Origin of the sequence: Comamonas sp. SY3 (genome assembly GCF_041730275.1) — a bacterium.
In the GTDB taxonomy this organism is placed as follows: domain Bacteria; phylum Pseudomonadota; class Gammaproteobacteria; order Burkholderiales; family Burkholderiaceae_C; genus Comamonas; species Comamonas sediminis.
Genome location: NZ_JBGTYN010000022.1, coordinates 1 through 55,019, shown reverse-complemented (window position 1 = coordinate 55,019; position 55,019 = coordinate 1). Strand labels below are relative to the sequence as shown.

Below are 55,019 nucleotides of genomic sequence, written 5' to 3'. Positions count from 1 at the left end.
ACAAGTGGAACCAGTGGCTGTTCCTGAAGATGCTGGAAAAGGGCATCGCCTACCGCAAGACCCAGACCGTGAACTGGGACCCGGTGGACCAGACCGTGCTGGCCAATGAGCAGGTGATCGACGGCCGTGGCTGGCGCACCGGCGCGCTGGTGGAAAAGCGCGAGATCCCGGGCTACTACCTGGCCATCACCCAGTACGCGCAAGAGCTGCTGGACCATGTGCAAATGGGCAACGACAAGGCAACCTTGACCGGCTGGCCCGACAAGGTGCGCCTGATGCAGGAAAACTGGATCGGCAAGAGCGCCGGCGTGCGCTTTGCGTTCACGCATGACGTGAAGAACGCCGACGGCAGCTTGATCGGCGACGGCAAGATGTATGTCTTCACGACGCGTGCCGACACCATCATGGGCGTGACCTTCTGCGCCGTGGCGCCTGAGCACCCGCTGGCCCTGCATGCCGCCGCCACCAACCCCGAGCTGGCCGCCTTCATCGAAGAATGCAAGAAGGGCGGCACCACCGAGGCCGAACTCGCCGTCAAGGAAAAGGAAGGCAAGCCCACGGGCCTGTTCGTCACCCACCCGATCACCGGCGCGCAGGTCGAGGTCTGGATCGGCAACTATGTGCTGATGAGCTATGGCGACGGCGCCGTGATGGGCGTGCCCGCCCACGACGAGCGCGACTTTGCGTTTGCCAACAAATACGGCCTGCCGATCCGCCAGGTGGTCGCCGTGGAAGGCGAAGGCCCCTACGACAAGCAGCAGTGGCATGACTGGTATGGCGACAAGGATCGCGGCGTCCTCATCGAATCGGGCGCCTTTGATGGCCTGCACTACAAGGAAGGCGTGCAAGCGGTGGCCAAGGCGCTCGAAGCCAAGGGCCTGGGCGAACTCAAGACCACCTGGCGCCTGCGCGATTGGGGCGTGAGCCGCCAGCGCTACTGGGGCACGCCGATCCCGATCATCCATTGCGAAGACTGCGGTGCCCAACCGGTGCCTGAGAAGGACCTGCCGGTCGTGCTGCCGCAAGACCTGGTGCCCGATGGCTCCGGCAACCCGCTGATCAAGAGCGAAGCCTTCCACGCTGGCGTGGTCTGCCCTTGCTGCGGCAAGCCTGCCCGCCGCGAGACCGACACCATGGACACCTTCGTGGATTCGTCCTGGTACTTCATGCGCTATTGCGATGCCAAGAACAGCGAGAAGATGGTGGCCGACGGCGCTGACTACTGGATGCCGATGGACCAGTACATCGGCGGCATCGAGCATGCGATCCTGCACTTGCTGTACGCCCGCTTCTGGACCAAGGTCATGCGTGACCTGGGCCTGGTCAAGGTCGACGAGCCCTTCACCAAGCTGCTGACCCAGGGCATGGTGCTCAACCACATCTACAGCCGCCGCACCGCCAAGGGCGGCAAGGAATACTTCTGGCCCAAGGATGTGGAGCAGGTGTTTGACGAGACCGGCAAGGCCGTGGGCGCCAAGCTCAAGGTTGCCGTGGACAGCGCCGATGGCCTGCTGCCTGAAGGCACCGCGATCGACTACGAGGGCGTGGGCACCATGTCCAAGTCCAAGAACAACGGTGTCGATCCGCAGGACCTGATCGAAAAGTACGGCGCCGACACCGCGCGCCTCTACACGATGTTCACCGCGCCGCCCGAGCTGACCCTGGAGTGGAACGAGTCGGCCGTCGAAGGCAGCTACCGCTTCCTGCGCCGGGTCTACAACTTCGGCAGCAAGCTGCATGCGGCTGAGTTCGATGCTGCCCGCGCCCAGGCAGCCAACGCTGCCAGTGCCGCCTTTGGCAAGGAAGCCAAGGCGCTGCGCCTGGAGATCCACACCGTGCTCAAGCAGGTGGCCTATGACTACAGCCGCATGCAGTACAACACCGTGGTGTCGGGCGCGATGAAGATGATCAACGCGCTGGAAGACTTCAAGGCCGTGGACAGCGAAGGCGGCCGTGCTGCGCTGGTCGAGGGCTTTGGCATTTTGCTGCGTGCGCTCTACCCGGCCACCCCTCACCTGACGCAGGTGCTGTGGGATGCGCTGGGCTACCAGCAGGCCTTCGGGGGCCTGCTGGATGCCGCCTGGCCCGAGGTCGATGCCCAGGCGCTGGTGCAGGACGAAATCGAGCTGATGCTGCAGGTCAACGGCAAGCTGCGCGGCTCGATCGTCGTGGCCGCCGGTGCCGACAAGGCCACGATTGAAGCCGCTGCTCTGGCCAATGAAGACTTCCAGAAAATCGCCAATGGCGCGGTGCCCAAGAAAGTCATCATCGTGCCGGGCCGCCTGGTGAACGTGGTAGTCTAAGCGCCATGCAAAAACGCACGCTGCTTACTGCCCTGGCAAGCGTGCCGCTGCTGGCGGCATGCGGCTTCAAACTGCGCGGATCGGTGGATTTCGCCTTCAAATCGCTGTATTTGAACGGCAGCGCCAATTCGGCCTTCCTCAAAGAACTGCAACGCCACCTGGAGGCTGCCGGCAGCCTGCAGGTGCTGCGCGACCCGACCCAGGCCACGCAGGCCGAGGCCATCTTCGATGACCTGGGCCAGCGCCGCGAGCGCGTCGTCGTCTCGCGCAATGCGGCCGGCGAGGTGCGCGAGCTGCAGATCCGCCTGATCACGCGCTTTCGGGTGCGTGATGCCAAGGGCGGGCTCTATGTGCCCGATTCCGAGCTGATGCAGTACCGCGAAATCAGCTACCTGGAAACCTACGCGCTGTCCAAGGCCAACGAAGAGGAAATGCTCTACCGCAACATGCAGACCGACATCGTTCAGCAGATCGTGCGCCGCCTGGCCATCGTCAAGTCCGTCACCCCTACCGAATGACAAGCGCTGCGGCCCCGCAGCCCGGGAAGCGCCACCAAGCATGCAAGTGCCGTTGAATCAGTTGAGTGCCCAGCTGGGCAAGGGGCTGCGGTCTCTGTACACCGTGCATGGCGACGAGCCCCTGCTGGTGCAAGAGGCCGTGGATGCCATCCGCGCCAGCGCGCGCGCCAACGGCTATACCGAGCGCAGCAGCTTTACCGTCGCCGGTGCCCATTTCGACTGGAGCGCGGTGCTGGCAGCCGGTGGCAGCCTGAGCCTGTTTGCCGACAAGCAGATCATCGAAGTGCGCATCCCCAGCGGCAAGCCCGGCAAGGAAGGCAGCACGGCGCTGCAGCAGCTGGTCAGCAGCAGCGTGGACAATGACAGCACCCTGACTATTGTGGTGCTGCCGCGCCTGGACAAGGCCACCAGGACCGGTGCCTGGTTTGCCGCGCTGGAGTCGCATGGCGTCACCGTGCAGATCGACAGCATCGAGCGGGCCGCACTGCCTGCCTGGATCGCCCAGCGCCTGCAGCAGCAAAAGCAGCATGTCAAAGCCGGTGAAGAAGGCCAGCGCACCCTGGCCTTTTTTGCCGACCGGGTCGAGGGCAACCTGCTCGCCGCCCACCAGGAAATTCAAAAGCTCGGCCTGCTCTACCCGGCGGGCGAGCTCGGCTTTGAACAGGTCGAGCAGGCGGTGCTGAACGTTGCCCGCTATGACGTGTTCAAGCTCTCGGATGCCGTGCTGTCCGGCCAGGTGCTGCGCACCGAGCGCATGCTCAACGGCCTGCAGGCCGAAGGTGAGGCCGAGGTGCTGGTGCACTGGGCGCTGGCCGAAGACATCCGCGCGATGAAACGGGTCAAGGACGCGCTGCGCAATGGCCGACCCATGCCGATGGCCCTGCGCGAGAACCGCGTCTGGGGCAACAAGGAGCGCCATTTCGAGCGCGTGCTGCCCCGCATCAGCGATGCCACCGTCGCCCGCCTGCTGCACTCGGCCCATGCGGTCGATGGCATCGTCAAGGGGCTGAAGGTGCCCGAGTGGCCGGCCAATGGCTGGCAGGCACTGCACCGCCTGGCCTTGCAGACCTGCAAGGCCTGCAGCAGCCGCTAACAGTCCTCTGCAAAGCTTGCCTTCATGCACGCATCCAGCGCTGCATGGCCAGCTGGCGCAGGTTTCAGCATCTGTTCTCCATAAGGCATTCGCCATGCAAGCACTGCAGTTCGGTTACACCATCATCTACGTGCCCGATGTTGCGGCATCGCTGGCTTTTTTCTCACAGGCCTTTGGCCTGGCCACCCGTTTTCTGCACCCGTCGGGCAGCTATGGCGAGCTGGACACGGGCGCCACCACCTTGGCCTTTGCCGACCACGCGCTGGGCCATGCCAATTTCAGCGGCGGCCATGTGGCAGCCTCTGAATCGGCCCAACCGCTGGGTGTGGAGATTGCACTGGTCAGCGGCGATGTCGCTGCGGCCTACGAACGTGCACTGGCCGCCGGCGCAACGGCATTGGCTGCACCGACCACCAAGCCCTGGGGCCAGGTGGTGGCCTATGTGCGCTGCCCGGATGGCAGCCTGGTGGAGCTGTGCTCGCCGGTGGCGGCCTCCTAAGGCAGCGCCTGCGTATCAAACATCGTACGCCGTGTATTCGTGAAATGCGGCCGCACCCGCGCGCTCCACTCTGTCCCCCGTACCGCCAGCCAAGCCGGGCAGCCCATCACCTCCGCATCGACCAGGTCATAGCAGGCCAGCGACAGCGGGCCATGGTCCAGGTTCAGGTAACGAAAGGCCTGTGCGGTGCCCGCCACGCTGGCCAGACCGGGCAGATGCTCCTGGTCATACCAGGCAAACAGCTCGTCCTGCCAGCCGCTCTCGGGGTCCATTTCGACGGCATAGTGCACGGGTGTGGCCTCGCCCAGGGCGGGGCCGGTGCAGTGCATCACCAGTTGCAGGCGCGATAGCTCGCAAGCCGCCAGGCCGGCGATGCCCGCATTCTGCAAACGGCGCTCGGCCTGCACTGTTTGATCAGCGCTCAGCGGCTGCGGGCTGCCAAGTGCAAAGTACAGATAGGCGGTGCCTTGCGGCTGCTGGGCCACACGTAGCAAACGCAGATCGGCCAAGTCCTGGCGCAGCAGCGCCAGGGCGGTCTGCGCCAGCGTGGTGGCAGTTGCATGCGCCACTGGCGTGCAGCGCAGCAGCAGGCTGTCGATGGCGGGTGTGGACATCAGTGGCCAATCTCAAAGGCGTTCAAGAAGCGCGACACCATGTTGTAGGCGCCGATGGTGGCAAACAGCTCCACCTGCTCCTGCGCACTGAAGCGCGCAGCCACCTGGGCAAACAGCGGCTCGGGCACCTGCAGATCGCGGGTCAGCGCATCGGTCACCGCAATGGCCAGTTGCTGCAGGTCATCCCAGGCCGGGCTGGCAGCGGTGCCGGTGTCGCGCGTCGCATCGATGGCAGCCTGGGTCACGCCGGCCTTGAGCGCATGCGGCACATGGGCATCGAACTCATAGGCGGCCTGGTTGAGCATGGCTACCCGCAGGATGATCAGCTCGCGCAGCCCGGCATCGATGCTGCTGTAGTTGCGTACCGCAGAGAGCATCTGCTCCCAGCCCTTGGCAATGGCGGGGCTGTGCAGCAGCACCTGGTAGAGCGGCGAGATGCGGCCACGCTCGGCCTGGATCTGTTGCTCCAACTCCGCCAGGGCACTGCGGGTGCCTGGCTCAATCGCTTCTATGCGCATGTCGGTCTTTCCATCTCAATCGGGGGTGATGCGGTTGCGGCGGATGATGGCCGTCCACTTCTCGGTGTCGGTCGCCAGCTGCTGGGCCAGCGCCTCGGGGCTGGAGCCCACCACCTCGGCACCGGAGGCCTCGATCTTGCGCTGCACATCGGGCGCATGCAAGGCCGCATGGATGGCGCGGCTCAGGCTGGCCGCTACCTGGGCGCTGGTGCCCTTGGGTGCAAACACCGCATACCAGTTGTTCGAATCCACACCCTTGTAGCCCAGCTCGTCGAACGTGGGCACATTCGGATAGCGGGCGCTGCGCTTGGCAGCAGCAATGCCCACGGGCCGGAACTTGCCGCTGTCGATGGCGCCCACCAGGCCGGGAATATCACCAAAAAAGCCATCGACATGGCCGGCCATCAGATCGGTGATGGCGGGGGCCGCGCCCTTGTAGGGCACATGCATCAGGTTCAGGCCGGCCGATTCATTGAGCTGGATGGCCGCCAGATGCGGCACGCTGCCGGTGCCCGAGGACGCCATCGTCATCGGCTTGTCCTTGCGCTGGCTGGCAGCCTGCACAAAGTCCTTGCCGTCCTTGAAGCTGGTCTGCGCGTTGACCACCATGATCTCCACATTGTTGACCACCAGCGAGACGGGCACCAGATCGCTGGCGGGCTTGTAGTTGAGCTTGGGGTAGAGCGCGGGGTTGATGGCCACCGCGCCCACGCTGGTGAGCCACAGGGTCTTGCCGTCGGGTGCCGAGCGGATCACGCTGTCCGCGGCAATCGCGCCGTTGGCGCCGGGCTTGTTTTCCACAATCACCGGGTGGCCCAGTTCCTTGGCCAGCTGCTGCGACATGCTGCGCGCAATGAAGTCCACCGGGCCGCCTGGCGGAAAGGCCACCAAGAGGCGTGTCATATCGCTTTGCGCCATCGCGCTGCTGGCGCAGCCCAGCGCGGCGCCCAGCATGGCGGCATGCAGCCACTGGCGGGCCGAGGGAAAGGCTTGGAATCGCATGGTTGTCTCCTTGATCAGTCTTGCTTTATCCGCAGCGCACGGTCATACCGCCGTCCACCACAATCTCGGTGCCCGTCACAAAGCGCGATTCGTCACAGGCCAGAAACAGCGCCGCATTGGCGGTGTCGCGGCCATCACCCATGAAGGGCAGCGGAATGCGCGCCTGGCGCTGGGCCAGCAACGCCTCGACATCGCCCCCCGCGCGCTGGCCGGCCAAGCGGGTCTCGACCATGGGCGTGTGCAACTGGCCGGGCACGACGGTGTTCACGCGGATGCGGTGCGGCGCGTACTGCACGGCCAGCACCTTGGAAAACTGGATCACCGCCGCCTTGCTCGATGCATAGGCAATCTGCGCCGCGCCGGTCCAGCGCATGCCCGAGGTCGATGAGATATTGACGATGCTGCCCGCGCCCTGCGCCTGCATCAGCGGCAGCACCGCCTTGCAGCACAGAAACACGCTTTTGAGGTTGTAGTCCAGCTGGGCATCCCAGACCGCTTCGTCCATCTCCACGGGTCCGCCCTTGGCCGAGCCGCCCACGTTGTTGACCAGCACATCGATGCGCCCGAGCGCCGCCTGGCAGGCCTGCACCGATGCCGCGATCGACGCCGGGTCCATCACATCGCAGTGGCCCGCCACAAACTGGCCGCCGGCGCTGCGGATGCTGTCTTCGGTCTCGCGCAGCGCCTCGGCATTGCGGTCCACGCCAAACACCAGCGCGCCTTCCTGCGCAAAGCGGATCGCGGTGGCGCGGCCATTGCCCCAGCCGGCGCCTGCGGCCCCGGCGCCGGTGATGTAGACCACCTTGCCGGCCAGACGGCCTTGCGGGTTGACGGGGGTGTGGGCATCAAAAATCGGCATGCTGGTTCCTCGCGAATTTTTCAGACAGCAAAGCGGTAGAGGCGCTGGGGGTTGTCCACCAGCAAGGCCTGCAGATGCGCCGGGTTGGGGCTGAACTGCGCCAGCGCATCGACCAGCATGCCGTCATCGGGCACATGGGTGTGGTTGGGGTGGGGCCAGTCACTGCCCCAGAGCACGCGGTCGGGCACATGGGCCACCAGCTCCTGCGCACGCGCAATGCCGTGCTGGTAAGGCGGTGTCGCATCGATACGGTCGATACCGCTGACCTTGACGTAAAACAGCGGCTGCTCCAGAAGCCGCAGCAGTGCCTGGAAATCGGCCCCTTCGCGGCCCAGCGTAGCATCGACGCGGCCCATGTGGTCGATCACCACCGGGCAGGCCGATTGCTGCAGCACAGGGCCCAGGCTGTGGACCAGTGCGCTCTCAAAATGGATCTGCAGATGCATGCCCAGCTCGGCCAGCATCGGCGTCAAGGCCACCACGTCCTCGACCGAGGCGCCGGTGTTCAGGTGCTTCATGAAGTTGAAGCGGATCGCCCGAAAGCCGGCCACCGCCAGGCGCTGCAGCTCGGCATGCGTAACCGACAGCGGCACCAGCGCCACACCCAGGTAGCGGCCGCCTCCGTGGGCAATCGCATCCTCGACCACGCGGTTGTCATAGCCATGGCAGGCCGATTGCACGATCACGCAGCGGCTGATGCCCAGATGGCGGTGCAGCGCGAACAAGGTGTCCTTGCCGGCATCGGCAGGGGTGAAACTGCGTTGCGCTGCATAGGGAAAGGCATGCACCGGTCCAAACACATGCACATGGCTGTCGCAGCTGCCGGCGGGCAGCACCAGGCTGGGGCGCGAGGGCGCCAGCATATAGGTCTGTACGGGCTGCTGGAGGTCGGGAGTCGGGGCGTTCATGCAAGGCCATCAAAGAGTCGTCTTGGGCGCATTGTGGAACTGCCAACTTCTTGATCACCTATAAAATCCAAATATCAGATATAGAGATGATGCATGGATTTTGTGCGCTTGCAGTACTTCATGGCGGTGGCCCAGGCCCAAAGCTACAGCAAGGCCGCTGCGGCGCTGAACCTGAGCCAGCCAACCTTGAGCCGCCAGGTGCAGCTGCTGGAGGCCGAGCTGGGCCAGCCGCTGCTCGAGCGCCATGGCCGGGGCGTGCGGCTGACCGAATCGGGCAAAGCCATGCTGGCCCATGGGCGCAGCATCAGCGCGGCCGTGGATGCCGCCAAGGCCGACATGGCCAACCGCCTGCAAAGCCCGCGCGGCAAGGTACGGCTGGGTTTGCCGCCGCTGGTGGCCAGCCTGATCACACCCGATGTGGTGCAGCAGTTTTTGCAGGCCTGCCCCGATGCCTCGATCATTGTCGAAGAGAGCCTGAGCATTCGGCTGCGCGAATGGCTGCTGGCCGACCGCCTCGATGTGGCCGTGCTGTTTGACCCCAGCCCCACGCCGCAGCTGTTGACCGAGCCGCTGACGCGCGAACCGCTGGTGCTGATCAGCACCCGGCCGTTGCCCGAGCGGGTCAAGGTCGCCCAGCTGGTGGATTACCCGCTGGTGCTGCCCAGCCGCCCGCAGGCGCTGCGCATGATTTTTGACGATGCGGTGGAGGACCAGCAGCTGCCGCTGCGCATCGTGGCCGAGGTCGATTCCATCAAGATGGTGTTGTCCCTGGTCGCGCGCAATGTGGGCTGCTCGGTCGTCCCCGCCAGCGCCGTCAAGACCTGGCCGGGCAGCGCGCCGGTGTTCACCGCCCAGGTCAGCCATCCGGTGATCCGCAACCGCATCGTGCTGGCCACGCCGGCAGCGCGGCCGCACAACCGCCTGGTCAAGGCCGTGCACGGGATTCTGAAGCCACTGATGAAGCAGCACTTCAGCGCCTGAATACCTCGCCGTTTCAGCGCCCTTCTTGCTGGCTTCTGCGCCCGCCCGGGGCGGCTCAGCAGCTATTGATTTCAGAAATTTTTGAAATGTCCGGTACACACCAGGCAGCGATGGACTTTATTTCTCACCACAATGGACATTTTTTCTCACACAAGACAAGGTCTGTAGCAGCGACTGCTCAGGGCCCTCTGCACAGCGCCTATTCCTGGCCTTGTGCAGAGGGCCCCTGCGCCTGCCAGGCCCAAGACAGATTCGAGGATCGATATGACACAACAAGCGCGTGAACCGTCACTGGCCGTGCGCCTGCTGCTCGGCGTGCTGGGCGCAGTGCTGGCCATGGCCGGCCTGGCCTTCCTGGTCGGCGGCGGCAAACTCATCAGCCTGGGCGGCAGCTGGTACTTTTTGCTGGCGGGCCTGGGCCTGCTGCTGTCGGGTGTGCAGGTGCTGCGCGGCCGCCGCTCGGGCGGCTGGCTCTACCTGGCCACCTTTGCGGCCACCGTGCTGTGGGCCCTGGCCGAGGTGGGCCTGGACTACTGGAGCCTGGTCTCGCGCCTGCTGGCGATGACCTTTGGCGCAGCGGTGGTCAGCGCCTGCCTGCCGCTGCTGCAAGGCGGCGCTCCGCGCGCTCGCGGCAACAAGGGCCCGCTGGCTTTGGCAGGCGTGCTGCTGCTCGTGGGCCTGGTGAGCTTTGCCTCCATGTTCCAGATCCACCCCGAGGTGCAGAACCAGGCCACCATCAGCCGCAAGCCGGTGGATGCCGCCAGCGCGCAAAAGGACTGGAGCCACTATGGCAACAGCACGAACAATGACCGCTTTGCGGCGCTGGACCAGATCAATGTGGACAACGTCAACCAGCTGCAAGTGGCCTGGACCTTCCGCACCGGCGATGTGCCCCAATCCACCGGCGCCGGTGCCGAAGACCAGACCACGCCGCTGCAAGTGGGTGACAAGGTGTTTGTCTGCACGCCCAGCAACAACGTGATTGCGCTGGATGCCGATACCGGCAAGCAGCTGTGGCGCCACGACACCAACTCGCATGTGGGCGGTGTCTGGGAACGCTGCCGGGGCCTGGCCTACTTTGATGCCAATGCGCCGCTGCCGGTGCCGCAGGTAGCGGGCTCGTCGCCCGTGCAGCCCGTTGTGCTGCCCGCTGGCGACCAGTGCCAGCGCCGCATTGTGATGAACACCATCGACGCGCGCCTGTTTGCCATCAACGCCGACAACGGCGAGCTCTGCGCCGGATTTGGCAACCAGGGCATTGTCGATCTGAAGCGAGGCCTGGGCACCATTGCCAACCCCGCTTACTACACCCTCACCTCGGCCCCCACCGTGGCCGGCACCACCATCGTGATCGGCGGCCGTGTCGCCGACAACGTGCAGGTCGATATGCCCGGCGGCGTCATCCGTGGCGTTGACGTGATGACCGGCGCGCTGCGCTGGGCCTTTGATGCGGGCTCCAACACGCCCAACGAGGTGCTGGCCCCTGGCGCCACCTACACACGCTCATCCGCCAATGTGTGGGCCGGTACCACCTACGATCCGAGCTCCAACACCGTCTACCTGCCGATGGGCTCGCCCTCGGTCGATCTGTATGGCGTGCCCCGCTCTGCAGCCGATCTGAAGTACGGTGCGTCCATCCTGGCGCTCGATGCCGCCAACGGCCATGAGAAATGGGTCTACCAGACCGTGCACAACGATCTTTGGGATTTTGATATTCCGATGGCCCCGACGCTGATCGACTTCCCGGCAAAAGATGGCAGCACCACGCCCGCGCTGGTCGTGGGCACCAAGGCCGGCCAGATCTTTGTGCTGGACCGCCAAAGCGGCCAGCCGCTGACCCAGGTGGACGATGTGCCGGTCAAGCCCGCAGGCATCCCTGGCGAAAAATACGCGGCGACCCAGCGCGTGTCCGTCGGCATGCCGCAGATTGGCACCCAGACCCTGACCGAAGCCGACATGTGGGGTGCCACGCCGCTGGACCAGCTCGTCTGCCGCATCAAGTTCAAATCGATGCGCTATGAAGGCCTGTTCACGGCACCGTCCACCGATGTATCGCTGAGCTTCCCCGGATCGCTGGGCGGCATGAACTGGGGCGGTATCTCGGCCGATCCGAACAACCACCTGATCTTTGTGAACGACATGCGCCTGGGCCTGTGGGTGCAGATGATGCCGCAAAAGCCCAAGGCCACGCTGTCCGACGGCGGCGAGCAGCCCAACACCGGCATGGGCCAGGTGCCGCTGGGCGGCACGCCCTATGCGGTGATCAAGGACCGCTTCATGTCACCGCTGGGCATCCCCTGCCAGAAGCCGCCTTTCGGCACGCTCTCGGCCATCGACATGCAGACCCAGCAGGTGGTCTGGCAAGTGCCGGTGGGCACCGTACAGGACACCGGCCCGCTGGGCATCAAGATGCGCCTGCCGTTGCCAGTCGGCCTGCCCACCCTGGGCGGCAGCCTGTCGACCCAGGGCGGCCTGGTGTTCTTTGCCGGCACGCAGGATTACTACCTGCGCGCCTGGAACACCGCCAACGGCCAGGAGATCTGGAAAAGCCGCCTGCCGGTGGGCAGCCAGGGCGGCCCGATGACCTACCAATCGCCCAAAACCGGCAAGCAGTATGTGCTGATCTCCGCCGGCGGCGCGCGCCAGTCGCCCGACCGTGGCGACTACGTGATCGCCTACGCCTTGCCTGACAAGGCCCGGTAAGCACGCAGGGGTTGCCCTGCCCCTGACCCGAAAAGCGCTATGGCCTGCACTGCAAGCCATGGCTTTTTTGTGCCCCGGCCTCGGCAAGGAGCGCGCATGTTACGCTTGCCCGCTTGTGTCCACGGAGATCCGGCAGTGAGCAAGCAGCAAGGCCAGCAAGAGCCACCCCCACAAGACCCCCAGGCAGACGACCCCGGCGCATCGGCCGGCATGCGCCAGGCGCTGCTCGATGCCGGCAAGACCGAGTTTGCCAACTATGGCTATGACGGCGCCCGGCTCGAACGCATTGCGGCCAAGGCCGGCTGCGCCAAGCGCATGCTGTACTACTACTTCGGCAACAAGAAGGATGTGTACCTGGCCGTCATCGAGCAAAGCTACACCGACATCCGCGCCTCCGAAGAAAGCCTGAACCTGGATGCCCTGGAGCCCTTGGAAGCGCTGCATGCGCTGGCCCAGAAGAGCTTTGACTACCACGCCAACAACCAGGCCTTCACCCGCCTGGTGCTGCAGGAGAACTTCCAGGGCGGCGAAATGCTCGGCCAAGTCTCCAACAACGAATCGCTGCGCCGCGCGGCCCTGACACCGCTGGAACGCATCCTGGAGCGCGGCGTGGCCCAGGGCCTATTCAAGCCTGACGTCACTGCCACCGATGTGCACTACCTGATCTCCGCCCTCAGCGGCTTTCGCATCGACCACGCCGCCACCTGGCGCAGCCTGCTGCAGGTGGACCTTCTAGGCGACACCTTGCGCGAGCGGCATCTGCAGTTGCTGCTGGACCAGGTGGATGCGCTGGTGTGTGTGCGGGCAGCACCAGGCTGAGGACAGACGCAGAAACACGGCCCAGTGAGCCGTGTTTCGAGTTCACACTGACTTCATCCTCCTGCTGATGCGCGCTTTGATAATCCGCGCATGCGCCCTGTCAACCGCCCTCTATCGCCATGGCTGCATTTGGAAGTCACGGCCACCTTCTCGTTCATGCTGGCCTACGCCGCAGGGGTGTATTTCCATGCAGCCACCGCGTCACTTTCGGATGCCTACCAGCCAGGTCTGGATAACGTCAAACGCTATGTGCAGCCGGGCATTGCCCTGTGGTTGCTGCCGCTGATCGCATACGGATGGAAGTCTGTTCGACTCGCCAAAATTGCACAGCGTTGCACGCTGCTTGGCTTGGCCTGCTGTGCCTTGTTGTATGCGTTCTGTAGGCTCCACAGCCCAGAAGCGGGCATCCCCTGGGTTGCGCCGGCAGATCGCACGCTGGCCAGCACCGTTCACCGGTCGCTTTTCAGCCCCTCCTTTTCTAACCGTTCTTTGGGCTCGATCACGGGCAGCGCCATATTGGCGGCGATGGCGTGGGGGCTGAGCATCAGGATCAACCGAATGTTCAAGCAGCGCCCCTCCGGCACACCCAGCGACTGAACGCATGAGCGCCTTGTCCATCCTCATTATTGGAGGAAATAGCAGTCACAGCGAATCATTGACATTCATTAATACGAGAGACAGTTCATTTGATCTCTACCTTGGTTCCATCTACGTTTGAAGGTTTCCCATACCATCCAAACATGTCATATCGATATTTAGATCACTTTATCGATTGCCATACCAACAAAAATTCTCTGAAGCTCTATCCGATTGGGACGCCAAGTCATGTAAATATGCAAGAAGGTGACACGAGCTATAGTGTGAAAGCGGATAGATTTTTAATTAGTGACAGCAGGGAGCTTCCATGAGAAATCACAAAATTTTCACATACTTGCGTGTATTTTTTGTTCTTAGCGCAGCCGCTGCGACAGTTTCAAACGCGAACTCTTTTCAGGTACTCCCCAAAGTCAGTGACGTAGATCGAAAGATATCCTCCCTTGGCCGAAATCCGGTGCTTGATTATCTTGGACACTGGGTTGTTGGTTCGGCCATCCCTGTTCTGAAATCCCCTGTGCACGAGTCCATTACGCTGGCAGCCATTGGCTGCAGCGCAGCAATGGGATACGAAGACGAATGCGTCACCATTGAGGCTGTCCGTGAGAATCGGACCCTTCTTTATGGAGTTCGATGGCCAGATGACCCACCCTTTCTGCTAAACACCAAATCCCCCCCAAGAATCAAAGGCTGTGATGTTCGTATCACCTTGCGATCAACCTCTCAACCCACATGCTGGTGGGGCCTGTTCTCGGATGCAGGGTCACAGGCCAAAAGGAAAGCTCATCTCAAAGAGCCTGCATTCGGGCCCGGTGACTATATGCTGTATCGATCGCACTACGGTGACCTCCAGTTCATGCACTCAATGGGCGCATATGACGGTGAAACGGCGGGTGAAACAGTAGACCGTATGAAGATCTGGGCTGAATTTTTGTGGGGTGTTGCCCTTGGTTCTACGCCCACGGGCGTATTTATCAGAGACTTGGGTAACGCAAAGATGGCAACATACTTTCCTGGTGACTTAACAACCATGAATTTATTTGCAACTGGCATTGTTGAGGTTCGCAAGGATCTGGATGAAGTGGCAATCGGAGTGCTGCTGCACATGGTTCAGGATAGCTTTTCCAACGCGCATGCCGTGCGTGGACAAGAGCCTGGTGCACAGTGTGGATCCACTGGTTTTGATAAACCGGGACAGATACAGCAGTTTCACAGCTACGCGAAGCAATCCAGCTCCCTGCATGATGAGCAAGACACGACAAAAGCCTTGGGGCTCCACACATCTCAGATTAGCCCGAGCGCGGTAGATGTGAGTCGTGCATTCTTGACGATGTGGCAGGCGAAAAAAAGTTGGGGTGAGGTCGAGGAGCTTTTTGATTGCGTTTTTGAGCCTAAAGATCGCAAGATTGAAGCTAACGCCGGGGTGTACCAGTCTGTGCCAAACACCAGAGGCGATGTACGCTGGAACCCATCGTGAATTGCTAGATTAGAAGCTTCAATTGGTTGTATCCGGTGTTCATCCGGGTTGGATTTGAGAGACTGGAAGTCGCCAAACACCCAACCTACTCAGGACACCCATCCGGATGAACACCCATAAGCATGCCCGACTTACCTTCGCCCGCCGACTTGAGATGGTTAAACAGATGACCATTCATGGCCAGGGTGCCACCCAAGCTGCCCTTGCCCTAGGCGTCACAGCGCAGACAGCCAGGAAGTGGTTGGGCCGTTATCTGAGCGGTGGTGAAGCTGCCCTGGCCGATGCGTCCTCCAAACCAGCGCACTCGCCCCGCGCCATTGACGAGACATAGGCACTGCTCATCGTTGAGTTGCAATGCTGTCGAATGCTGGAATTGCGCATTGCCAGCTATTAGGTGTCTCTGCCTCCACCGTCAGCCACCGCAACATGGCTGACGTTTTTCCACTGCCGATTGGCCCACTTCTGCGCAGATTTTCAATAAGGTATCAAGCCGCATATCTGCGGCATTTTGCCCTTGTGCAGGAGGTGCAGACGCATCAGTGACGAAGCCCCAATCCACGGCATTTGCACCGACCACAGCTTTGACCAGCGCAAAAACCATTAGTAGCTTGCAATGGTTCCTAGCGTTGTCCCGGTGGGTCAAGTTGGCACGGAATCCAACCACCGGGGCCAGCGCCAGCAGGCATCACTGCGGACGCTGACGCGGAGCGACGCGTGTGGACAGCGCCGGTGACGTGTAGCCCGCATCAAAGCTACAGCCCTTGCCGTAGGTCGCTTCCATGCCGATGCAGGCGCTGGCGATGCTGGCAGGTGTGGGCTTGGTGCCGGTGTTCACCCACTGCAGCAGCGCGTCCATCAGTGTGGGATAGGTGGGATCGCTGATGAAGCTGTGGGTGCCATTGGTCGTGAAGGTCTGCACCAGACGGCCACCACTGCCGCCTTCATCCATCACCTCGCGGAAACGAGAATCGAGTTCCACAAACGCGGTCGGATCGCTGATCCATTTGGTCGACAGCACCGGCACAGGAATCTTGCCGACCGGGTCGGTGTCGGTGGCGAACGTCTGGTAGGCGGCAGGGTTAGCCTTGTAGCGCAGCACGCCGGCGTTCAGGGCTGCATCGTCGGCAGAGCCGTTGTAGACGGCGCCTTCATTGCCGAAAGGGCTCTCGCCGCCGGTGCGCTTGGCGGAGATATCCTGAAAGTGCATGGTCGCCCAGTTCATGTGCGACTGGATGGCGCTCTCGGGAATCTTGATCACATTGACGATGGTCTGGATCTTGGCCTTCTGCTCGGGTGTGCGCTCGGCAGCGGGCTTGTTGAGCGCCAGGCATTCGTTCACACGCAGCGCTACATCCGCCTGCTTCATCGTGACATTGGCGGGCAGGCCGAGGTTGAGTGCGTAAGGCTGTTCGCTGGGGCGTGGATGGTTGCCGCACAGGTACTGGTAGACCACGCGCAGGTCGAGCCGGAAATCGTAGGAACGTGTGCCCCCACCCAGCACGCCACTGGTGAGCAGGACGCCGTCGTAGGGACGCTCGCCCACGGTGTCTGCCGTGAACATCTCCGCGCCCTTGGCCGCCACGCCAGCGCCCCATGACTGGCCATGCAGGATGGTCTTGGTGGGGACCGCGACATGCTTGCGGAAGATGCCGCGCAGACGTTCCGTGTCTTCTGCGGCAGCGCGCACTTCGACACCGCCCTGGCGGTAGGAGGAACCCGCCCATGCGTAGCCGGATTTCACCATGATCGACCAGCGGGTCAGGTCTTCCATCGAACGCTCCAGATCGGGCGCGGCGAGATCGGGGCCTCCATGCGCATGCATCACCAGGATGCCATTCCACTTTGCCGGCACGGCGATCATGTAGAACGCGCCCTTGGAGTCGCGGCCGGACAGGCATTTCGCGTCGGCGGGCACATCCGCAGGGCAGGTGGCCATCACGGGTGCGGCCTCGTTGGACGTGGAGGGCCCTTGCAATACCAGGGAGCCGTCACCGCAGCCGCTGAGCGCGAGCAGCGCCAGCAGGGGCAGGCCGAATTTGGGCAGATGTGATGTCATGGTTTGTCTCCTATCCAGTGTTTTTTATGGGTGCGGCTCCCCGCAAGGCTGCCGCACCAGCGCTTGGTTTTTGAGGGCTTCCCTATTCTTCGTCGGCTTGCGAAATATTTCAAAGATTTCTAAGATATCAACCGCATACTTTTTGAATATATGGAATTGCGTCATCTCCGGTATTTTCTTGCGGTGGCCGAATGCGGCCATATCACGCGTGCCGCAGAGCGCCTGGGCATCCAGCAGCCGCCGTTGTCGCAGCAGATTCAGGCGCTGGAGCATGAGCTGGGCAGTGCGCTGTTTCGCCGCCACCCCAAAGGCGTGGATCTCACCGATGTCGGTCAAGCGTTGCGCGCAGAGGCCGAGCAACTGCTTAGCGACTTTCATGCGATGCAGCAGCGCATCGAGGCGTATGCACGCGGTGAACGGGGCCATCTCCGTGTGGGCTTCACCAGTTCGGCCGCAGCCCATGCGTTCACCCCGGAAGTGCTGCGCACCTGCCGCAAGTCGCACCCCGACATCCTGCTGAGCGTCAGCGAGAACAATGCCGCTGAAATCACCGAAGCCGTCGCTGCCCAACGTCTGCATTGCGGCTTTTTGCGCGTGCCGGTGGCACACCCGGAGGGATTGGCGTTCGAGCCGCTGCTCCAGGAAGAAGCGCTGCTGGCCATTCCGGTGGACCACCGGCTGGCACGCAACAGCACCCAGCCCGTGATGCTCGATGAGCTCGATGGCGAAAAACTGGTGCTGGTGCGCAGGCCCGGTGCGCCAGGCCTGTATGCCAATCTGCTGGCACTGTGTGCACAACGCCAGGTTCATGTGGAAGTGGCGGCCGAGGTCGAACGCATGATGACCAATGTGAACCTGGTTGCAGCAGGCGTGGGCCTGTCCATTGTTCCGGCTTCGATCAAAGGATCGCATCGCCATGCCGTGGTGTATCGCTCGCTCGATCCGTCCCTCGATCTTTGGGCGCCGTTGACCTTGGTGTACCGGGCGCATGACTGCGATGGCCCGCTGGGAACGGTGATCGCGTTGGCAAAAAAGCTGGCCAAGCGCCATGCGGCCAAAGCCAGGTGAACGCATGTCCGGATGGCCAGCGCTGACCCCGGCAAACACCCCACAATGGTCGCGCAGGGCCGTGCTGCTGAGCGGTTTGATGGGCGCATCGCTGGTGACCCCGGCGGCACGGGCCGCTGCCACTGCAGCCCGGACAAGACCGGGCGCTGGTCTCAGAATTCTGGTCGCCTATCCACCCGGCGGTGTCAGCGACCTGGTGGCGCGCGCCTTGGCCAAAGCCATGGCCGATCCGCTCCAGGCACCAGTCGTCGTCGAGAACCGGCCCGGCGCGAGCGGAACCTTGGCGCTGGAACTGCTGCAGCGCAGTCCGCCCGATGGCCAAACGCTGGTCTTTACCGCCGCCGCTGCCGTGGGTCTGCTGCGCCACGCGGCTGCGCGGCGTGCCACAACCTCAGCGGCTGCGGCGCCATTGCCGGTACAGCCCGTGGCCGGTGTCATGCGCACGCCGCTGCTCCTGGTGGGCACCTCCGCGCTGGCCGCAACGGCTTTCGCCGACATGGTCGAAGCGGCGCGCAAGCACCCGGGCATGCTGCGCTGGGCGACGACAGGCGAAGGCACGACCGGGCACACCGTGCTGCAACGCGTGAGTCAGCTTGCGGGCGTGCGCATCACCCATGTGCCGTACAAGGGTGGCGGGCAGCAATTGACCGATGCGCTCGGTGGCCATTTCGAGCTGCTGTCGACCAACGTCGCACCGAGCCAGCTCAGCGCCTTGCGTGACGGGCGCTTCAAGGCCTTGGCGGTCGGCGCACCGCGCCGCCTGCCGGTACTCCCGGAGGTGCCGACCCTCGCGGAGCTGGGTTACCCATCCGCGAATCTGGATTCCCTGTTCGGGCTCTTTGCCCCACCGGGTACCCCCGCCCACGTGGTGCTGCGCCTGCACGCATGGACTGCGCAAGCGCTTCGCTCGCCCTCCATTCGCCAGAGCCTGCTCGATGCCAACAACCAGCCTTACGAGGGCTCTGCGCAGGACTTTGCGCGGCAGGTGGAACACGAAACCGATCGTTGACCCACGCAGCTTTGCATCCAGTTCCAGGGCCTGGGTACAGGGGGGCGACGCATCCGGATCGGCCGAGTTGTGCGCCCGATCCGCATCGAAGATCCCGCTCCGTTTCCGCAAGCGCATCTGTAAGAAAGGTGTGCTTTTACAACAAACTTCCGCCCTTTCCCATCTGCGTTTTCCCCAGGTCGGCACAAATTAGAACGAGTGTGCTTTTTTTGCTGAAATTCAGCGCTTACCCTGTCGACACAGCCTGCCCAGCTTCCTATGCTCTGTCTTCGAGACAAGCCAGATTGGACGACCGTTCAAACAGCAACCCAAGGAGACAAAGCAATGAAACAAGCCAAGAAATGGATGTGGCTGGCGGCCACCGCCTTGCTCGCAAGCAGCGCTTATGCACAGAAGGCGGGCGACTGGGTGTTAGGAGCCGGGGCGCTCAACTATTCGCCCCAGGACAAGAGCAAGCCACTGACCTTTGTCGAGCCCTTTGAGCGGCAGATCCCGGGCTCGGGCGCTGACCTCAAGAGCGCCACCACCCTGGGCCTGAACGTGCACTACTTCCTGACCGACAACTGGGCGGTCGAAGGCGTGCTGGGCATTCCGCCGCGCCTCAGGCTCAATGGCTCCGGCACACTGGAGCCCATCGGAGAGCTGGGCAATGCGCGTCTGTATGCACCTTCGTTGCTGGGTAAATACTTCTTTGGCAATGCCGATGACAAGTTCCGCGTCTCGCTGGGTCTGGGTGTCACCTATTCGCAGTTCCGCAATGTACGCTTGACCAGTGGTCTGCAGAACACGCTGGGCGGCGTCATCGGCGCGCCTCCAGGCGTTGCCAAGACCACCGCCAAGATCGACAGCCAGTGGGCACCGGTCTTCAACATCGGCGCCAACTACGCGATTGACAAGAACTGGGGTATCACCTTCTCGGTGTCCTATGTGCCGATGAAGACCGACGCCAAGCTGACGACCACGGTCAACGGCAACAAGGTGGCGGTCTCGCAGACCCGCCTGACCCTGGATCCGATCATTCCGTTCCTGTACGTCACCTACAAGTTCTGATCAACAAGGGTTCTGCAGAGGATCCCAGTGAGGAGAAGCCCGTAGCGCCTGCGCTGCGCCCAACAAGTGGCCTGCATTCGACGAACGCCACAGCATGCGGTGGCTCCAAGCCATCTTTTGCCCCCTGCTCCTGGAGCAGGGTTTTTTTTGCCCGCGCGGGGCACCCTTGGCATCTGCGCCTCCTCGGCCCACAATGGCGCAGGCAGACCCGCCTGAAACCCCTTTTTGGAGACCTTATGCCGGCCAAGAAAATCCTGATGATCTGTGGTGACTACTGCGAGGACTACGAGACCATGGTGCCCTTCCAGACCTTGCTGGCCGTGGGCCACCAGGTGCATGCGGTCTGCCCGGACAAGAAAGCCGGTGACCACATCAAGACGGCGATCCATGACTTTGAAGGCGCGCAGACCTATAGCGAAAAGCCTGGCCACAACTTCACGTTGAATGCGAGCTTTGCCGACATCAAGGCCGAAGACTATGACGCGCTGGTGATCCCTGGCGGACGCGGCCCCGAGTACCTGCGCAACAACGAGGCGGTGCTGGCCGCCGTGCGCCATTTCTTCACGGCCAACAAGCCGGTCGCCGCCGTCTGCCACGGTGCGCAGCTGCTGGCGGGCGCCGGCGTGCTCAAAGGCCGTACCTGCTCGGCCTACCCCGCCTGCAAGGCCGAGGTGGTGCTGGCCGGTGGCACCTATGCCGATATCGCGGTGGACCAGGCCCATACCGACGGCAACCTGGTGAGCGCCCCCGCCTGGCCTGCCCACCCGCAGTGGCTCGCTCAGTTTCTTGAGCTGCTGGGCACCCGCATCCAGCACAGCTAAACGGTCGCTGCGGTGGCAAGTGCTGGGCCGCCTGCAAGCCCTTGCCATCGCTGCTACCATCGCAGCCCCATGACCGCAGACAGCTACAGCCACCACCTCGCCACCGGCCAGCAATTCGTTGCCGATGCGCAAAAGATTGCCACCACCGATTTCGCTGCCGCCCGCGCGCTGTGGCAGCAGGCGGGCCAGGCCTTTTACCGCGCCCACCAGGCCGACCGCAACCAGCCCGAGGCCGCCATGCGCCTGGCCCAGGCCTGGATGGCCGAGGCCCATGCGCTGCAGAAGGAAGGCTCGCCCAATGCCACGGTGATGTGGCAAAACGCAGCCGCCCAGAACGAACTGGCCTTTGACCTGGACCCGCGCAATGCCCGCATCGCGATGGCCGCTGCCAGCTGCCACCACTTCGCGGGCGATGCCGAAGCCGCCCAGGCCTGGATGCAGATCGGCCAGCACCTGGCATCGGGCGGCGACCAGGCTCCAGAAGCTGCGGATCCGACAGCCGACTGAGCCGCTCCATATAGCGAATGGCGTCTTTGGTTATTCGATAATATTATTTTTTAATCTGAGCGATCGAACGTAGCATGTGGGCCCGTCTACTTGTTCCCGACTGCCTTCCATGCTCAAGCGCCATTTCACCCTCGCCGCCCTGCTGGCGGTTTCTGCCGCCTTTGCCGCCCCCGCCTTTGCGCAGGATAAGCCCATCAAGCTGGGCGTGACGGCCGGCCCGCATGCGCAGATTGCCGAAGCGGTGAAACAAGCAGCCGCCAAAGAGGGCCTCACGGTCCAGGTGATCGAGTTCAGCGATTTCATCCAGCCCAATGCCGCCCTGGTGGCCGGTGATCTGGATGCCAATGCCTACCAGCACCACCCCTATCTGGAGCAGCAGGTCAAGGACCGCGGCTACAAGCTGGTGCCTGCCGCCAACACCGTGGTGCTGCCGATTGCGCTGTACTCCAAGAAGGTGAAATCGCTGGGCGACCTGCCGCAGGGCGCGCAGATCGGTCTGCCCAATGACCCCACCAATGGCGGCCGCGCGCTGCTGCTGCTGCAAGAGCATGGCCTGATCAAGCTGCGCGCGTCGGCCGGCATCAAGGCCACGCCGCTGGATGTGGTCGACAACCCCAAGAAGCTGCGCCTGCGCGAGTTGGATGCCGCCCAGCTGGTGCATGCGCTCAATGACCTGGATGCCGCCGTCATCAACACCAGCTATGCGATTGCCGCCAAGCTCAACCCCACCAAGGACGCCATTGCGCGCGAGTCGGCCAAGTCGCCCTACACCAACCTGATTGCCGTGCGCCAGGACGACAAGGACAAGCCCTGGGTGGCACGCCTGGTCAAGGCTTACCATTCGGACGAGGTGCGCCAGTTCATCGACAAGGAATTCCAGGGCTCCATCGTCCCCGCGTTCTGACAGCGGCTGACACGGCCCGCCACACCCATTCGACGCCAGCGGCGCGCAAACTGGCGCGCCTTTTTTCATCACCCTTTGACCAAGCCAGCCCATGAGTGGACAGATCACCCTTAGCCGAGAAGGCCATGTCGCCACCTTGTTGATCGACAACGTGGCCAAACGCAACGCGATCAGCCACCAGATGTGGATCAGCCTGGCCGAGCAGCTCGATGTGCTGGTGCAGGACAGCGATCTGCGCTGCATCGTGCTGCGCGGCGCAGGCACCCAGGCCTTTGGCAGCGGCGCCGATATCGATGAGTTCGAATCGCTGCGCTCGTCCAAGGAAAAAGGCATGGCGTTTGCCGAGCAGGCACACCGGGCCATGGCCTTGCTGCGCCACTGCCCCATCCCCACACTGGCAGCGATCCGTGGCGCCTGCGTTGGCGGTGGCCTGGAGCTGGCGGCCTGCTGCGATCTGCGCCTGGCCAGTGACGATGCCCGCTTTGGCATCCCCATTGGCCGCCTGGGCGGTGTGCTGGCCTACCCGGAACTCGAAGCGCTGGTGCATGTCGCGGGCCCGCAGGTGGCGCTGGAGCTGCTGCTCGAAGGCCGCCTGCTCGATGCGCAGGAGGCCTGTGCCAAAGGCCTGGTCACCCGCGTGGTGCCGCTGGCCGACTGGGACGAGGAGCTGGCCCAGACCGTTGCGCGCATCAGCGGCCTGGCGCCGCTGTCGGCGCGCTGGCACAAGAAATTCATCGCCCGGCTGCAAAGCGGTACGCCGTTGACGGATGCCGACCAGCAAGAGGGCTACGCCTGCTTTGACACGCAGGATTTCATCGAAGGCTACCGCGCCTTTTTGGACAAGCGCAAGCCGGTATTCACAGGAAAGTAAGAGCGTTCATGCAGCCATCCCCTTCCCCGCGCACAGGCCCACTGTCGGGCCTCGTCGTTGTTGAGTTAACCAATGTCATGGCAGGCCCCGTCGGCGGCTTGCTGCTGGCCGACATGGGCGCCGAGGTGGTCAAGGTCGAGCGCCTGCCCGGCGGCGACGACACGCGCCGCGCGATCCCGCCGGAGATCCAGGGCGAGTCCGCCACCTTCATGATCGTCAACCGCAACAAGCGCGGTATCGCCGTCGACCTCAAGCACCCCGACGGCCTGCAGGTGGTGCGGCGCCTCATCGACAAGGCCGATGTGGTGATCGAGAACTTCCGCCCCGGCACGATGGAAAAACTCGGGCTGGGCTATGACGTGCTGCGTGCCAGCAACCCCGCGCTGATCTACTGCAAGATCACCGGCTTCGGCCTCAACGGGCCCTATGCCAAGCGCGCCGGCTACGACCTGATTGCGCAAGGCATGTCCGGCATCATGAGCCTGACCGGCGAAGGCCCGGGCCGCCCGCCCGTCAAGGTCGGCGTGCCGATTGGTGATGTGACCGCCGGCATCCTCGCCTCGACCGGCGTGCTGGCCGCCTACATCGAGCGGCTGCGCACCGGCGAAGGCCAGTATGTCGACACCTCGCTGTACGAGGCCTCGCTGGTCCACACCTACTGGCAGGTGGCGATGGCCTTTGCCACCGGCGAGTCCGCCGGCCCCATGGGCTCGGCCCACCCGGTGGCCGCGCCCTACCAGGCGATACCGACGCAGGACGGCTGGATCAACATCGGTGCGGTGAGCCAGGCCACCTGGGTCGGCATGACCCGCGTGCTGCAGCTGGAGCACCTGCTCGAAGACGAGCGCTTTGCCAGCAACCGCGAACGCATGGCCAACCGCGATCTGCTGATCGCCATCATTTCGGAGGCCATGCGCAGCAACACGACCGACTACTGGGTCGAGAAGTTCGAGCAGGCCGGTGTGCCTGCCGGCCCGGTGCGCAAGATCAAGGACATGCTGGAAGACCCGCAGACGCTGGCGCGCGACATGGTGATCGAGGTCGACCACCCGGTGGCAGGCCCGGTGCAGGCGCTGGGCCTGCCGATCAAGTTCTCGCACGGCAATGGCGTGACCCGGCGCGGCGCACCGCAGTATGGCGAACACACCGCCGAGGTGCTGCAGGAGCTGGGCTACAGCAGCGACGATATCGCTGCGCTGGCTGCCAGCCAGGCGGTGCAGTTGCACGGGCGCTAGGGCGCCGTGAACGATGCGCGGTAAGCGGTTGGCGACACGCCCATGCTGCGCCTGAACTGGTCACGCAGCACCTGCACGCTGCGGTAGCCTGCCTGGTCTGCAATCTGCTCCACGCGCAGGCTGCTGCTCTCCAGCAAGCGCCGCACTTCCTCGATCCGCGCCTGCGCCAACCAGGCGCTCGGCGCCATGCCGGTGCCGGCCGTGAAACGGCGCAGGAAGGTGCGCCGGCTCATGGCCAAGACCTCGGCCATCGCAGCCACCGTCCAGTCCCGCCGCAGATCCGCGCGCACCTGGTCCAGCAACTGCGCCAGCCTGCCCGATGCATCCTTCACCAGCGGCTGCTCGATGAACTGCGCCTGGCCACCGCTGCGGTGCGCGGCCACCACCAGGCGCCGCGCCACACTGTTGGCCGCCTTCACGCCAAAATCGCGCCGCACCAGATGCAGCATCAGGTCGATGCCCGCTGCGCTGCCCGCCGAGGTGAACAAGCGCTCTTCCTCCACATACAGCACCTGGGCATCCACAGCGATCGAGGGGTAACGCTGCGCCAGCGCGGGCGCATACCGCCAGTGGGTGGCTGCACGGCGCCCATCCAGCAGCCCGGTGGCAGCCAGGACAAAAGCCCCGGAGCATATCGAGGCCAAGGTGGCGCCGCGCTGCCAGGCTCGCCTCAGCGCTTGCTGCAATGCCAGGGGCACCGGCTCGTCGATGCCTCTCCAGCCCGGCACCACGATCAGGTCCGCCTGCTCCATCAGTGCCAAGTCAGCACTGGCCTGGACGGACAGGCCGCCTTGTGCCCGCAGCGGGCCGGGCTCCACCGCCACGCTCGCAAAGCGGTACCAGCCCGCGCCCAGCTCGGGGCGCTCCAGGCCAAACACCTCGGCCACGATGGAAAACTCGAAGGTGCATAGACCGTGGTAGACAGGCGCTACCACCAGCGGCCCGCGCAGCGATACAGACATTGGCGCAAATCCTTCCATTTATGTCTTTTGCGCCAATTGTAGACAGGGGCGCCGGTCCGCAAAATCGCTGCCATATCTACCAGGAGTTCTTCATGAGCAGCTATGTCAGCCAGATTCCCGCCGCCGCCAGTGCAGATGCCGTGGCGCATTTCTCCCGTTCCTTCACGTTCGAGACCGACTGCTGGGATGTGCACGCTGCGCTGCAGCAGGGGGGCCCCGATTTCGTGCTGCTGGATGTGCGCAGTGCCGAACTGTATGCACGGGGCCATGTCCCCGGCGCCCTGCATCTGCCGCACGGCAAGATCATCGAGAGCAAGCTGGCCGCCTGGCCCGCCGGTACCTTGTTCGTCACCTACTGTGCCGGCCCCCACTGCAATGGGGCGGCCCGGGGCGCCTTGCGTCTGGCGCAGCTGGGCCGGCCCGTCAAGCTCATGGCGGGCGGCATCACCGGTTGGCTGGACGAAGGCTTTGCGCTGGCCACCGCCGCCTGACCGCGTGCCGCAAGAAAGGGGAGGCATCACATGCCGCCCCCTGCAAGCGTCTTCCCGCGTCAAGACCTCAGCGGGGGCTCCAAACGGCCTTCAACTGCGCCGTCGTGTGCAGCATGGCCTGCGGGCCGGCCACACCCAGCAGGTACCAGACCTGCGGATCCAGGAACACCACCCGGCCCTGCTGGCCGGCAGCGCTGTTGCGGATGGCGTCGTTGTTGAACAGCTCGGTGCTGGCCACCACGGGCTTGCCATCGCGCCCGGTGGTGCTGCCAGTGCCGGCATTGCGGTCGATCACATAGAGCCAGGCGGGGTTGAGCTGGCTGATGTCCTCCATCTTCATCGGCACGCCGCGCGGTTTGCTGGCATCGGCCGGCAAGGCCGGCTGGACGCCCAGCACATCGTGCAGCAGACCAAAGCGTGCGCCGGGAGGCTGGGCATTGATCATCGTGCTGATGGCCAGCACCAGGAGCCCTGGCGCTTGCTGCTGGGCCAGCGCGCGGGTGCTCTCCACCTCGCTGCGCACGCGCTGCATCAGCTGCTCGCCCTGGGCCTGCTTGCCCCACAGCGATGCAAGTGCCACCACATTGCGCTGCATATCGGCCAGCAGCTGCTGGTTGTTGACGCTCAGGTCCAGCGTGGGCGCGATCTTGCTCAAGATGTCGTACTTGCCGGCGCTGCGGCCCGCCACGACGATCAGGTCCGGCCGGATCTGGCTCAGCGCGTCAAAATCGGGCTCGAACAAGGTGCCGGCTGGCAGGTAGCGCGCATCGGCATAGGCCTGCATATAGCCGGAGAAGTTGGCCTTGGCCAAGGCCGTCACCGGCAGGTTCAGCGCCTGCATCGTGTCCAGCGATGCCAGGTCATACACCACCACGCGTTGGGGCGCCAGGGGCACCACCGTGCTGCCCTTGGCATGTTGCACGGTGATGGTTGCCGGGGCCTTGGAGGTGGGGGTTTGCGCAAAGGCTGCCGGGGCAGCAAACAGCGACGTGGCGAGGGCGGCTGCAGCGCTGGCGCGCCAGCAGGCTGAGTTCAATGGCGGGGTCATGTCTTTCTCCAAAGGATGCGAATCAAAGCGATAGCCGCGGCGCCCGCCGCAATGCGGAGCGCCGCGCGGCGGGTTTAGAACTTGAGGTTCATGCCCACCCAGTAACGGCGCCCGTCCTGCACGGTGGCGTAGTCTTCGTAGTACACGTCCTTGTCGAACAGGTTGTAGATACCGGCGAAGAAGGTGGTGTTCTTGTTGTAGTGGAACGAGCCGCCCACATCGAACATCGCATAGCTGCCAGCGACCCAGGTGCGGGCCGAGCGGCCGCCAGTGGGCTGGCTTTCCTTGCCTCGGTAGGACAGCTTGGTCCAGCCGTTCCAGCGGTCCGAGGGCTTCCAGTCCAGTGCAACGTTGAGCATGTGGCGCGGCAGCTGCGACAGCGGCTGGCCGGCAAACTCGCCGCTCTTCTGCTCGGACCTGGTGAAGGTGTAGCTGGAGTTCAGGTCCAGACTGCGCGCCAGCGGCATGGTCAACGTGGCCTCGATGCCGCGTGTCACCGCCTTGTCGATATTGATATTGGTCGTGGGCGTGTTGCCCGACGAATTCAACGGGCCACACTCGGGGCAGGCAATGCGGGTGATCTTGTCGCGGAAGTCGTTGTCAAACACCGTCAGCCCCGCCGACAGGCCGGCACCATCGTTGTAGAGCACGCCCACTTCCTTGGACAGCGATTTCTCCGGCTTCAGATCCGGGTTGCCATAGATATTGCCGCCCCGGCTGGCCTGGCCCCAGTCGCCCAGCGTCTGGCGCAGCGAGGGCGCACGAAAGCCGGTGGAGACACCGCCCTTGACGGTCCAGCGCGGGTTCAGGTTCCACACGCCATACAGGCGCGGGCTCCATTGCGATCCGCCCTTGCTGTCGTGGTCAAAGCGCAGGCCGCTGGTCAGCGCAAAGTCCTCGCGCAGGCGCCATTCGTCTTCGGCAAACCAGGCGTACTGCGTGCGGTCGGCCGTGGTGCGGTTGCTGCCGGGCAAGGTGTTGGTGGTCGTGTCGGTCAGGTCCTGTTGGTTGTAATACAGTCCGGTGCTGACGATGTGCGCGTCGCCCACCGGAATCACCCAGCTGCTGTTGGCCACCGTGTTCTTGATGGTCATCTCGCGCGAGATGTTGCGGGTCTTCTCATGCTGCACATAGGTATCGGAAGAGGCCCAGCCCCAGCGGCCCTTGTGCTGCAGCGAATAGTTCTCGCGCTCAAATTTGCGGTCGGACAGCGCACCGGTCTCCAGCAAGGTCTTGCCGGGGGTCGAGATGAAGTGCTGCCGGGCCGAGCCCAGTTCGGCAATGATGTCGTGGTCCTTGTTCGGCGTCAGCGCAATGCGGGCGTTGAGCGCCTGGGTATCGCTGTCGTTGTAGCCCTGGTAGATACGGTCTTCATCGCGCTTGCTGTAGTTGCCGTAGAGGCTGATGCCCAGCATCTCTTCCTTGATCGGGCCCGAGAGGTAGAAGTTGCTCTGGTAGGCATTGCCGGACTCGGAGCGCTCCTGCAAGGTGGCATCGGCACGCAGCGAGCCATGCCACTGCTTGGCCACCTTGCGCGTGATGATGTTGACCACACCGCCCATCGCGTCCGATCCGTAGAGCGAGGACATCGGCCCGCGCACCACCTCGATGCGCTCGATCGCTTCAAGCGGCGGCACCCAGCTTTGGTCGGTGCCCGTCGAGCCATTGGTCTGCGTCTCGCGCGTGCTCATGCGCTTGCCGTCCACCAGGATCAAGGTGTAGTTGGCACCCATGCCGCGCAGGCTGATGTCGTTGGAGTTGTTGTCCGACGGCGTCATGATGACGCCCGGCACATCGCGCAAGGCGTCGTGCAGGTTGCTGTAGGCGCCCTGCTCCAGCTTCTCGCGCGGGATCACGGTGATCGATGCCGGCGCCTGGGTTACCTCCTGCTCAAAGCCCGCCGCTGTCACCACCACGGTGCCCAGTGTTTTGTCGCTGGCAACCTGCTCGGCAGCATCGGTGGCATCAGCGGCCTGCGCTGCTGCTGCGCCATGGACCAGCATGCCGGCCACCACGCCGGCGATGGCGCGCAGTGCATGGCGCTGGGGTGCCAATGGCAGCCGGTGGAAATCAAGACGCAGAGGCCGTGCTGGCGCGCGACCTGCTGCCAACGAGGCAGAGGAGGACATGGAAATACTCGGTGTTCAGGTGACAACAGCCACGCCTCAGGCACCCGCAGATGGTGGCCATCGGCAGGTGCTGGCGGCGGGCCAGCGATGCTTCGCTTGTTGTGCAGGTCTGCGGTCACGGCGCTGGTCAGGGCGCCGTCCCGAGAAGGCATGGCTGCCCGGTACACGCATGGGCAGCAAGGGGGAACGCAAGACGTTTATATGCGAATAGTTCTCATTATAGAGATTGATGAAGAATCGTTACGAGATGCCATGTAGTGATTTTGTAAAGTTCGTCCTGCAGCGCGCATGCGGCAACCGCTTCTCACGCTGCGCAAACCAAGCCTGCAGCCGCTCCTGGCCGGAGGCGCGCCGTCACACGCAGACCTCCAGCGATGGCCAGGACACTACAGATCAAAAACCGACGGTGACCTTGGCCCAGTAACGGCGGCCGTCATACACCGCGTCGTAAGTGGCGCTGTCCACGCGCTTGTCGAACAGGTTGTAGATGCCGGTGCTGAAGCGCACATCCTTGCTGTAGGCATAGTTCAGGCCCAGGTCCATGAAGATGAACGACGGCGTGCCCTTGGCCATCGAGGTGCGGCTCAGGTAGTCCGAGCTCTTGCCCCGGAAGTTGACCCGGCTCCAGACACCCAGCTTGTCCGTGCCCTGCCAGTCCAACGTGGCGTTGAGCATGTGCTTGGGCATCTTGTTGAGCGGCTGGCCGGCAAAGTTGCCGCTTTTCTGCTCCGAGCGGGTGAAGGTGTAGTTGGCCGCCAGGCGCAAGGCTTCGCTGGCCTTCCAGGTGGCGGTCGCCTCCACACCGCGCATATTGGCCTCATCCACATTGGTGCGGTCGCTGATGAACTTGTAGGGCGTGCCCAGTACCGTGCAGTTGCCGGTGACGATGGCGCGGCCCGCGCCTTCGGTGTCTTCACAGCTGCGCACCTCGGTGATCTTGTCCTTGAAGTCGGTGTTGAACAAGGTCAGGCTGCCGGTGAAATCGCGGCGGTTGTCCCAGATCACGCCCAGCTCCTGGCTGGTGCTTTTCTCGGGCTTGAGGTTGGGGTTGCCCCGGATGATGGCCGGGTCGCCACCGCCGCCGGTGATCTGGCCCCAATCGGCCACCGCAGCGCGCAGGCTGGGCGATTTGAAGCCGGTCGAGATACCGCCCTTGACGCTCCACTCCGGCGTTGCGTGCCAGACGCCGTAGACGCGCGGCGTCCAGTCGGTGCCGTAGTTCTGGTCATGGTTCATGCGCAGGCCGGTGGTCAGCGCAATCGCATCGGTCACCCGCCATTCGTTCTCGGCAAACAGCGCCCACTGGTAGCGCTTGAGCGTGTTGATGGGGTTGTCCACCTTCATTTGGTTGCCGTTGTCCATCAGCTTTTCATGCTTGTAGCTCAGGCCCACGGTGGTCAGGTTGCGCTCACCGATCGGCATCACCATCTGGCTGTTGAACTCGGTGTTCTTCAGCTTCATCTCGCGGCCGGGGTTGTCGATCTCCTCGTGCTGCAGGTAGGTCGTCGAGGTGCCAAAGCCCCAGCGCCCGGTGTGCGAGATCGCAAAGTGGTTGCGGGAGTAGTCCGAGAAGCTGGACGCGCGGCTCGCGCTTTTGCCTGCCGTTGCATAGCGGTCCTGCAAGGTGCGGCCCACTTCCAGCACCAGGTCGTGGTCCTTGTTGGGGGTCAGGGTCAGCTTGGCGGTGCCCGAGCTGCTGTCCTGCTCATTGAAGCCGCCGACAAACTTGTCCTCCAGACGGCGCGATTTCTGGCCGTAGATCTGCAGGCCCAGCACATCGCTCTTGATGGGGCCTGCCAGGTAGAAGTTGCTCTGGTAGATATCGCCCGACGCGGAGGATTCCTGCTGCGTGGTTTCGGCGCTCAAGGTACCCGTCCACTGCTTGGCCACCTTGCGCGTGATGATGTTGACCACACCACCCATCGCGTCCGATCCGTACAGCGACGACATCGGACCCCGCACCACCTCGATGCGCTCGATCGCGCTGAGCGGCGGCAGCCAGCCTTGTTCGATACCGGCGCCATCGCTGTTGGGCCGGGTTTCGCGCGAGTTCTGCGGCTTGCCGTCCACCAGAATCATCGTGTAGTTCGAGGCCATGCCCCGGATGCTGATATCGCTGGAGCTGCCGCCGCCGGTGATGACCACGCCGGGCACATCGCGCAGCGCATCGGTCACATCGCGGTAGGCCTTTTTCTCCAGCTCCTGGCGCGGAATCACGGTGATCGAGGCCGGTGCATCTTCTACCGCCTGCTCAAAGCCCGAGGCCGTCACCACGACGGTGGACAAGGTCTTGTCGGCCTCCGTTTCGGCCTGCGCCAGCGCAGGGCCGGCACCCAGCAGCGCGGCGGCCACCAGGGCCGTAGCGCGCAACGCATGGGGCACGGCACGGTGCGGCGATGGACCGGCGTGCAACAGCGAAACAGGGCGGGCAGCACAGGCGGCAGCGAAAGGGCGGGGGGTCATGGAACAGGCTCCAGGTCAGATCAAACGGATGGCGCATGGCTGCGCCCGCCTGGCCGCTCATGGCGATCAGGCACAGCGCAGGCCCAGGGCCGGCGGTTATTCGCGGGGTTTGGAGGTGTCAGTCACGGCGCGGCAGGCAGCAAAGGGGTGCTGCTGGGCCGTCCTGGCGAGCATGCCGTGCTGTGCGGCATGGAGATGGCGGGGAGCCACCTTGGCTGGGCAACGAAAAATCCGGGGACTATCAACAAATGCGAATGCTTCTTATTATATCCATTGATAAAGAAGTGTTGACTAATGTGAAGCAGGGATAAAGCACTTTGGATACATCTCTGTGGCGCATAGGCCTCAGCCGGCTATGCAGAACCACCGCCCAGGTGGTTCACCAGCCACCCCAGCCAGAACAGCGCAAAGCCGATCAGCCCCCCCACCAAGGTGCCGTTGATGCGGATGTACTGCAGATCGCGGCCAATGTTCCATTCGATCAGCTCGCCCAGCTCACGCGCATCCCAGCGCTTGACGGTATCGGCAATATGGGTGCCGAAGAACTGCGAAATCTCCGGCGCCAGCTCCTGCACCCACAGCTCCATGCGGGTGTTGAGCGAACTGCGCAGCGCCTGGTCGGCTGCCAGCGACTTGCCCAGCCACAGGCCCATGCCCCGCACATTGCGCGCCATCGCCGAATGCTCGTTGGCCAGATCGGCCTGCAGGCTGGCGCGCAGGCTTTGCCACAGCTCCTGCACATACTCGCCCACGGCAGGGTCGTGCTGCAGGTAGCGGCGCACTTCCTCGCCCTTGGCATGCCAGGCGGGGTCCTGGGCCAGGCGCTCCACCCACTCCTGCATGGTCTGGTCAAACTTGGCGCGCAGCACATGGCTGGGGTTGTCGGCAATCGCATCGAGCAGGTGCTCCAGGCTGCTGGCGATCATCGCCGAGCCCTTGTCGCTGAGCCAGCCGGTGGGCAGCATTTTTTCTTTGAGCGGGTGTTCGGTCTTGAGCCAGTGCGCAATGGTCTGTGCGATCAAGGTGCGGGTTTCGGCCTCGTGCAGCAGCTCGACCAGCTTGTCCAGCGCCTGCGCCAGCAGCACCTGGTGGCGGCCGTTGTGCGTCAGCACGGTCAGCACCTTGGACAGCGACTGTGACAGGTCGATCTGGCCCAGCAAGGTGCGCAGTGCCAGCTTGATGAAGCGCTCCACCTGCGCATCCTGCACGGTGGCCAGCGCAGCTGCCGCCAGGCGTGCCACCTGGTGGCCCAGCAGCTCGGCATTGGCCGGCGCCTTGAGCCACTGCGCCAGCTTGTCCGCCGGCTGGTGCGTGCGCACCAGCTGCACCAGCGAGTCGCCATCGAGAAATCGCTCGCGCACAAAGACGGCCAGGTTCTCGCCGATGCGGTCCTTGTTGCGCGGGATGATGGCCGTGTGCCGCGAGATCCACGGAATCGGGATGTGCTTGAACAGCGCCGCCACCGCAAACCAGTCGGCCAGCGCGCCGACCATGCCCGCCTCGGTCATCGCCCGCAGGCAGCGCAGCGCCAGCTGCCAGTGGTGCGATTGCGCAAACGGCTGGCCCAGGCACCAGCTGGCCAGCACAAACATGCAGGCCACGGCCAGCAGCAGCAGCAACGGGGTGAGCTTGGCGCGGCGCAGCAGACGCTGCTGCGCATCAGTCAGTAGCAAGGGCATGGCGACCACTGTAGCGGCAAGCAGCAGAGCTTGCCAAGTCAGCCAACGGCGCGGTTTCCCATTCCCGGACGCGGTGCCCGCAAAAGTGTGGACAATGGCGGCCTGTGCGGCACAGCGCCGCGTTCTCTACTGCACTGACCATGACCGATACCACTGCCCGCCCCGAACTGCCCGACCACCTGTCCATCGACCCCAAGAGCCCGCATTTTGTGCGCGAGGTCTTCAACCACGACATCGGCATCCGCTTCAACGGCACCGAGCGCGTGGATGTCGAGGAATACTGCGTGAGCGAAGGCTGGGTCAAGGTGCCCGCCGGCAAGACCGTGGACCGCAAGGGCAAGCCTTTGCTGATCAAGCTCAAGGGCAAGGTCGAGGCCTATTACAAGGACTGAGTCCTGGCCTGATCACCTCCGCCGTGCTGCGCTGAAGCGGCCCGTAAAACGAAAACCCGACCCAGGCTGGCCTTGCAAGGCGAGCATGGCTCGGGTTTTTTGCCTGCGGCGGCCGGTGCCGCACGCGCCTCAGCGCTTCAGAGGCCCGCGATCAGGCCAGCGCCTCGGCCGGGCCAAAGAACTCATAGCGCACCTGGGCATCGGGCACGCCCAGCTTGCGCAGCGAGGCCTTGACCGAACGCATAAAGGGCTTGGGGCCCAGAAAGTACACATCGGCATCGCGCGAGGCCGGCAGCCATTGGCCCAGCAGGTCCTCGGTCAGACGGCCCTGGGCAGCGACTGCCTCGCCGTCGGCCACCTCCTCGTACACATAGCGCGGCTGCAGCTGGCTGTGCGCCTGCGCCAGCGCATCGATCTGCGGGCGGAAGGCATGCACGGCACGGCCCCGGGCGCAGTGGATAAAGGTGACCGGGCGGTCGGTCTGCAGCGCGGCTTCGAGCATCGGCAACGTGGGGGTGATGCCCACGCCGCCGCTGATCAGTACCAGCGGGCGCTTGCCCGCCTGCAACGTGAAATGGCCGGCCGGTGCAAACAGCTCCAGGGTGTCGCCCACTGGCAGATCATGCAGGTAGTTGGAGACCTTGCCGCCGGGCTCGCGCTTGACGCTGATGCGGTAGCTGCGGCCATTGCTGGGCGCGGACAGCGAGTAGTTGCGGCGCTGCTCGGTGCCACCCACGATGGCGCGCAGGCCGATGTACTGGCCCGGCTGGTGGGCAATCACGGCCTTGCCGTCCACCGGCTCCAGATAGAAGGAGCTGATCTCGGCGCTCTCGGCCACCTTCTGCACCAGCTTGAAGGTACGGGCACCGCGCCAGCCGCCTTCGGCATGGGCGATGTCGTCATAGGCCTTGGCCTCGGCAGCGATCAGGATGTCGGCCAGCTGGGTGTAGGCAGCGGCCCAGGCATCGATCACCGCATCGGTGGCAATCTCGGCGCCCAGTACCTCGCGTATCGCGCGCAGCAGGCAGCTGCCCACGATCTGGTACTGGTCCGGCTGCACCTGCAGCGCCACATGCTTGTTGATGATCTGCGCGGGCAGGTCGCCCAGGTTCTCCAGCCTGTCGATGTGTTTGGCATACATCAGCACGCTGTGGGCCAGCGCGCGGGGCTGGGCGCCGCTTTGCTGGTGGGCCTGGTTGAACAGCGGGCGCACCTCGGGGTACTCGCTCAGCATCATCTGGTAGAAGTGCGTGGTCAGCGCCTCACCGCCGGTCTCCAGCAGGGGGACGGTGGCCTGGATGATCTGTTTTTGGCTATCGCTCAGCATCTAACTCTCCTTGCATGTGGTTGTTCTTGGTAGTGCATGCATCGTGCCAACACCAGGTTTGTGGAATATCAATACCTTGCACAATGCATGCAGTCATACTGACCACTGGTAAATGCTGTGTTTTTGACACCCCGAGTCGTTTTGACATCCTCCAAAATCCTCCACGCGGTGATTCCGCTGGTCGCCGATCTGGCCCAGGAACTGCCCGAGCGCGAGCGCCTGCGCCGCCTGCTGGCCGCGTTGCGCACCCTGCTGCCCGCCGATGCGGTGGCGCTGCTGCGCCTCAACGGCGAATGGCTGGAGCCGGTGGCCATCGATGGCCTGGTGCCCGATACCCTGGGCCGGCGCTTCAAGGTGGCCGAGCACCCGCGCCTGGCCCAGCTGCTGGCCGCCGGCCAGGCAATGCGCTTTGCACCCGACAGCCCCCTGCCCGACCCCTATGACGGCCTGATCACCACACCGGGCGAGCTGCATGTGCATGACTGCATGGGCTGCGTGCTGCAGACCGGCGGCCTGGCCTGGGGCCTGCTGACCCTGGATGCGCTGGAGCCCGACCGCTTTGCCGGTGACAATGCGCTCGAGCTGCTGCAGGCCTTCAGCAACCTGGCCGCTGCCACCGTGGCCACGGCCGAACGGGTGCAGCAGCTGTCCCAGGCCGCGCGCAGCGCCGCTGCGCCGGCACCGCGCAGCCCGGGAGCGGACCGCAGCCGCCAGATCCTGGGTACCAGCCCGGCGATCCGCCAGCTGCAAGGCAGCATTGCACTGGTCGCCGCCAGCGACCTCTGCGTGCTGATCACCGGCGAGACCGGCACCGGCAAGGAGCTGGTCGCCCAGGCCGTGCATGCGCAGTCGCCGCGCGCAGCGCAACCGCTGGTCAGCATCAACTGCGCCGCGCTGCCGGACAACCTGGTCGAGAGCGAGCTGTTCGGCCATGTGCGCGGCGCCTTCACCGGCGCATTGAGCGAGCGGCGCGGCAAGTTTGAACAGGCGCAGCACGGAACGTTGTTCCTCGACGAGGTCGGTGAGCTGTCGCTGGCGGTGCAGGCCAAGCTGCTGCGCGTGCTGCAAAGCGGCCAGCTGCAGCGCCTGGGTTCGGACCGCGAGCACCAGGTCGATGTGCGCGTGATTGCCGCCACCAACCGCGACCTGGCCGCCGAGGTGCAGGCCGGCCGCATGCGCGCCGATTTCTACCACCGCCTTTGCGTCTACCCCGTCGTGGTGCCGCCGCTGCGTGCGCGGGACAGCGACACCCTGGTGCTGGCCGGCTGCTTTCTCGAAGAGAACCGCGCCCGCCTGCAGCTCGGCGGCCTGCGCTTGGATGCCGCCGCCCAGGCCGCCCTGCTGCGCTACCCCTGGCCCGGCAATGTGCGTGAGCTGGAGCACTGCATCAGCCGCGCCGTGCTCAAGGCGCTGAGCCGCACGCTGGGCCAGCGCAAGGACAGCGCCAGGCCACGCATGCTGAGCATCGGCGAGGAAGACCTGTGGGATGGCGCCGCCGCCGCACCGCTGCCGCCCGGCCAGCAGGCAACGGTCCGCATCGTGCCCCTGCCAGTTGCCGACGTGGCCGACGGGCCAGCCGCCAGCGCCGGGGCCTTGGGCCTGCGCGCCCAGGTGGAGCGCTACGAGCGCCAGCTGCTCAGCGCCAGCCTGGCCCGCCACCACGGCAACTGGGCCGCAGCCGCGCGCGAGCTGCAGCTGGACCGCGCCAACCTGCAGCGGCTGGCCAAGCGCCTCGGGGTGGAGCGCTCAAGCCTTGGATGAACTGGGCCACCCGAACAACAAAAAGCCTCCGCGCCAGCAAGACGCGAAGGCTATGGAGCTGAGAACCGGCTCTTGGGGAGCCGGGGTTTACTGGCCCTTGATGCCCAGCAGTTCCACTTCAAAGTTCAACGTGGCATTGGGCGGGATCACGCCGCCAGCGCCACGGGCGCCGTAGGCAATCGAGGCCGGGCAGGTCAGCTTGGCCTTGCCGCCGACCTTCATCAGCTGCACGCCTTCGGTCCAGCAGGGGATGACACCTTGCAGCGGGAACTCGATCGGCTCACCGCGCTTGTAGGAGCTGTCGAACTCCTTGCCGCTGTCAGGGAAGGTGCCTTTGTAGTGCACCTTGACGGTGTCGGTTTCCTTGGGGCTGGCGCCGGTGCCGTCCTTGATGCTTTCAAACACCAGGCCGCTCTTGGTCGTCACAGGCTTGCTCTGTGCCTGGGCCAAGCCGGCGGTCAGGGCGATGGCAGCGAACAGTGCGCTGGCAGTCAATGCTTTCATGGCGAAATCCAATCGAATGTTCTTCAAACAAAACCAGCATTCTGCACCTGGATGGCAGGCGCGGAACGCGTTAAAAACACAAGTTAACCCTTAATACCCAAACCATCGAGCGCCTGGCGCAGATGGCCCACGGTGCGCTCGACGTTATGCCATTTGTCGAGGCCAAACAGGCCGATGCGGAAGGTCTTGAACTCCGGCCCTTCATCGCACATCAGCGGCACGCCGGCAGCGGTCTGCAGGCCCACGCTGGCAAATATCTTGCTGTTCTGGATCTCCGGGTCGGTGGTGAAGCTGACGACCACGCCGGGCGCCTCGAAACCGGGCGCCGCCACGCTGGGAAAGCCCCGCGCCTTGAGCAGTGCGCGCACCTCTTGGCCCAGCTGGGTCTGCTCCTGGCGCAGTTTGTCCAGCCCATAGGCCTCGGCCTCCTGCATCACCTTGCTCAGTTGCACCAGCGAATCGGTGGGCATGGTCGCATGGTAGGCATGCTGGCCTTTTTCGTAGCCTTCGGCAATCTGCATCCACTTCTTCAGATCGCAGGAGAAGCTGCTGCTCTTCGTATCCTCGATCGCCTTGCGCGCACGCTCGGAGAGCATCACCATCGCGCAGCAAGGCGGGCCGCTCCAGCCCTTCTGCGGCGCGGTGATCAGCACATCGACACCGGTCTTTTGCATGTCCACCCAGATGGCGCCGCTGGCCACGCAGTCGAGCACCATCAGTGCGCCGACCTCGTGCGCGGCGGCGCTGATGGTCTGGATGTAGCCGTCGGGCAGCACAATGCCGCTGGCGGTCTCGACGTGCGGGGCAAACACCACCTGGGGCTTTTCGTTGCGGATCGCAGCGGCCACTTCTTCGGCCGGGCAAGGTGCCCAGGCATCCTGCGGGCCGCTGCCCTGGGGGCGGGCCTTGCAGATCACGGCGCTGCCGCCCAGGCCGCCTTCTTCGAAAATCTGGGTCCAGCGGTAGCTGAACCAGCCATTGCGCACGATCAGCACCTTGGCGCGGTTGGCGAACTGGCGCGCCACCGCCTCCATGCCAAAGGTGCCACTGCCCGGCACGATCACGGCCGTGTGCGCATGGTAGGTGGTCTTGAGGATGCGCAGCACCTCACCCATCACACCAATGAAGCGGTGCGACATGTGGTTGAGCGCGCGGTCGGTGTAGACCACCGAAAACTCCAACAGGCCATCGGGGTCAACGTCGGGTAGCAATCCTGGCATGGGGGTCTCCTGTCTATTTGAGGGGGTACACAGAACAATCGGGGGCCAGCTTAGCACGCAGCACCATGCGCTGCCGCCGGGCCGGTGGGGGTAGGCAGATGGCGCCGTTCAATGGGCGCTGCCGTAGTCGCGCTGGCCAAAGATGCCGCTGCCCACGCGCACCATCGTCGATCCGGCCTGCACGGCGGCCTGCAGATCGGCCGTCATGCCCAGCGAGATGGTGTCCCACTGCGCCAGCTGCGGCAGGCCCATTGTGGCGATGCTGTCGAACACCGCCTTGACCCGCTGGTGCACGGCCAGCTGGGCGGCAAAGTCGGGCACGACATCGGGGATGCTCATCACGCCCCGCAGCTGCAACTGGGGCAATTGGGCCACCTGCTGCACCAGCGCCGCCACCTCGCCCGGCGCCACGCCGGACTTGGTGATGCCGCCATCGACATTGACCTGGATGCAGACCTGCAACGGCGCCAGCTGCGCGGGCCGCTGGGCGGACAGGCGCTCGGCGGTCTTGAGCCGGTCCACCGTGTGCACCCAGTCAAAGTGCTCGGCCACCAGCCGCGTCTTGTTGCTCTGGATCGGGCCGATGCAGTGCCACACCAGGCCCTGGTCCTTCCAGGCATCGTGCTCGGCAAAGTAGCGGATTTTCTCCACCGCTTCCTGGATGTAGTTTTCGCCAAAGGCGCGCTGGCCGGCCTCGGCCGCCTGGGCAATGGCATCGACGCCAAAGGTCTTGGAGACGGCCAGCAGCTGCACGCTGTTGCCGGGGCGGCCACAGGCCTGGCAGGCATTGTCGATTTGCAGGCGAACCTGCTGAATTTTTTCGGAAATCGTGCTCATAATGTAAAAATATGCACTGCCTTGGAACGTGTTGACCACGAGGCCTTGCACTCAAAGCGTACCAAAACAACGAGGGAACTGCAGTGGATATCACCCAATTGCTGGCATTCAGTGTCAAAAACAAAGCGTCTGACTTGCACCTGTCTGCAGGCCTGCCGCCGATGATCCGGGTCCACGGCGATGTGCGCCGCATCAATGTCGATCCGCTGGACCACAAGCAGGTCCATGCGATGGTCTACGACATCATGAGCGACGCCCAGCGCAAGCAGTACGAAGAATTCCTCGAAGTCGACTTCTCGTTCGAGATCGAGGGCCTGGCGCGTTTCCGGGTCAACGCCTTCAACCAGAACCGCGGCTCGGGCGCCGTGTTCCGGACCATTCCGAGCAAGATCCTGACCCTCGAGCAGCTCAACGCGCCCAAGATCTTTGCCGACCTGTCGCTCAAGCCGCGCGGCCTGGTGCTGGTGACCGGGCCGACCGGCTCGGGCAAATCCACCACCCTGGCGGCGATGGTCAACTACCTCAACGAAAACGAATACGGCCACATCCTGACGGTGGAAGACCCGATCGAATTCGTCCATGAATCCAAGAAATGCCTGATCAACCAGCGCGAGGTGGGGCCGCAGACGCTGTCGTTCAGCGCCGCACTGCGCTCGGCACTGCGGGAAGACCCGGACGCGATTCTGGTCGGCGAAATGCGCGACCTGGAAACCATCCGCCTGGCGATGACCGCGGCAGAAACCGGCCACCTGGTGTTCGGCACCTTGCACACCTCCAGCGCCGCCAAGACCATCGACCGGATCATCGACGTCTTCCCCGCCGAAGAAAAGGAAATGGTCCGGGCGATGCTGTCCGAATCGCTGCAGGCGGTGATCTCGCAGACCCTGTGCAAGACCAAGGACGGCCAGGGCCGTGTGGCCGCGCACGAGATCATGCTGGGCACGCCGGCCATCCGCAACCTGATCCGCGAGGCCAAGGTGGCGCAAATGTATTCGACCATCCAGACCAGCAACAGCATGGGCATGCAGACGCTGGACCAGAACCTGACCGACCTGGTGCGCCGCAATGTGATCAGCCCGGCCGAGGCGCGCAGCAAGGCCAAGACGCCGGAGAACTTCCCGGGTTAAGCATCGCGAAACACGCCGGAAGAGCTTATTCATTGAATAACTGACAAACGGTTGCACGAAGGGCACCAGCGGTCATTGCCAGTACCGCAGGTGCCCTTTATGCTTTGCGGGATCAAAGGAGACCATGGGCCATGAACCGCTTGCATTCCGCATCCCCGGCAGACGAGCCCGCCGAGGCTGATACGGGCTTCTTCCTCCATGGCTTCCAGCAGGCCAGCACGTCGCAGGCGCCCTATGTGCTCTGGAGCCAGCGACGCAAGGCCATCCATGCCCAGCTTCTGGCACCGGCCGACCCCGCCACCGCCCTGCGCATGGTCTGGGCGCAGGATGCCGCGCTGTCCCTGCTGCAATCCCCGTTCATTGACCAGATGGTGCAGTACCTGGAGTTCTACCAGGTGCCCGCGCTGCAAACCCTGATCCAGCAAGGCGAGCTGGGCGACTACATGCTGATCGTGCTGAGTGGCCAGGTCCGTGTCGAGCGCCAGCTGGCCAGCGGCCAGACCGTGCACCTGGCCGATACCCACCCTGGCGAGGTGCTGGGGGAAATGTCTCTGTTTGACAGCAGTCCGCGTTTTTCTTCGTGCATCACCACCACCGACTGTGCGCTGGCTGTGCTGAAGGCCGATACACTGGACGCCATGATGGAGTTGGACGCGTCCACGGCCGCCTATTTGCTGGCCTTGTTTGCGCGCAAACTCTCCACGCGGCTGCGGCAGACCAGCGCCCGGATAGAGCCCTGAGCCTCTCAGGGCGCCCGTCCTCGGGGCGTTTCTGTTGCATAAGCAACAATAACGGAGCCAGAGAGGATTGTCATGGAACGGGATCAGGCCAGTAAGTTCATCAACGACCTGTTGAAGCTGATGGTGCAGCGCAATGGCAGCGATTTGTTCATCACCGCTGATTTTCCGCCGGCGATCAAGATCGATGGCAAGGTCACCAAGGTCTCCAGCCAGCCGCTGTCGCCCACCCACTCGCTGACGCTGGCCCGCTCGATCATGAGCGACAAGCAGGTGGCCGAGTTCGAAAAGACCAAGGAATGCAATTTCGCGATCTCGCCCGCCGGCATCGGGCGTTTTCGGGTCAACGCCTTCATGCAGCAGGGCCATGTCGGCCTGGTGCTGCGGACCATTCCACTGACCTTGCCGACGATCGACGGCCTGGGCGTGCCCCAGGTGCTCAAGGACCTGGCGATGACCAAGCGCGGCCTGTGCATCATGGTCGGCGCGACCGGTTCGGGCAAGTCCACCACGTTGGCGGCCATGGTCGACTGGCGCAACGAAAACTCCTACGGCCACATCATCACCGTGGAAGACCCGGTCGAATTCGTCCACCCGCACAAGAACTGCATCGTGACCCAGCGCGAAGTGGGTCTGGACACCGACAACTGGGAAGCGGCGCTGAAAAACACGTTGCGCCAGGCTCCGGACGTCATCCTGATGGGCGAAATCCGCGACCGCGAAACCATGGAACACGCGGTGGCGTTTGCCGAAACCGGTCACCTGTGCCTGGCCACCCTGCATGCCAACAGCGCCAACCAGGCGCTGGACCGGATCATCAACTTCTTCCCCGAAGAGCGCCGCGCGCAGCTGCTGATGGATCTGTCGCTGAACCTGCGCGGCCTGGTGTCCCAGCGCCTGCTCAGCAAGCAGGACAGCAAGGGCCGGGTCGCGGCGGTCGAGGTGATGCTGAACTCACCCTTGATCTCGGACCTGATCTTCAAGGGCGAGGTCAACGAGATCAAGGAGATCATGAAGAAAAGCCGTAACCTGGGCATGCAGACCTTCGACCAGGCGCTGTTCGACCTGTACGAGGCCAACATGATCACCTACGAAGATGCGCTGCGCAACGCCGACTCGGTCAACGACCTGCGCCTGCAGATCAAGCTGGGCAGCCAGCGCGCCAAGCGCAGTGATCTGGCCGAGGGCACGGAGCACCTGACAATCGTTTAAGCTGTCAGCGTTTTGGGTTTTCAGCGACACGGCACCCAGGCCCGCCTTGGGTGCCGCTCTTTTTGGAGTCACCGCAATGGCATCGAGTATTCAAGCACGCAGCTATGACAGCACCCCTTCCCTGAACGTCGCCTTTTTGGGCCTGGGCGTCATGGGCTACCCCATGGCGGGCCACCTGGCCCAGGCAGGCCATGCGGTCACCGTCTACAACCGCACCGCGCAAAAGGCGCAAAGCTGGTGCGAGGAATTCGCCAGCTCCAAGGCCCCCCGCCATGCCGCCACACCGCGCGAGGCTGCAGCCGGCGCCGACATCGTGTTCTGCTGCGTCGGCAATGACGATGACCTGCGCTCGGTCGTGCTGGGCGCCGATGGCGCGCTGGCCGGCATGAAGCCTGGCGCCATCTTTGTGGACCACACCACCGCCTCGGCCAATGTGGCCCGCGAGCTGTATGCCGCCGCCCGGGCCCAGGGCCTGCACTTTATCGATGCGCCGGTCTCCGGTGGCCAGGCCGGTGCGGTCAATGGCCAGCTCACCGTCATGTGCGGTGGCGATGAGGCCGTGTTCAACAGCGTCAAGCCGGTGGCGATGGCGTTCTCGCGCGCCTTCACCCTGCTGGGCAGCAGCGGCGCGGGCCAGCTGGCCAAGATGGTCAACCAGATCTGCATCGCCGGTGTCGTGCAGGGCCTGTCCGAGGCGATTGCATTCGGCATGAATGCCGGCCTGGACATGCCCCAGGTGCTGGACGTGGTCAGCAAGGGTGCCGCGCAAAGCTGGCAGATGGAAAACCGGGGCAAGACCATGGTCGAGGGCAAGTTCGATTTCGGTTTTGCAGTGGACTGGATGCGCAAGGACCTGGGCCTGGTGCTGGACGAGGCCAAGCGCAATGGCTCGCGCCTGCCGCTGACCGCGCTGGTGGACCAGTTCTACGCCGATGTGCAGCAATCGGGTGGCAACCGCTGGGATACGTCGAGCCTGATCACCCGCCTGGGCAAGAAGGCCTGACCGCCCCCCAGAACGCAAAAAAGGCCGCTGAAGCGGCCTTTTTGTTGTGTGCCGAGCAGGCTCAGGGCTTGGTCGTGAACCCATCGTTGAGCGGCTGCACCGGCGTCGTGTTGACCGGCGAGGTGGTCACACCGGTCGACACCGGTGCGGCCGCAGGCGCTGCTGGTGCGGCCGCTGGCGCAGGCACGACGGTCGCTGCCGGGGTGCTGATGGCCGATGCACTGCTGTCGTTGACCACCGGAGCGGCATTGCCGGTGCTGCGGTTGTTGCTCAGGGACTTGAGCTCGTCTTCACTGATGATCTCGAAAACGCGCACGACCTTTTGCACATTGGCCACGCCCCGGGCGATTTCTGCAGCGCGCTTGGATTCGCGCTCGGTCACGCGGCCCATCAGGTAGACCACATTGCGCTCGGTCAGCACCTTGATGGCGCTGGAGCTGAGGTCCTTGGCATCGATGATGCTCGCCCGCACTTTGCCGGTGATCAGCGTATCGGTCGAACGCTGCGACAGGCTGGAGTTGAACATCACCGCCACATCATTGACCACGGTCTTCACGTTCTGGGTGGCCTTGGCCGCTTCCTCGGCCTTTTGCTTGAAGGCTTCGTTCGGCGCTTCCCCGGTCAGCAGCACCTGGCGGTTGTAGCTGGTGACGTTGATATGCCCGTCATTGCCGGCACGCTCGCGGATGGCGCTGGCCACGCGCAACTCAATGCTCTCGTCCTCCACCTGGATCCCGGCGGTGCGGCGGTCGATCGCCATCACCGTGCCACCGACGGCGGCGCCGCCGATCACCAGCGGAATGCAACCCGAGACGGTCGCAGCGACCGTTCCAGCCGCCACCAGACTCAGCGTCAATCGCTTCCAAGACACAGGCATCATTCCTCTTCTCCTAACAATTGGGTATCGATTCCGTCAATCAGGCAGTGCAGCACCAGCTGGTGCACCTCGCGCACGCGGGTGCTGCGGTCATGGGGCACGCGCATCAGCACATCGGTTTCGCTCAAGGCATTGGCCAGCAACCCGCCGGTGCGGCCGGTCAGCACCACGGCGGACATGTCGCGCTCATGCGCCGCTTCCACCGCGCCGAGCAACGCCCGGTCATGGCCATCAGCGCTGATGACCAGCAGTAGATCGCCGGGCTGGCCCAAAGTTCGCACCTGGCGCGCCAGGGTCTGCGTGTGGCCTTCGGCCGTCAGGCTGCTGCCCAGCTGGGCCTGCGCCAGCGCGCCGTTGTCGAGCACCATCGCGGCCAGCTCGGGGCGCTCGCGCTCCATGCCGCTGACGCACATCGCGGCGAACTGCGCCGCCTGCGCCCAGGACAGGCCATTGCCGCAGCACATCACCTTATTGCCGCTGGTCACACAGGCGAGCAGCGCGTAGACCGCGCTGGCGACGCTTTCGCTCATCTCCTGTGACACCTGGTAATGGAGATCGGCGCTATCGATAAAGTGCTGTTGGATGTGTTGCTCAAGCATGGAGGCCCGATGATAACCTTGGCAGGTTTCCCCCTGGGGCCGGGATGATGACTTTTCTCAGCCCATGCGTATGCAAAGCCCGGCAACTGCGCGCTTCAGGACCCTTTGCAAAACCCTTGCAAGATTCTTGCCCACCGGGATGGACGCGGATCGCCCAAGCCCCCGTTGAGACCACGGCAACACGTTTTGCAGAGCGTCCTCAGCCCCCATCGGGCACATCAAAGGCGGCCCGCAGCCAGACGATCTCCTGCTCGACCAGCACCGCATCAAAACGGCAGGCCGGCTGCTGGCGCAGGCTGGCCAGGTAGTGCCGGGCGGCCAGGATGATGCGCCGCTGCTTGGTGCCGCCGATGCTGCCGCCCGCACCGCCAAAGCCGCCGTGCTGGCGCTGGCGCACCTCGACAAACACGACGGTGCCATCGCGCTCCTGCATCACCAGATCGATCTCGCCGCCGCCGCGCCCGGGCGTGCGGTAATTGCGCGCCAGCGGGCGCAGGCCTTGTTGTTGGAGATAATGGAGCGCGGCATCTTCTGCCCGCTGGCCCCGCAGCTTGCTGTTGTCCGCCCCTTCGCTGGCGGCCTGCGGCAATGCGGCAGGCGCGCGAGGGCTGCGCCATTTTTCAAGGATCTTCCACGGTGTCTGCATCTTTCACCTCCGCTTTGCAAGCAGCCCAGGCTGCAGCCGGCACCCAGCACTACCCTGCCTCCACCTTGTACGTGGTGGCCACCCCCATCGGCAACCTGGCCGACATCACCCTGCGCGCGCTGCATGTACTGGAGCTCGCCGACGCCGTGGCCTGCGAGGACACCCGCCACACCCACAGCATGCTACGCGCCTACGGGGTTGGCAAGTCGGGCGGCCAGCTGATTGCGGTACACCAACACAATGAGGCCGAGGCGGCCGAGCAGGTCATCAGCCGCCTGCAGCAAGGCCAGCGCATCGCCTATGTCAGCGACGCTGGCACACCCGGCGTCAGCGACCCGGGCGCACGCCTGGCCGCCGCCGTGGCGCGCGCGGGCCTGCGCGTCAGCCCCCTGCCCGGCGCCAGCAGCGTCACGGCGCTGGTCAGCGCTGCGGGCGCGGTCGCCGGCGAAGGCGCCAGCAGCGGCTTTGCGTTCATCGGTTTTCTGCCGACCAAGGCGCAAGAGCGCCAGCAAGCCGTGGCCCAGCTCGCACAAGACCCGCGCACCCTGGTGCTGCTGGAAGCGCCCCACCGCATTGCCGACCTGGCCCAGGCGTTGGCCGTGCTGCAGGACCGGCCCGTGACCTTGGGCCGCGAGCTGACCAAGCAGTTTGAGGACATTGCCACGATGCCCGCAGCCGATGTGCCCGCCTGGCTGGCGGCCGACCCGCACCGCAGCAAGGGCGAGTTTGCGCTGCTGCTGCACCCGCAGGCGGTGCAGACCGATGGCCTGGCCGATGCGCACCGCGTGCTGGCGCTGCTGCTGGCCGAGCTGCCGACCAAGACCGCCGTCAAGCTGGCCGCCGACATCACCGGCGCGCCGCGCAATGCGCTGTATGACACGGCGCTGGCCTGGAAGCGCGATGCCGAGCAAGCCGGCGGCTGACCGCCGTTGGAGCGTCTAGCGCTTAGGGGAAATCACAGCGCCTGGCCGTGCACCAGGCCCGCCGCCACACCACCGAACAGATCGCCCTCGACCTGCGGGGTGTCCGGAAAAACCTGGGCCAGCGCGGCGCGCAGCGGCTGCAAGGCCGACGAACCACCCGTCAGGTAGATCGCATCGATCTGGCCCTGCTGCAAGCCCGCCGCCTGCACACAGTCGAGCGCGCATTGCGCGACCTGGGCCAGCAAAGCCTGCAGGCACTGCTGCAGATCGGCGGGCCAGACCTCGGGGCTCAGGCCCGGCTCCAGCCAATCGACGTCCAGCTTCTGCACACTCTGCTGGTTCGACAGGCCGATCTTGGTCTCCTCGACCGCATTGGCCAGGCGGTGGCCCCAGTGCTCTTGCAGCAAGCGCACCAGCCGGTCGTGCAGCGCGGTGTCGCTGTAGCTGCTGCGCAATGCCTGCACCTCGCGCTGGCGCTGCGGGCTGTACAGCCACTGGATCAGGTGCCAGGTGGAGAGGTCATGGAACACCGCACTGGGCACCTCGCGCCCGCTGGGCCCCACATGCTGCAGACCCAAGAGCGGCATGGCCGCCATCAGGCTCAGGCGCCGGTCAAAGTCGGTGCCGCCAATGTGCACGCCGGTGGTGGCGAGGATGTCGCTGCTGCGCTCGGGCTTGTTGCGGCGCTGCGGGCCCAGGCGCACCACGGTGAAGTCCGAGGTACCGCCGCCAATGTCGACCACCAGCACCAGCGCTTCGTGGGCGATGCGCTGCTCATAGTCCAGCGCTGCCGCAATCGGTTCGAGCTGAAAGCGCACATCCTGAAAGCCCGCTGCCTGCGCGGCCAGCTGCAGCGCGGTTTGCGCGGCCTGGTCGCGCCCGGCATCCTCGTCGACAAAATGCACGGGCCGGCCCATGACCACGGTGCTGGGCAGACGGCCAATCTGGCGTTCGGCGGTGGCGGCCAGCTGCTGCACAAAAAGCGCCACGATGTCCTGGTACGCGACCAGCTTGCCATGCACCACCGTCTTCTCCTGCATCAGCGCGCTGCCCAGCAGGCTTTTGAGCGAGCGCATCAGCCGGCCTTCGGTGCCTTCCAGATAGCGCGATACCGCGTCGCGCCCATAGTGGGTGCTGTGGTCCTCGGTGTTGAAGAACACGGCCGTCGGCATCGCTTGCGAGGCGCCCTCGGCCTGCAACAGCGTGGAAGGCCCGGGCGCAGCCAGGTCGGCCTTGAACGCCATGGCGGAGTTGGAGGTGCCGAAATCAATGCCCAGGATGGCGGGTGCAGATGACATAAAGACCAGGTCCGACGGGGGAATCGGACGAAAAAACAAGGCATGCAGACTGCGCAGAATGCAGACAGGTGCCGGTAAAAAAAGGGAAAAGCCTCTGCCCCCTTGCGGGAACAGAGGCCCAAATGCGACTGGCCTGACACGGAGCCGGCTGACCCAGGCGTGCGCTGCAAGAACCTGTGAACCATCCTTGTGCGCCGCGACGTGAAAATTATAGGGCAAGCGCATGCGGCGACTACGGACAAACCATAGCTTGTACTGATAGGCCCATACACAGACTTTTGCACTGCTGCTATGCTCTGCGCTCCCTGCACTACCGCTGGCGCCCGCTCGCCCCTGCCTCCCATGCAAGTCACCCACAGCATCGCAGAACTTCGACAAGCGCTGGCCGGGCGCGGCCGGCCCGCCTTCGTGCCCACGATGGGCAATCTGCATGCGGGCCATATCTCACTGGTGCACGAGGCCAAACGCCACGGCGCGGTGACGGTGGCGAGCATCTTCGTCAACCGCCTGCAGTTCCTGCCCACCGAAGACTTCGACAGCTATCCGCGCACCTGGGAGAGCGACTGCGCCCAGCTGCAGGAGGCCGGCTGCGACATCCTGTTCGCACCGCGCGAGAAGGACCTGTACCCCGAGCCGCAGCTGTTCAAGGTGCAGCCCGACCCGGCGCTCGCCGACATTCTGGAGGGCGCGTTCCGGCCCGGTTTTTTCACAGGGGTCTGCACCGTGGTGATGAAGCTGTTCAGTGGCGTGTTTGCCACCACCGGCGGGGGCGCGGCCATCTTTGGCTGGAAGGACTACCAGCAGCTGATGGTCATCCGCCGCATGGTGGCGCAGTTTGCGCTGCCCATCGAGATCATCGGCTGCCCTACCGCCCGCGCCGGCGATGGCCTGGCGCTGAGTTCGCGCAATGGCTACCTGAGCGCGGCCGAGCGCCAGCAGGCCATGGCCCTGTCCCGGGCGCTGCAGGCACTGGCCCGCGCCGCCCGCAACGCGCCGCACAACCTGCCTGCGCTGGAAGCGGAGGCCATGCAGTCGCTGCGTGCCCAGGGCTGGGAGCCCGACTACCTGACCGTGCGCCAGCGCCACAACCTGTTGGCACCTGACGCCAGCGAGGCGGCCAGCGCTGCGCTCGTGGTGCTCGGCGCCGCGCGCCTGGGCAGCACGCGCTTGATCGACAACCTGGAGTTTTGACGCAGCGCGGCCACCCGCTGGCCGCTGCGCAGGGGCAGAGGCGCATGCACCAGGCACCATGCCTGCTCTGCGCCATTCTGTGCCGCTGACGCTCTGTATTTAATAGCACCTGAGCCCCACACCGGGCGCTGCACCCTGCAGCAGCCTGCTGCACCGGTGGATGACAATTGTTTGCCTGGGCGACGCCGTTCTGCCCAAAAAACAGACATATCAATTCATCAATCGACGGTACATTTTCATTCGAAGTCTCAATTCATAACAGCAGCTCTGCGCGCCCATCCGGCCTGCAGCAGTTGCTCGTATGGGGATTTTTACGCCCTGGTTATGATGCATATTGATACAAATAAACGATACTGGTTACCCTCAAGGACGGAGACTCGCATGCGCGCCTCGTGGACCAACCAGACCCAACGGGAAGAGAAATGACCCATCCATTGATGTTTTTCCGGCTGCTGATCGCCGCCTTCCTCCTGTGTCTCGGCGCACAGCATGCCTTTGCGCAAAAGGTGCTGCTGCTGACCACCAATGTCACTGAGCCCAATGCAGAAAAACCTGACGCCGTCGGCGCCTACGAGAATCTGCAAAACGAGTTTGCCAGCGCGCTGGCCAATCCCAGCGATCTCACCAAGTTGTCGGTGCTGGGCAATCCCAACGCCATCTCGCAGGCCACCTTCACCGTAGCATCGGGCTCGCCCTATGACATCGTGATTGTCGCGGCTACCTACAAGCCGATCGACCCCACCAACTGGGCAGTACTGCAAAGCGCCGTCGCCAACCGCTGGGCCAATTCCATCGTTTTCTTTATCGATGGCTGCTGTGAGGCGGAGAACGGCGGCAACGGCGGCAGACTGGTGGCTGCGCTCAATGGTGGCACGGGCTCTGCATTCGAGCTGGGCAGCCAGCTGAATGCGATTACCTCCTTTCCGCTGAACACCAACTCTCCCTTTGCCCCCTCCTTCAGTGCGCTGAACCCTTTCGCAGGCGGCTATATCACCTATATCAACAAGGTGCAAGCAATGCGCTGTACCTGGCCTCCGGTACCCCTCCAGCCAGCTTCCCGGCGCCAGGCGCCACGCCCACCAACAACGTATACGGCCTGCTGATTCCCACTGCCCAATCGAACGCCGGCAAGGGCGCCTGTGTTTTTGCCGTGGTGGACATCTCTCCTTTCATCGGCGCCCCCTGGAACGCCAACAAAACCAAGGTGGCTCCTGCATTTCTGAATGCCGCCACCTCGGAGAATGGCGCCTGCGGCCTGCCCAAGATCAGCAAGAGCTTTGACAAGACCGATCTCTATCTAGGTGGCAGCGACAACACGGCAGCGCTCACGATCACGCTGTCCAACGGCACGCCCACCGACATCAGCAACGTCAACCTGACCGACAACCTGCCCGCACCGCTGGTGGTGGGCACCGGCACCGTGGGCAGCACCTGCACCGCCAACAGCCTCAGTGCGTCACCCGGCTCGAACGTGGTCAGCAACAGCGCCTTCACGATTCCGTCGGGCGGCTGCACCATCACGGTGCCGGTCGTCTGGCCCAACACCGTGGCCGGCCGCCAGGCTTGCATCGACACGCCCTCGGTCACCAACACCATTACCCCAGGCACCGACTTCGTATCGCCGACCGGCCAGGTCAATACCCCCGCCACTGCTACCCTCGCCTGCCATGCCGCGCAACTCGCGATTGCCAAGCAGGTAGTCTGGCCTGCCAACGTCACGCCCGTCGATCTGACCGGCACCAGCTTCCCGGTCTCGGTGGTCTGCACCGGCACCGATGGTGTGGCCGCACCGGCGATCAACGCCAGCATCACGCTGAACACGGCAACGACGGGCAGCGTCTCGGTCACACCGGTGATCTCCAGCGGCAGCTGCGTGGTGGCCGAAGGCACCCGCCCTGCCGCCCCCGCCAACCACCTCTGGGTCGAAGACCCGGCGCCGAGCACGACGGTCACAATGGCAGCGCCCCCGGCAGCCAACACCGCGCAACTGGTCAACACCCTCGCGCGCGCCAACACCGACATCACGATCAGCAAGACCGTGGCCGGTGGCCCGGCTCCAGGGGTGAGCGGCAGCTTCAGCTTCACCGCCAACTGCGGCGCCGATGGCAGCTTCAACACGACCGTCAGCTTGAGCGGCAGCAATGCCGGCGCGATCGCGATCACCAACGTACCCCAGGGCGCCAGCTGCACCGTCAGTGAGAATGCAGCGATGCCGCCGGCCCCTGCGGATTATGCGTGGAGCACGACCCTGCCTGCGCCGGTGAGCCTGGTGACCGCGGCCGCCGGCAACACGGCCTCCTTTGTCAACACACTGGTGCGCACGGCCCCTTCAACGCCGGCAGCGGTGCCCACGCTCGATACCGTCAAGCTGCTGCTGATGGCCGCCACCCTGGCGCTGCTGGGCATGCTGGCGATGCGCCGCAAGCAGCAGCGCTGAACCGGTCACAGCCACCGCGGCTGACCACGAACCACCACTCCAGCCGGGGCCCGGGTTTGGCATGGCGCCAGGCCCGGGCCTTTGGTTTTGAGCCAAGGTTTGCACTTTGCGCGGTAACGGCAGGTCTTCAGATGGCCAGGGATGCCCAGGGATGCCCAAGTGGCCAAGGTGTTGCCAAACGGCCTTCCACTCCTCTGATAACGGAGGGCCCGCTGTGTACATCCACGGCGCCCGGCGCCCGCGCACGGACTGCTCGGCAGCGGCCGCCGGGCCAGGCCACCGACGCGTGACCGGCCAGACAGCGATGCGCTGCGCCGCATTGCAGACGCTCTGGTATCTGGCATCCGCCCCCGCCTGCCCGCAGCTGCTGCGGGCTGCCCCTAGCGGATCTTGGTGTTGCCGGGCGGCTCGTAATGCTGGCCGGGAAAGAAGACCCGCTCGATCTCGCGCAGCGAGCCTTCGCCCAGCGAGCGGATCTTCAGCAGATCCACGGGATAGGCCGCTCGCAGCTGCTCCGGGGTGGTGATGCCGCCGCGTGCCAGTGCGCGCACGATGGCCACCGGCAGCGATCCATTGAGACAGGAACCCGACACAAAAGGAAGCACCGCCAAGGTATGCGACGGCATGTAGGCGTGGCCAGGGAAGAACGCCTTTTCAATTTTGCGCAACCTCAGCAAGCCGATACCTTTGAGCGTCAGCAGCTGCTGCGGGTAGGCCTTGCGCACGGCCTCTACGCTGTCTATCCCGTTGCGCGCCAGGATCCGGATGACCGAGGCAGGCAACTTTCCGTCTAACGGAGTCGAAGGGGGAGACGCAGAACCATTTGCCATATGGATGAGATCATAATCATCTTCGCTTAATGGTGTTTTGGATTGTCTTTCGGGATTTCATCGGCTCAAACCGCTGGCCATCAAAGAAGACGGTCTCCACTTCCCGCAGCGCCTTGATGCCAAAGCCGGTGATGTCCACCAGCCGCCGTGGATAGGTGGCCACCAGTTGCTGCACGGTCTTGATGCCATTGCGCCGCAGTGTGATCAGCACGCGGCGGGAGACCAGCCCTTCGAGCGACGTGCCTTCCAGGTCCTCGGTCTCGATCGGGGGAGGCACCGGGGGCTCGTAGCGCCGGCCGGGGAAGAGCAGCTCTTCGATCTGCCGGAAACGCACCGGCCCCAGGTAGTGGATCTTCAGCAATTTAGCGGGGTACAGCGCCACGACCTGGTCCACCGTCGTGATGTCGTGTCTGGCCAGCAGCTTCCACAGATCGGGTGGCAGCAGATCTTGCAGGGGCCGGTCCGCCTGGACGGGCAGGATGGAGGGGGATGTAGTCATCTGTAACCATCGTATCGCCTTGGCCTTGCAAAATATTACACAGAGGCGTCAGATGAGATTTGTTGACATGTCTTATACAGTCGGTCGCATGTCAGCATGCCTGCCCGCCCGGCGCGCCCCGTGCCGCTTGCGCGTTCCGGCAGGCGTCAGGGGCTGGCGCCTGCGGCTCTGCGCTGCGCTGTTTCCTTGCGCCTGGCTGTGCTGGCCAGGTACAGCGTTCCCAAAATGCACAGGCTCAGCGCCGGCCATCCCACCACCCACAGGCCCAGCAGACCTTCGGCAAAAAACAGCAGGCAAATGCCGAGCTGGTTGCGGCCCAATCGGCGGCGCGCAGCAGAGGGCACGGCCGCAGTCGGCGTGGCCGCTGCAACGCTGCGTTGGCGCGCCGGCTCCTTATGCCCCTGCATTTCAGGGGCCAGACTGCTGTGGCGATGTTGCGGGGCATGCGGCATGGTGTTGAGTCCTCCGGTACGGTGGGGTTGACGATGTGCAGCCGTGGCATTGCGCCCGCGGATCCCGATCGCAGCGCGCATGTCGGCCTCGGCCCCGAATATAGTGAAATTACATTGGATTCCACAAATTGAATTCTGGCCCCTTTCCGCTCCACACACAACCATATCTGTTGGATTTCAACTAGACAGATATGATCAACAAGAAGCTGGCCGAGCAGCCTTTGGCCCAACTCTTGGGGCAACGCATTGCCGAGCTGCGCAAGTCGCGCCGGTGGACGCAGGCGCAATTGGCAGAACGGCTGCATGTGGAGCCGGAGACCATCAGCCGCTTTGAGCGCGGTGCATCCGCCCCGTCACTGCATACGCTGGAGAACCTCGCGTCGGTACTGCGGGTCAGCATTGGCGACCTGCTGGCCCACAGCTCCACCGCCCCCGATGACCAGGCCATGCGCATCAGCGCATGGCTGTCCGAGTTGAAACCGTCGGACCGTGCCTTTGTCACCGGTATCGTGCAGCAGCTTTGTGAGCGCTTGCGTTCGCCTGGGGATTGACCGAAGGCTCGGTCTCAGCCCTTGTGGAGAGAGGCACATCGCATCCCTGCAGTGCAGAGTTACGGCGCCATGCCCCGGTTGCTGCAGTTTCATTTCTTCCAATACTCACCTTTGAGATTGCTCCTGAAAGGATCCTTTTGAAGCCGCTCCATGTCACGTCTTTCGTGACGACAGCTTACCACAAAGTCACGAGACTCGTGACATGCCTTCTGCCCTCTCTCCCACTTCAACCATCCTGGGCCGCCGCATGCGAGCCCGGCGGGAAGACTTGGGCTGGTCGCAAGAAAAAGTCGGCGTACTGATAGGCATTGATGAATCTGCAAGCCGTGCGCGCATCAGCCGCTATGAACTGGGTACGCATGAGCCTCCCGTCAAAACGGCACGGCTGATTGCCGAAGCATTGCAGGTGCCGCTTGCCTATCTGTACTGCGAGGATGACGACGCTGCCCTGCTCTTGTTGTCCCTGGGAACGATGAGCAAAAACAAGCGTGCCAAGGCGCTGGCACATTGGCTGGCAGAGATCGCCTGAATCATTGAAGTCCAGTCGGACAGATGACGAGCGAGCGCCAGCTTCAGCGCAAGCATCTAACGCAAGCAACCCGAATGTAGAGATAAGTATGGCCATGACCTCCTGGCGACCACCCCAGCACATCAAAGTCAAGGCCCTAGGCCTGCACTGGCGCAACGGCAAACTGCTGGCCGCCGAGGTCGCCAATGACGAAGGCCGTCTGACAGGGGTGCGCCCTCTGGGCGGCAGCGTGGAGTTTGGCGAGCGCTGGCAGGATGCGCTCAAACGCGAGTTCATCGAGGAGCTGGAGGTCGAGGTGGAAGTTCCAGGCCCGCCCCTCGTGATGGAGAACATCTACCGCCACCACGGGGCCGTTGGCCATGAGGTGCTGTTCATCGCCGAGGTGGTGTTTGATGCAGCACGCTTCGCGCATCTGGATAACATCCGCTTTCGCGAAAACAGCGGCAGCGTCTGCACGGCACGCTGGTGGGACGTGGCTGCGCTGGATATGCCAGGCGGCCCGGCACTGTTCCCGGCGGGGCTCAAGCAGGCGCTGCTGTCAGCGGCAGACGGATCCGCACCACGGGCCCAAAGACGCAGCCCCTAGACGCAAAAAAGCCCATCGCAGAGGATGGGCTTCAGAATGCGTTTGGTGGCCTGGCGCGGAATCGAACCACGGACACGCGGATTTTCAATCCGCTGCTCTACCAACTGAGCTACCGGGCCAACACAAGCTAGCATTATAGCCTGAGCGGAGAGCCTGGCCGGCAACTTGGGGGCAATTGCTGCGCATCCGATGCCTTGCGCATACAAGAAAGCCTCTGCACCATGTCTGATGCAGAGGCTTGTTGTTTTGGTGGCCTGGCGCGGAATCGAACCACGGACACGCGGATTTTCAATCCGCTGC

The 55,019-nt window shown here is 64.2% G+C and carries 53 protein-coding genes, 1 tRNA gene and 2 pseudogenes (1 of these 56 running past the window's edge); 32 read left to right on the top strand and 24 right to left on the bottom strand.

Annotation, left to right across the window (positions count from 1 at the left end; genetic code table 11):
• The 4 genes from leuS to ACCQ08_RS21165 all read left to right on the top strand — a co-directional run.
• Window positions 1-2,303, top strand: partial view of a leucine--tRNA ligase gene (gene leuS, locus ACCQ08_RS21180; RefSeq protein WP_373450914.1) — the 3' portion only. Its footprint begins 397 nt before the window's first position; the window shows 2,303 of its 2,700 coding nt (coding positions 398-2,700); its start codon lies beyond the left edge, outside the window; the stop codon is at window positions 2,301-2,303.
• Between the two features lie 5 nt (window positions 2,304-2,308).
• Complete coding sequence (gene lptE, locus ACCQ08_RS21175) at window positions 2,309-2,821, top strand: LPS assembly lipoprotein LptE (protein WP_239810391.1); 513 nt, start codon at window positions 2,309-2,311, stop codon at window positions 2,819-2,821.
• 40 nt (window positions 2,822-2,861) lie between these two features.
• Window positions 2,862-3,914 carry a DNA polymerase III subunit delta gene (holA, locus tag ACCQ08_RS21170; protein ID WP_239810390.1) on the top strand — a complete coding sequence of 351 codons (1,053 nt, stop codon included), beginning with the start codon at window positions 2,862-2,864 and terminating at the stop codon, window positions 3,912-3,914.
• Window positions 3,915-4,017: 103 nt separating this feature from the next.
• Complete coding sequence (locus ACCQ08_RS21165; RefSeq protein WP_373450922.1) at window positions 4,018-4,413, top strand: VOC family protein; 396 nt, start codon at window positions 4,018-4,020, stop codon at window positions 4,411-4,413.
• On the opposite strand, the gene ACCQ08_RS21160 is transcribed toward ACCQ08_RS21165, so the two are convergent.
• The 5 genes from ACCQ08_RS21160 to ACCQ08_RS21140 are packed head-to-tail and all read right to left on the bottom strand — an operon-like array spanning window position 4,410 to window position 8,314.
• Entirely contained in the window at window positions 4,410-5,027 is a 618-nt protein-coding gene (locus ACCQ08_RS21160) for a hypothetical protein (RefSeq protein WP_373450913.1), read from the bottom strand. The genes ACCQ08_RS21165 and ACCQ08_RS21160 overlap by 4 nt on opposite strands.
• Window positions 5,027-5,545 (bottom strand): carboxymuconolactone decarboxylase family protein, encoded by a 519-nt coding sequence (locus ACCQ08_RS21155; protein ID WP_373450912.1) that lies wholly within the window; start codon window positions 5,543-5,545, stop codon window positions 5,027-5,029. Before ACCQ08_RS21155 ends, ACCQ08_RS21160 begins: the two co-directional genes overlap by 1 nt.
• Before the next feature lie 15 nt (window positions 5,546-5,560).
• Window positions 5,561-6,547 carry a Bug family tripartite tricarboxylate transporter substrate binding protein gene (locus ACCQ08_RS21150; protein WP_373450911.1) on the bottom strand — a complete coding sequence of 329 codons (987 nt, stop codon included), beginning with the start codon at window positions 6,545-6,547 and terminating at the stop codon, window positions 5,561-5,563.
• 25 nt (window positions 6,548-6,572) lie between these two features.
• Complete coding sequence (locus ACCQ08_RS21145; RefSeq protein WP_312461796.1) at window positions 6,573-7,406, bottom strand: SDR family oxidoreductase; 834 nt, start codon at window positions 7,404-7,406, stop codon at window positions 6,573-6,575.
• Window positions 7,407-7,426: 20 nt separating this feature from the next.
• Entirely contained in the window at window positions 7,427-8,314 is an 888-nt protein-coding gene (locus ACCQ08_RS21140) for an amidohydrolase (RefSeq protein WP_373450910.1), read from the bottom strand.
• Between the two features lie 93 nt (window positions 8,315-8,407).
• Between ACCQ08_RS21140 and ACCQ08_RS21135 the strand changes: the two genes are divergently transcribed.
• The 6 genes and pseudogenes from ACCQ08_RS21135 to ACCQ08_RS21110 all read left to right on the top strand — a co-directional run.
• Window positions 8,408-9,295 (top strand): LysR family transcriptional regulator, encoded by an 888-nt coding sequence (locus tag ACCQ08_RS21135; protein ID WP_312461794.1) that lies wholly within the window; start codon window positions 8,408-8,410, stop codon window positions 9,293-9,295.
• Window positions 9,296-9,559: 264 nt separating this feature from the next.
• On the top strand, window positions 9,560-11,998 hold the full coding sequence (locus tag ACCQ08_RS21130; protein WP_373450909.1) for a membrane-bound PQQ-dependent dehydrogenase, glucose/quinate/shikimate family: 2,439 nt from the start codon (window positions 9,560-9,562) through the stop codon (window positions 11,996-11,998).
• A gap of 135 nt (window positions 11,999-12,133) precedes the next feature.
• Window positions 12,134-12,817: a TetR family transcriptional regulator gene (locus tag ACCQ08_RS21125; RefSeq protein ID WP_373450908.1), complete on the top strand. Its 684-nt coding sequence runs from the start codon at window positions 12,134-12,136 to the stop codon at window positions 12,815-12,817.
• Between the two features lie 90 nt (window positions 12,818-12,907).
• Window positions 12,908-13,414 (top strand): hypothetical protein, encoded by a 507-nt coding sequence (locus ACCQ08_RS21120; protein ID WP_373450907.1) that lies wholly within the window; start codon window positions 12,908-12,910, stop codon window positions 13,412-13,414.
• Between the two features lie 307 nt (window positions 13,415-13,721).
• Window positions 13,722-14,888 carry a hypothetical protein gene (locus tag ACCQ08_RS21115; protein ID WP_373450906.1) on the top strand — a complete coding sequence of 389 codons (1,167 nt, stop codon included), beginning with the start codon at window positions 13,722-13,724 and terminating at the stop codon, window positions 14,886-14,888.
• A gap of 106 nt (window positions 14,889-14,994) precedes the next feature.
• Window positions 14,995-15,305: pseudogene (locus ACCQ08_RS21110) on the top strand (leucine zipper domain-containing protein); the annotation flags it as partial.
• Here ACCQ08_RS21110 and ACCQ08_RS21105 read toward each other — a convergent pair.
• Window positions 15,301-15,489 (bottom strand): hypothetical protein, encoded by a 189-nt coding sequence (locus ACCQ08_RS21105; RefSeq protein ID WP_373450924.1) that lies wholly within the window; start codon window positions 15,487-15,489, stop codon window positions 15,301-15,303. The pseudogene ACCQ08_RS21110 and the gene ACCQ08_RS21105 overlap by 5 nt on opposite strands.
• Before the next feature lie 84 nt (window positions 15,490-15,573).
• Window positions 15,574-16,944: a hypothetical protein gene (locus ACCQ08_RS21100; RefSeq protein WP_373450905.1), complete on the bottom strand. Its 1,371-nt coding sequence runs from the start codon at window positions 16,942-16,944 to the stop codon at window positions 15,574-15,576.
• A 150-nt stretch (window positions 16,945-17,094) separates the two neighbouring features.
• On the opposite strand from ACCQ08_RS21100, the gene ACCQ08_RS21095 reads away from it, so the two are divergent.
• The 8 genes from ACCQ08_RS21095 to ACCQ08_RS21060 all read left to right on the top strand — a co-directional run bounded on the left by ACCQ08_RS21095 (window position 17,095) and on the right by ACCQ08_RS21060 (window position 24,409).
• The gene (locus ACCQ08_RS21095; RefSeq protein WP_373450904.1) at window positions 17,095-18,012 is read left to right on the top strand and encodes a LysR family transcriptional regulator; all 918 of its coding nucleotides are present in this window, start codon (window positions 17,095-17,097) and stop codon (window positions 18,010-18,012) included.
• 4 nt (window positions 18,013-18,016) lie between these two features.
• Entirely contained in the window at window positions 18,017-19,021 is a 1,005-nt protein-coding gene (locus tag ACCQ08_RS21090; RefSeq protein ID WP_373450903.1) for a tripartite tricarboxylate transporter substrate binding protein, read from the top strand.
• Between the two features lie 324 nt (window positions 19,022-19,345).
• Window positions 19,346-20,071 (top strand): OmpW family outer membrane protein, encoded by a 726-nt coding sequence (locus ACCQ08_RS21085; RefSeq protein WP_312417547.1) that lies wholly within the window; start codon window positions 19,346-19,348, stop codon window positions 20,069-20,071.
• Window positions 20,072-20,307: 236 nt separating this feature from the next.
• Complete coding sequence (locus tag ACCQ08_RS21080; RefSeq protein ID WP_239810376.1) at window positions 20,308-20,892, top strand: DJ-1/PfpI family protein; 585 nt, start codon at window positions 20,308-20,310, stop codon at window positions 20,890-20,892.
• A 69-nt stretch (window positions 20,893-20,961) separates the two neighbouring features.
• A complete protein-coding gene (locus ACCQ08_RS21075; RefSeq protein WP_373450902.1) occupies window positions 20,962-21,399 on the top strand; it encodes a hypothetical protein in 438 nt (145 codons plus the stop codon).
• Between the two features lie 109 nt (window positions 21,400-21,508).
• A complete protein-coding gene (locus tag ACCQ08_RS21070) occupies window positions 21,509-22,303 on the top strand; it encodes a MetQ/NlpA family ABC transporter substrate-binding protein (RefSeq protein ID WP_239810374.1) in 795 nt (264 codons plus the stop codon).
• Between the two features lie 91 nt (window positions 22,304-22,394).
• Window positions 22,395-23,174: an enoyl-CoA hydratase-related protein gene (locus ACCQ08_RS21065; RefSeq protein WP_373450901.1), complete on the top strand. Its 780-nt coding sequence runs from the start codon at window positions 22,395-22,397 to the stop codon at window positions 23,172-23,174.
• 8 nt (window positions 23,175-23,182) lie between these two features.
• Window positions 23,183-24,409, top strand: coding sequence for a CaiB/BaiF CoA-transferase family protein (locus ACCQ08_RS21060; protein ID WP_256460949.1), 1,227 nt, complete (start codon window positions 23,183-23,185; stop codon window positions 24,407-24,409).
• Here ACCQ08_RS21060 and ftrA read toward each other — a convergent pair.
• Window positions 24,406-25,371 (bottom strand): transcriptional regulator FtrA, encoded by a 966-nt coding sequence (gene ftrA, locus ACCQ08_RS21055; RefSeq protein ID WP_373450900.1) that lies wholly within the window; start codon window positions 25,369-25,371, stop codon window positions 24,406-24,408. The two genes, ACCQ08_RS21060 and ftrA, sit on opposite strands and share 4 nt — an antisense overlap.
• A 92-nt stretch (window positions 25,372-25,463) precedes the next feature.
• Between ftrA and ACCQ08_RS21050 the strand changes: the two genes are divergently transcribed.
• Window positions 25,464-25,862 carry a rhodanese-like domain-containing protein gene (locus ACCQ08_RS21050; RefSeq protein ID WP_239810370.1) on the top strand — a complete coding sequence of 133 codons (399 nt, stop codon included), beginning with the start codon at window positions 25,464-25,466 and terminating at the stop codon, window positions 25,860-25,862.
• A 67-nt stretch (window positions 25,863-25,929) separates the two neighbouring features.
• Here the strand turns inward: ACCQ08_RS21050 and ACCQ08_RS21045 are convergent, their stop codons facing one another.
• From ACCQ08_RS21045 to ACCQ08_RS21030, 4 genes are all read right to left on the bottom strand, one after another.
• A complete protein-coding gene (locus ACCQ08_RS21045) occupies window positions 25,930-26,910 on the bottom strand; it encodes a siderophore ABC transporter substrate-binding protein (RefSeq protein WP_373450899.1) in 981 nt (326 codons plus the stop codon).
• A 74-nt stretch (window positions 26,911-26,984) separates the two neighbouring features.
• The gene (locus ACCQ08_RS21040; protein WP_373450898.1) at window positions 26,985-29,039 is read right to left on the bottom strand and encodes a ligand-gated channel protein; all 2,055 of its coding nucleotides are present in this window, start codon (window positions 29,037-29,039) and stop codon (window positions 26,985-26,987) included.
• Window positions 29,040-29,432: 393 nt separating this feature from the next.
• The gene (locus tag ACCQ08_RS21035) at window positions 29,433-31,502 is read right to left on the bottom strand and encodes a ligand-gated channel protein (protein WP_373450897.1); all 2,070 of its coding nucleotides are present in this window, start codon (window positions 31,500-31,502) and stop codon (window positions 29,433-29,435) included.
• A 353-nt stretch (window positions 31,503-31,855) separates the two neighbouring features.
• On the bottom strand, window positions 31,856-33,181 hold the full coding sequence (locus ACCQ08_RS21030; RefSeq protein ID WP_239810366.1) for a DUF445 domain-containing protein: 1,326 nt from the start codon (window positions 33,179-33,181) through the stop codon (window positions 31,856-31,858).
• A gap of 140 nt (window positions 33,182-33,321) precedes the next feature.
• Between ACCQ08_RS21030 and ACCQ08_RS21025 the strand changes: the two genes are divergently transcribed.
• Window positions 33,322-33,573 carry a DUF3297 family protein gene (locus ACCQ08_RS21025; protein WP_133858265.1) on the top strand — a complete coding sequence of 84 codons (252 nt, stop codon included), beginning with the start codon at window positions 33,322-33,324 and terminating at the stop codon, window positions 33,571-33,573.
• Window positions 33,574-33,724: 151 nt separating this feature from the next.
• Here ACCQ08_RS21025 and hmpA read toward each other — a convergent pair whose 3' ends face one another.
• On the bottom strand, window positions 33,725-34,900 hold the full coding sequence (gene hmpA, locus ACCQ08_RS21020) for an NO-inducible flavohemoprotein (RefSeq protein ID WP_373450896.1): 1,176 nt from the start codon (window positions 34,898-34,900) through the stop codon (window positions 33,725-33,727).
• 141 nt (window positions 34,901-35,041) lie between these two features.
• On the opposite strand from hmpA, the gene norR reads away from it, so the two are divergent.
• Complete coding sequence (gene norR / locus ACCQ08_RS21015) at window positions 35,042-36,661, top strand: nitric oxide reductase transcriptional regulator NorR (protein WP_373450895.1); 1,620 nt, start codon at window positions 35,042-35,044, stop codon at window positions 36,659-36,661.
• Window positions 36,662-36,748: 87 nt separating this feature from the next.
• Here the strand turns inward: norR and ACCQ08_RS21010 are convergent, their stop codons facing one another.
• The 3 genes from ACCQ08_RS21010 to ACCQ08_RS21000 form a co-directional block, all read right to left on the bottom strand.
• Window positions 36,749-37,165 carry an FKBP-type peptidyl-prolyl cis-trans isomerase gene (locus ACCQ08_RS21010; protein WP_312417570.1) on the bottom strand — a complete coding sequence of 139 codons (417 nt, stop codon included), beginning with the start codon at window positions 37,163-37,165 and terminating at the stop codon, window positions 36,749-36,751.
• A gap of 83 nt (window positions 37,166-37,248) precedes the next feature.
• Window positions 37,249-38,385, bottom strand: a complete 1,137-nt coding sequence (locus ACCQ08_RS21005; protein ID WP_373450894.1) for an alanine--glyoxylate aminotransferase family protein — start codon at window positions 38,383-38,385, stop codon at window positions 37,249-37,251.
• A 108-nt stretch (window positions 38,386-38,493) separates the two neighbouring features.
• Window positions 38,494-39,222, bottom strand: coding sequence for a YggS family pyridoxal phosphate-dependent enzyme (locus ACCQ08_RS21000; protein WP_373450893.1), 729 nt, complete (start codon window positions 39,220-39,222; stop codon window positions 38,494-38,496).
• 83 nt (window positions 39,223-39,305) lie between these two features.
• Here ACCQ08_RS21000 and ACCQ08_RS20995 point away from each other — a divergent pair, with 83 nt between their 5' ends.
• The 4 genes from ACCQ08_RS20995 (at window position 39,306) to ACCQ08_RS20980 (ending at window position 43,301) form a co-directional block, all read left to right on the top strand.
• The gene (locus ACCQ08_RS20995; RefSeq protein WP_239810360.1) at window positions 39,306-40,349 is read left to right on the top strand and encodes a type IV pilus twitching motility protein PilT; all 1,044 of its coding nucleotides are present in this window, start codon (window positions 39,306-39,308) and stop codon (window positions 40,347-40,349) included.
• Window positions 40,350-40,480: 131 nt separating this feature from the next.
• On the top strand, window positions 40,481-41,089 hold the full coding sequence (locus ACCQ08_RS20990; RefSeq protein WP_239810359.1) for a cyclic nucleotide-binding domain-containing protein: 609 nt from the start codon (window positions 40,481-40,483) through the stop codon (window positions 41,087-41,089).
• A gap of 72 nt (window positions 41,090-41,161) precedes the next feature.
• The gene (locus ACCQ08_RS20985) at window positions 41,162-42,298 is read left to right on the top strand and encodes a PilT/PilU family type 4a pilus ATPase (protein ID WP_239810358.1); all 1,137 of its coding nucleotides are present in this window, start codon (window positions 41,162-41,164) and stop codon (window positions 42,296-42,298) included.
• Between the two features lie 76 nt (window positions 42,299-42,374).
• Complete coding sequence (locus tag ACCQ08_RS20980) at window positions 42,375-43,301, top strand: NAD(P)-dependent oxidoreductase (protein WP_239810357.1); 927 nt, start codon at window positions 42,375-42,377, stop codon at window positions 43,299-43,301.
• A 217-nt stretch (window positions 43,302-43,518) separates the two neighbouring features.
• On the opposite strand, the pseudogene ACCQ08_RS20975 reads toward ACCQ08_RS20980, so the two are convergent.
• The 3 genes and pseudogenes from ACCQ08_RS20975 to ACCQ08_RS20965 all read right to left on the bottom strand — a co-directional run.
• Window positions 43,519-44,178, bottom strand: a pseudogene (locus tag ACCQ08_RS20975) (BON domain-containing protein); the annotation flags it as partial.
• Complete coding sequence (locus tag ACCQ08_RS20970; protein ID WP_239810356.1) at window positions 44,178-44,777, bottom strand: SIS domain-containing protein; 600 nt, start codon at window positions 44,775-44,777, stop codon at window positions 44,178-44,180. The gene ACCQ08_RS20970 and the pseudogene ACCQ08_RS20975, both read right to left, overlap by 1 nt.
• Window positions 44,778-44,976: 199 nt before the next feature.
• Window positions 44,977-45,423 carry a YraN family protein gene (locus ACCQ08_RS20965; protein ID WP_239810355.1) on the bottom strand — a complete coding sequence of 149 codons (447 nt, stop codon included), beginning with the start codon at window positions 45,421-45,423 and terminating at the stop codon, window positions 44,977-44,979.
• On the opposite strand from ACCQ08_RS20965, the gene rsmI reads away from it, so the two are divergent.
• Complete coding sequence (gene rsmI, locus ACCQ08_RS20960; protein ID WP_239810354.1) at window positions 45,414-46,346, top strand: 16S rRNA (cytidine(1402)-2'-O)-methyltransferase; 933 nt, start codon at window positions 45,414-45,416, stop codon at window positions 46,344-46,346. The two genes, ACCQ08_RS20965 and rsmI, sit on opposite strands and share 10 nt — an antisense overlap.
• 32 nt (window positions 46,347-46,378) lie before the next feature.
• Here the strand turns inward: rsmI and ACCQ08_RS20955 are convergent, their stop codons facing one another.
• Complete coding sequence (locus ACCQ08_RS20955; RefSeq protein WP_373450892.1) at window positions 46,379-47,644, bottom strand: Hsp70 family protein; 1,266 nt, start codon at window positions 47,642-47,644, stop codon at window positions 46,379-46,381.
• 342 nt (window positions 47,645-47,986) lie between these two features.
• Here ACCQ08_RS20955 and panC point away from each other — a divergent pair, with 342 nt between their 5' ends.
• From panC to ACCQ08_RS20940, 3 genes are all read left to right on the top strand, one after another.
• Complete coding sequence (gene panC, locus ACCQ08_RS20950; protein ID WP_239810352.1) at window positions 47,987-48,835, top strand: pantoate--beta-alanine ligase; 849 nt, start codon at window positions 47,987-47,989, stop codon at window positions 48,833-48,835.
• A gap of 422 nt (window positions 48,836-49,257) precedes the next feature.
• Window positions 49,258-49,938, top strand: a complete 681-nt coding sequence (locus tag ACCQ08_RS20945) for a hypothetical protein (protein ID WP_373450891.1) — start codon at window positions 49,258-49,260, stop codon at window positions 49,936-49,938.
• A gap of 50 nt (window positions 49,939-49,988) precedes the next feature.
• Window positions 49,989-51,272, top strand: coding sequence for a DUF5979 domain-containing protein (locus ACCQ08_RS20940; RefSeq protein WP_373450890.1), 1,284 nt, complete (start codon window positions 49,989-49,991; stop codon window positions 51,270-51,272).
• 380 nt (window positions 51,273-51,652) lie between these two features.
• On the opposite strand, the gene ACCQ08_RS20935 is transcribed toward ACCQ08_RS20940, so the two are convergent.
• The 3 genes from ACCQ08_RS20935 to ACCQ08_RS20925 all read right to left on the bottom strand — a co-directional run bounded on the left by ACCQ08_RS20935 (window position 51,653) and on the right by ACCQ08_RS20925 (window position 53,008).
• Window positions 51,653-52,054, bottom strand: coding sequence for a helix-hairpin-helix domain-containing protein (locus ACCQ08_RS20935; RefSeq protein WP_239810350.1), 402 nt, complete (start codon window positions 52,052-52,054; stop codon window positions 51,653-51,655).
• A 64-nt stretch (window positions 52,055-52,118) separates the two neighbouring features.
• Window positions 52,119-52,601 carry a DNA-directed RNA polymerase subunit alpha C-terminal domain-containing protein gene (locus ACCQ08_RS20930; protein WP_373450889.1) on the bottom strand — a complete coding sequence of 161 codons (483 nt, stop codon included), beginning with the start codon at window positions 52,599-52,601 and terminating at the stop codon, window positions 52,119-52,121.
• Window positions 52,602-52,747: 146 nt separating this feature from the next.
• The gene (locus ACCQ08_RS20925) at window positions 52,748-53,008 is read right to left on the bottom strand and encodes a hypothetical protein (protein ID WP_373450888.1); all 261 of its coding nucleotides are present in this window, start codon (window positions 53,006-53,008) and stop codon (window positions 52,748-52,750) included.
• 236 nt (window positions 53,009-53,244) lie between these two features.
• Here ACCQ08_RS20925 and ACCQ08_RS20920 point away from each other — a divergent pair, with 236 nt between their 5' ends.
• The 3 genes from ACCQ08_RS20920 to ACCQ08_RS20910 all read left to right on the top strand — a co-directional run bounded on the left by ACCQ08_RS20920 (window position 53,245) and on the right by ACCQ08_RS20910 (window position 54,719).
• On the top strand, window positions 53,245-53,604 hold the full coding sequence (locus tag ACCQ08_RS20920; RefSeq protein ID WP_373450887.1) for a helix-turn-helix domain-containing protein: 360 nt from the start codon (window positions 53,245-53,247) through the stop codon (window positions 53,602-53,604).
• A gap of 202 nt (window positions 53,605-53,806) precedes the next feature.
• Window positions 53,807-54,133 (top strand): helix-turn-helix domain-containing protein, encoded by a 327-nt coding sequence (locus ACCQ08_RS20915; RefSeq protein WP_239810346.1) that lies wholly within the window; start codon window positions 53,807-53,809, stop codon window positions 54,131-54,133.
• Window positions 54,134-54,227: 94 nt separating this feature from the next.
• A complete protein-coding gene (locus ACCQ08_RS20910; protein WP_373450886.1) occupies window positions 54,228-54,719 on the top strand; it encodes an NUDIX hydrolase in 492 nt (163 codons plus the stop codon).
• Window positions 54,720-54,762: 43 nt separating this feature from the next.
• Here the strand turns inward: ACCQ08_RS20910 and ACCQ08_RS20905 are convergent.
• A tRNA-Phe gene (locus ACCQ08_RS20905) sits at window positions 54,763-54,838 on the bottom strand.
• Window positions 54,839-55,019 lie beyond the last annotated feature (181 nt).

Excerpts from the sequence above, each read along its gene's own strand:
- lptE (WP_239810391.1), top strand. The coding sequence starts at position 2,309 with ATGCAAAAACGCACGCTGCTTACTGCCCTGGCAAGCGTGCCGCTGCTG.
- holA (WP_239810390.1), top strand. The coding sequence starts at position 2,862 with ATGCAAGTGCCGTTGAATCAGTTGAGTGCCCAGCTGGGCAAGGGGCTG.
- ACCQ08_RS21160 (WP_373450913.1), bottom strand. The coding sequence starts at position 5,027 with ATGTCCACACCCGCCATCGACAGCCTGCTGCTGCGCTGCACGCCAGTG.
- ACCQ08_RS21155 (WP_373450912.1), bottom strand. The coding sequence starts at position 5,545 with ATGCGCATAGAAGCGATTGAGCCAGGCACCCGCAGTGCCCTGGCGGAG.
- ACCQ08_RS21150 (WP_373450911.1), bottom strand. The coding sequence starts at position 6,547 with ATGCGATTCCAAGCCTTTCCCTCGGCCCGCCAGTGGCTGCATGCCGCC.
- ACCQ08_RS21145 (WP_312461796.1), bottom strand. The coding sequence starts at position 7,406 with ATGCCGATTTTTGATGCCCACACCCCCGTCAACCCGCAAGGCCGTCTG.
- ACCQ08_RS21140 (WP_373450910.1), bottom strand. The coding sequence starts at position 8,314 with ATGAACGCCCCGACTCCCGACCTCCAGCAGCCCGTACAGACCTATATG.
- ACCQ08_RS21135 (WP_312461794.1), top strand. The coding sequence starts at position 8,408 with ATGGATTTTGTGCGCTTGCAGTACTTCATGGCGGTGGCCCAGGCCCAA.
- ACCQ08_RS21130 (WP_373450909.1), top strand. The coding sequence starts at position 9,560 with ATGACACAACAAGCGCGTGAACCGTCACTGGCCGTGCGCCTGCTGCTC.
- ACCQ08_RS21120 (WP_373450907.1), top strand. The coding sequence starts at position 12,908 with ATGCGCCCTGTCAACCGCCCTCTATCGCCATGGCTGCATTTGGAAGTC.
- ACCQ08_RS21115 (WP_373450906.1), top strand. The coding sequence starts at position 13,722 with ATGAGAAATCACAAAATTTTCACATACTTGCGTGTATTTTTTGTTCTT.
- ACCQ08_RS21105 (WP_373450924.1), bottom strand. The coding sequence starts at position 15,489 with ATGGTTTTTGCGCTGGTCAAAGCTGTGGTCGGTGCAAATGCCGTGGAT.
- ACCQ08_RS21100 (WP_373450905.1), bottom strand. The coding sequence starts at position 16,944 with ATGACATCACATCTGCCCAAATTCGGCCTGCCCCTGCTGGCGCTGCTC.
- ACCQ08_RS21095 (WP_373450904.1), top strand. The coding sequence starts at position 17,095 with ATGGAATTGCGTCATCTCCGGTATTTTCTTGCGGTGGCCGAATGCGGC.
- ACCQ08_RS21090 (WP_373450903.1), top strand. The coding sequence starts at position 18,017 with ATGTCCGGATGGCCAGCGCTGACCCCGGCAAACACCCCACAATGGTCG.
- ACCQ08_RS21085 (WP_312417547.1), top strand. The coding sequence starts at position 19,346 with ATGAAACAAGCCAAGAAATGGATGTGGCTGGCGGCCACCGCCTTGCTC.
- ACCQ08_RS21080 (WP_239810376.1), top strand. The coding sequence starts at position 20,308 with ATGCCGGCCAAGAAAATCCTGATGATCTGTGGTGACTACTGCGAGGAC.
- ACCQ08_RS21075 (WP_373450902.1), top strand. The coding sequence starts at position 20,962 with ATGACCGCAGACAGCTACAGCCACCACCTCGCCACCGGCCAGCAATTC.
- ACCQ08_RS21070 (WP_239810374.1), top strand. The coding sequence starts at position 21,509 with ATGCTCAAGCGCCATTTCACCCTCGCCGCCCTGCTGGCGGTTTCTGCC.
- ACCQ08_RS21065 (WP_373450901.1), top strand. The coding sequence starts at position 22,395 with ATGAGTGGACAGATCACCCTTAGCCGAGAAGGCCATGTCGCCACCTTG.
- ACCQ08_RS21060 (WP_256460949.1), top strand. The coding sequence starts at position 23,183 with ATGCAGCCATCCCCTTCCCCGCGCACAGGCCCACTGTCGGGCCTCGTC.
- ftrA (WP_373450900.1), bottom strand. The coding sequence starts at position 25,371 with ATGTCTGTATCGCTGCGCGGGCCGCTGGTGGTAGCGCCTGTCTACCAC.
- ACCQ08_RS21050 (WP_239810370.1), top strand. The coding sequence starts at position 25,464 with ATGAGCAGCTATGTCAGCCAGATTCCCGCCGCCGCCAGTGCAGATGCC.
- ACCQ08_RS21045 (WP_373450899.1), bottom strand. The coding sequence starts at position 26,910 with ATGACCCCGCCATTGAACTCAGCCTGCTGGCGCGCCAGCGCTGCAGCC.
- ACCQ08_RS21040 (WP_373450898.1), bottom strand. The coding sequence starts at position 29,039 with ATGTCCTCCTCTGCCTCGTTGGCAGCAGGTCGCGCGCCAGCACGGCCT.
- ACCQ08_RS21035 (WP_373450897.1), bottom strand. The coding sequence starts at position 31,502 with ATGACCCCCCGCCCTTTCGCTGCCGCCTGTGCTGCCCGCCCTGTTTCG.
- ACCQ08_RS21030 (WP_239810366.1), bottom strand. The coding sequence starts at position 33,181 with ATGCCCTTGCTACTGACTGATGCGCAGCAGCGTCTGCTGCGCCGCGCC.
- ACCQ08_RS21025 (WP_133858265.1), top strand. The coding sequence starts at position 33,322 with ATGACCGATACCACTGCCCGCCCCGAACTGCCCGACCACCTGTCCATC.
- hmpA (WP_373450896.1), bottom strand. The coding sequence starts at position 34,900 with ATGCTGAGCGATAGCCAAAAACAGATCATCCAGGCCACCGTCCCCCTG.
- ACCQ08_RS21010 (WP_312417570.1), bottom strand. The coding sequence starts at position 37,165 with ATGAAAGCATTGACTGCCAGCGCACTGTTCGCTGCCATCGCCCTGACC.
- ACCQ08_RS21005 (WP_373450894.1), bottom strand. The coding sequence starts at position 38,385 with ATGCCAGGATTGCTACCCGACGTTGACCCCGATGGCCTGTTGGAGTTT.
- ACCQ08_RS21000 (WP_373450893.1), bottom strand. The coding sequence starts at position 39,222 with ATGAGCACGATTTCCGAAAAAATTCAGCAGGTTCGCCTGCAAATCGAC.
- ACCQ08_RS20990 (WP_239810359.1), top strand. The coding sequence starts at position 40,481 with ATGAACCGCTTGCATTCCGCATCCCCGGCAGACGAGCCCGCCGAGGCT.
- ACCQ08_RS20985 (WP_239810358.1), top strand. The coding sequence starts at position 41,162 with ATGGAACGGGATCAGGCCAGTAAGTTCATCAACGACCTGTTGAAGCTG.
- ACCQ08_RS20980 (WP_239810357.1), top strand. The coding sequence starts at position 42,375 with ATGGCATCGAGTATTCAAGCACGCAGCTATGACAGCACCCCTTCCCTG.
- ACCQ08_RS20970 (WP_239810356.1), bottom strand. The coding sequence starts at position 44,777 with ATGCTTGAGCAACACATCCAACAGCACTTTATCGATAGCGCCGATCTC.
- ACCQ08_RS20965 (WP_239810355.1), bottom strand. The coding sequence starts at position 45,423 with ATGCAGACACCGTGGAAGATCCTTGAAAAATGGCGCAGCCCTCGCGCG.
- ACCQ08_RS20955 (WP_373450892.1), bottom strand. The coding sequence starts at position 47,644 with ATGTCATCTGCACCCGCCATCCTGGGCATTGATTTCGGCACCTCCAAC.
- panC (WP_239810352.1), top strand. The coding sequence starts at position 47,987 with ATGCAAGTCACCCACAGCATCGCAGAACTTCGACAAGCGCTGGCCGGG.
- ACCQ08_RS20945 (WP_373450891.1), top strand. The coding sequence starts at position 49,258 with ATGACCCATCCATTGATGTTTTTCCGGCTGCTGATCGCCGCCTTCCTC.
- ACCQ08_RS20930 (WP_373450889.1), bottom strand. The coding sequence starts at position 52,601 with ATGACTACATCCCCCTCCATCCTGCCCGTCCAGGCGGACCGGCCCCTG.
- ACCQ08_RS20925 (WP_373450888.1), bottom strand. The coding sequence starts at position 53,008 with ATGCAGGGGCATAAGGAGCCGGCGCGCCAACGCAGCGTTGCAGCGGCC.
- ACCQ08_RS20920 (WP_373450887.1), top strand. The coding sequence starts at position 53,245 with ATGATCAACAAGAAGCTGGCCGAGCAGCCTTTGGCCCAACTCTTGGGG.
- ACCQ08_RS20915 (WP_239810346.1), top strand. The coding sequence starts at position 53,807 with ATGCCTTCTGCCCTCTCTCCCACTTCAACCATCCTGGGCCGCCGCATG.
- ACCQ08_RS20910 (WP_373450886.1), top strand. The coding sequence starts at position 54,228 with ATGACCTCCTGGCGACCACCCCAGCACATCAAAGTCAAGGCCCTAGGC.